Annotated in this window: 50 protein-coding genes and 2 pseudogenes (1 of these 52 only partly in view); 31 read left to right on the top strand and 21 right to left on the bottom strand. The window is 72.2% G+C overall.

Features of this window, described 5'->3' with window-relative positions:
- The 4 genes from ABT078_RS13375 to ABT078_RS13360 form a co-directional block, all read left to right on the top strand.
- Window positions 1-516, top strand: partial view of a 4-coumarate--CoA ligase family protein gene (locus tag ABT078_RS13375; protein ID WP_351227022.1) — the 3' portion only. The gene continues 1,101 nt to the left of window position 1, outside the view; the window shows 516 of its 1,617 coding nt (coding positions 1,102-1,617); its start codon lies off the left edge, out of view; its stop codon occupies window positions 514-516.
- Window positions 513-1,247, top strand: coding sequence for an enoyl-CoA hydratase family protein (locus ABT078_RS13370; RefSeq protein ID WP_351227020.1), 735 nt, complete (start codon window positions 513-515; stop codon window positions 1,245-1,247). Before ABT078_RS13375 ends, ABT078_RS13370 begins: the two co-directional genes overlap by 4 nt.
- Complete coding sequence (locus tag ABT078_RS13365) at window positions 1,235-1,813, top strand: TetR/AcrR family transcriptional regulator (RefSeq protein ID WP_351227018.1); 579 nt, start codon at window positions 1,235-1,237, stop codon at window positions 1,811-1,813. The genes ABT078_RS13370 and ABT078_RS13365 overlap by 13 nt, the downstream gene beginning before the upstream one ends.
- A 273-nt stretch (window positions 1,814-2,086) precedes the next feature.
- Window positions 2,087-3,130, top strand: coding sequence for an isopenicillin N synthase family dioxygenase (locus ABT078_RS13360; RefSeq protein ID WP_351227016.1), 1,044 nt, complete (start codon window positions 2,087-2,089; stop codon window positions 3,128-3,130).
- Window positions 3,131-3,176: 46 nt separating this feature from the next.
- On the opposite strand, the gene ABT078_RS13355 is transcribed toward ABT078_RS13360, so the two are convergent.
- A complete protein-coding gene (locus ABT078_RS13355; protein WP_351227014.1) occupies window positions 3,177-4,283 on the bottom strand; it encodes a citrate synthase 2 in 1,107 nt (368 codons plus the stop codon).
- Between the two features lie 443 nt (window positions 4,284-4,726).
- Here ABT078_RS13355 and ABT078_RS13350 point away from each other — a divergent pair, with 443 nt between their 5' ends.
- Together ABT078_RS13350 and ABT078_RS13345 are read left to right on the top strand one after the other, a co-directional pair.
- Window positions 4,727-5,482, top strand: coding sequence for an RRXRR domain-containing protein (locus ABT078_RS13350; RefSeq protein ID WP_351227012.1), 756 nt, complete (start codon window positions 4,727-4,729; stop codon window positions 5,480-5,482).
- Window positions 5,483-5,781: 299 nt separating this feature from the next.
- Entirely contained in the window at window positions 5,782-5,976 is a 195-nt protein-coding gene (locus tag ABT078_RS13345) for a hypothetical protein (protein WP_502981212.1), read from the top strand.
- A gap of 42 nt (window positions 5,977-6,018) precedes the next feature.
- Here ABT078_RS13345 and pdxH read toward each other — a convergent pair whose 3' ends face one another.
- Window positions 6,019-6,678, bottom strand: a complete 660-nt coding sequence (gene pdxH, locus ABT078_RS13340; protein WP_351227010.1) for a pyridoxamine 5'-phosphate oxidase — start codon at window positions 6,676-6,678, stop codon at window positions 6,019-6,021.
- A 219-nt stretch (window positions 6,679-6,897) separates the two neighbouring features.
- On the opposite strand from pdxH, the gene ABT078_RS13335 reads away from it, so the two are divergent.
- Window positions 6,898-8,310 carry a PAS domain-containing protein gene (locus tag ABT078_RS13335; RefSeq protein WP_351227008.1) on the top strand — a complete coding sequence of 471 codons (1,413 nt, stop codon included), beginning with the start codon at window positions 6,898-6,900 and terminating at the stop codon, window positions 8,308-8,310.
- A gap of 96 nt (window positions 8,311-8,406) precedes the next feature.
- Here ABT078_RS13335 and ABT078_RS13330 read toward each other — a convergent pair whose 3' ends face one another.
- Entirely contained in the window at window positions 8,407-9,195 is a 789-nt protein-coding gene (locus ABT078_RS13330; protein ID WP_351227006.1) for an SIS domain-containing protein, read from the bottom strand.
- A gap of 160 nt (window positions 9,196-9,355) precedes the next feature.
- Here ABT078_RS13330 and ABT078_RS13325 point away from each other — a divergent pair, with 160 nt between their 5' ends.
- Together ABT078_RS13325 and ABT078_RS13320 are read left to right on the top strand one after the other, a co-directional pair.
- Window positions 9,356-10,048: an iron-dependent transcriptional repressor DtxR gene (locus ABT078_RS13325; RefSeq protein ID WP_351227004.1), complete on the top strand. Its 693-nt coding sequence runs from the start codon at window positions 9,356-9,358 to the stop codon at window positions 10,046-10,048.
- Window positions 10,049-10,607: 559 nt separating this feature from the next.
- Complete coding sequence (locus tag ABT078_RS13320) at window positions 10,608-11,471, top strand: alpha/beta fold hydrolase (protein WP_351227002.1); 864 nt, start codon at window positions 10,608-10,610, stop codon at window positions 11,469-11,471.
- 157 nt (window positions 11,472-11,628) lie between these two features.
- Here the strand turns inward: ABT078_RS13320 and ABT078_RS13315 are convergent, their stop codons facing one another.
- From ABT078_RS13315 to ABT078_RS13300, 4 genes are all read right to left on the bottom strand, one after another.
- A complete protein-coding gene (locus tag ABT078_RS13315) occupies window positions 11,629-12,066 on the bottom strand; it encodes a subtilase-type protease inhibitor (RefSeq protein ID WP_351227000.1) in 438 nt (145 codons plus the stop codon).
- A 555-nt stretch (window positions 12,067-12,621) separates the two neighbouring features.
- Window positions 12,622-14,226: a transporter gene (locus tag ABT078_RS13310; RefSeq protein WP_351226998.1), complete on the bottom strand. Its 1,605-nt coding sequence runs from the start codon at window positions 14,224-14,226 to the stop codon at window positions 12,622-12,624.
- A gap of 47 nt (window positions 14,227-14,273) precedes the next feature.
- Complete coding sequence (locus tag ABT078_RS13305) at window positions 14,274-15,119, bottom strand: ABC transporter ATP-binding protein (protein ID WP_351226996.1); 846 nt, start codon at window positions 15,117-15,119, stop codon at window positions 14,274-14,276.
- Window positions 15,120-15,161: 42 nt separating this feature from the next.
- Window positions 15,162-15,845, bottom strand: a complete 684-nt coding sequence (locus ABT078_RS13300; RefSeq protein WP_351226994.1) for a bifunctional DNA primase/polymerase — start codon at window positions 15,843-15,845, stop codon at window positions 15,162-15,164.
- A 317-nt stretch (window positions 15,846-16,162) separates the two neighbouring features.
- On the opposite strand from ABT078_RS13300, the gene ABT078_RS13295 reads away from it, so the two are divergent.
- Window positions 16,163-17,545, top strand: a complete 1,383-nt coding sequence (locus ABT078_RS13295) for an NsdA family TPR-like regulatory protein (protein WP_351226992.1) — start codon at window positions 16,163-16,165, stop codon at window positions 17,543-17,545.
- A gap of 125 nt (window positions 17,546-17,670) precedes the next feature.
- Window positions 17,671-19,167, top strand: coding sequence for a hypothetical protein (locus ABT078_RS13290; protein ID WP_351226990.1), 1,497 nt, complete (start codon window positions 17,671-17,673; stop codon window positions 19,165-19,167).
- Between the two features lie 434 nt (window positions 19,168-19,601).
- Here ABT078_RS13290 and ABT078_RS13285 read toward each other — a convergent pair whose 3' ends face one another.
- Entirely contained in the window at window positions 19,602-20,885 is a 1,284-nt protein-coding gene (locus ABT078_RS13285; protein WP_351226988.1) for an ABC transporter substrate-binding protein, read from the bottom strand.
- A gap of 264 nt (window positions 20,886-21,149) precedes the next feature.
- On the opposite strand from ABT078_RS13285, the gene ABT078_RS13280 reads away from it, so the two are divergent.
- Together ABT078_RS13280 and purU are read left to right on the top strand one after the other, a co-directional pair.
- Window positions 21,150-21,596, top strand: a complete 447-nt coding sequence (locus ABT078_RS13280; RefSeq protein WP_351227129.1) for an SCO4402 family protein — start codon at window positions 21,150-21,152, stop codon at window positions 21,594-21,596.
- Between the two features lie 92 nt (window positions 21,597-21,688).
- Window positions 21,689-22,540: a formyltetrahydrofolate deformylase gene (purU, locus tag ABT078_RS13275; RefSeq protein ID WP_351226986.1), complete on the top strand. Its 852-nt coding sequence runs from the start codon at window positions 21,689-21,691 to the stop codon at window positions 22,538-22,540.
- An 86-nt stretch (window positions 22,541-22,626) separates the two neighbouring features.
- Here the strand turns inward: purU and ABT078_RS13270 are convergent.
- A pseudogene (locus tag ABT078_RS13270) lies at window positions 22,627-23,884 on the bottom strand (zf-HC2 domain-containing protein).
- A complete protein-coding gene (locus ABT078_RS13265) occupies window positions 23,881-24,465 on the bottom strand; it encodes a sigma-70 family RNA polymerase sigma factor (protein ID WP_351227127.1) in 585 nt (194 codons plus the stop codon). The pseudogene ABT078_RS13270 and the gene ABT078_RS13265 overlap by 4 nt, the downstream one beginning before the upstream one ends.
- Before the next feature lie 189 nt (window positions 24,466-24,654).
- Between ABT078_RS13265 and ABT078_RS13260 the strand changes: the two genes are divergently transcribed.
- Entirely contained in the window at window positions 24,655-25,029 is a 375-nt protein-coding gene (locus tag ABT078_RS13260) for an STAS domain-containing protein (RefSeq protein ID WP_351226984.1), read from the top strand.
- 39 nt (window positions 25,030-25,068) lie between these two features.
- Window positions 25,069-25,581, top strand: coding sequence for an EF-hand domain-containing protein (locus ABT078_RS13255; protein ID WP_351226982.1), 513 nt, complete (start codon window positions 25,069-25,071; stop codon window positions 25,579-25,581).
- Window positions 25,582-25,840: 259 nt separating this feature from the next.
- Here the strand turns inward: ABT078_RS13255 and ABT078_RS13250 are convergent, their stop codons facing one another.
- Complete coding sequence (locus ABT078_RS13250) at window positions 25,841-27,361, bottom strand: class I adenylate-forming enzyme family protein (protein WP_351227125.1); 1,521 nt, start codon at window positions 27,359-27,361, stop codon at window positions 25,841-25,843.
- Between the two features lie 153 nt (window positions 27,362-27,514).
- On the opposite strand from ABT078_RS13250, the gene ABT078_RS13245 reads away from it, so the two are divergent.
- The 4 genes from ABT078_RS13245 (at window position 27,515) to ABT078_RS13230 (ending at window position 31,610) form a co-directional block, all read left to right on the top strand.
- The gene (locus tag ABT078_RS13245; protein ID WP_351226980.1) at window positions 27,515-28,708 is read left to right on the top strand and encodes an amidohydrolase family protein; all 1,194 of its coding nucleotides are present in this window, start codon (window positions 27,515-27,517) and stop codon (window positions 28,706-28,708) included.
- Entirely contained in the window at window positions 28,708-29,841 is a 1,134-nt protein-coding gene (locus tag ABT078_RS13240) for an acyl-CoA dehydrogenase (RefSeq protein WP_351226978.1), read from the top strand. Before ABT078_RS13245 ends, ABT078_RS13240 begins: the two co-directional genes overlap by 1 nt.
- 6 nt (window positions 29,842-29,847) lie before the next feature.
- Entirely contained in the window at window positions 29,848-30,714 is an 867-nt protein-coding gene (locus tag ABT078_RS13235; protein ID WP_351226976.1) for an acyl-CoA dehydrogenase family protein, read from the top strand.
- Window positions 30,715-31,106: 392 nt separating this feature from the next.
- Window positions 31,107-31,610 (top strand): ATP-binding protein, encoded by a 504-nt coding sequence (locus tag ABT078_RS13230; RefSeq protein WP_351226974.1) that lies wholly within the window; start codon window positions 31,107-31,109, stop codon window positions 31,608-31,610.
- A 78-nt stretch (window positions 31,611-31,688) separates the two neighbouring features.
- Here the strand turns inward: ABT078_RS13230 and ABT078_RS13225 are convergent, their stop codons facing one another.
- Window positions 31,689-32,624: a cyclase family protein gene (locus ABT078_RS13225; protein WP_351226972.1), complete on the bottom strand. Its 936-nt coding sequence runs from the start codon at window positions 32,622-32,624 to the stop codon at window positions 31,689-31,691.
- 84 nt (window positions 32,625-32,708) lie between these two features.
- Here ABT078_RS13225 and ABT078_RS13220 point away from each other — a divergent pair, with 84 nt between their 5' ends.
- From ABT078_RS13220 to ABT078_RS13210, 3 genes are all read left to right on the top strand, one after another.
- Window positions 32,709-33,620, top strand: a complete 912-nt coding sequence (locus ABT078_RS13220; RefSeq protein WP_351226970.1) for an SDR family oxidoreductase — start codon at window positions 32,709-32,711, stop codon at window positions 33,618-33,620.
- A gap of 379 nt (window positions 33,621-33,999) precedes the next feature.
- Window positions 34,000-35,178, top strand: a complete 1,179-nt coding sequence (locus ABT078_RS13215) for an acyl-CoA dehydrogenase family protein (protein WP_351226968.1) — start codon at window positions 34,000-34,002, stop codon at window positions 35,176-35,178.
- On the top strand, window positions 35,175-36,224 hold the full coding sequence (locus tag ABT078_RS13210) for a Zn-dependent alcohol dehydrogenase (RefSeq protein ID WP_351226966.1): 1,050 nt from the start codon (window positions 35,175-35,177) through the stop codon (window positions 36,222-36,224). Before ABT078_RS13215 ends, ABT078_RS13210 begins: the two co-directional genes overlap by 4 nt.
- A 135-nt stretch (window positions 36,225-36,359) precedes the next feature.
- Here the strand turns inward: ABT078_RS13210 and ABT078_RS13205 are convergent, their stop codons facing one another.
- Window positions 36,360-37,349, bottom strand: coding sequence for a GlxA family transcriptional regulator (locus tag ABT078_RS13205; protein ID WP_351226964.1), 990 nt, complete (start codon window positions 37,347-37,349; stop codon window positions 36,360-36,362).
- Window positions 37,350-37,421: 72 nt separating this feature from the next.
- Here ABT078_RS13205 and ABT078_RS13200 point away from each other — a divergent pair, with 72 nt between their 5' ends.
- Window positions 37,422-38,762, top strand: a complete 1,341-nt coding sequence (locus ABT078_RS13200; RefSeq protein ID WP_351226962.1) for an MFS transporter — start codon at window positions 37,422-37,424, stop codon at window positions 38,760-38,762.
- Between the two features lie 351 nt (window positions 38,763-39,113).
- On the opposite strand, the gene ABT078_RS13195 is transcribed toward ABT078_RS13200, so the two are convergent.
- Complete coding sequence (locus ABT078_RS13195) at window positions 39,114-39,716, bottom strand: flavin reductase family protein (RefSeq protein ID WP_351227123.1); 603 nt, start codon at window positions 39,714-39,716, stop codon at window positions 39,114-39,116.
- Between the two features lie 402 nt (window positions 39,717-40,118).
- Here ABT078_RS13195 and trpF point away from each other — a divergent pair.
- A pseudogene (gene trpF / locus ABT078_RS13190) lies at window positions 40,119-40,343 on the top strand (phosphoribosylanthranilate isomerase); the annotation flags it as partial.
- Between the two features lie 45 nt (window positions 40,344-40,388).
- On the opposite strand, the gene ABT078_RS13185 reads toward trpF, so the two are convergent.
- The 3 genes from ABT078_RS13185 to ABT078_RS13175 form a co-directional block, all read right to left on the bottom strand.
- Complete coding sequence (locus ABT078_RS13185; RefSeq protein WP_351226960.1) at window positions 40,389-41,222, bottom strand: enoyl-CoA hydratase/isomerase family protein; 834 nt, start codon at window positions 41,220-41,222, stop codon at window positions 40,389-40,391.
- A 43-nt stretch (window positions 41,223-41,265) separates the two neighbouring features.
- Entirely contained in the window at window positions 41,266-43,488 is a 2,223-nt protein-coding gene (locus ABT078_RS13180) for an acetate--CoA ligase family protein (protein WP_351226958.1), read from the bottom strand.
- A gap of 289 nt (window positions 43,489-43,777) precedes the next feature.
- Window positions 43,778-44,926 (bottom strand): flavin-containing monooxygenase, encoded by a 1,149-nt coding sequence (locus ABT078_RS13175; protein WP_351226956.1) that lies wholly within the window; start codon window positions 44,924-44,926, stop codon window positions 43,778-43,780.
- A 137-nt stretch (window positions 44,927-45,063) separates the two neighbouring features.
- On the opposite strand from ABT078_RS13175, the gene ABT078_RS13170 reads away from it, so the two are divergent.
- Window positions 45,064-45,513: a DoxX family protein gene (locus ABT078_RS13170; protein WP_351226954.1), complete on the top strand. Its 450-nt coding sequence runs from the start codon at window positions 45,064-45,066 to the stop codon at window positions 45,511-45,513.
- Window positions 45,513-45,956, top strand: coding sequence for a Zn-ribbon domain-containing OB-fold protein (locus tag ABT078_RS13165; protein WP_351226953.1), 444 nt, complete (start codon window positions 45,513-45,515; stop codon window positions 45,954-45,956). The genes ABT078_RS13170 and ABT078_RS13165 overlap by 1 nt, the downstream gene beginning before the upstream one ends.
- Window positions 45,957-46,175: 219 nt before the next feature.
- Here ABT078_RS13165 and ABT078_RS13160 read toward each other — a convergent pair whose 3' ends face one another.
- The 3 genes from ABT078_RS13160 to ABT078_RS13150 form a co-directional block, all read right to left on the bottom strand.
- Window positions 46,176-46,904 carry a pyridoxine/pyridoxamine 5'-phosphate oxidase gene (locus ABT078_RS13160; RefSeq protein WP_351226951.1) on the bottom strand — a complete coding sequence of 243 codons (729 nt, stop codon included), beginning with the start codon at window positions 46,902-46,904 and terminating at the stop codon, window positions 46,176-46,178.
- Between the two features lie 10 nt (window positions 46,905-46,914).
- On the bottom strand, window positions 46,915-47,340 hold the full coding sequence (locus ABT078_RS13155) for a pyridoxamine 5'-phosphate oxidase family protein (protein ID WP_351226949.1): 426 nt from the start codon (window positions 47,338-47,340) through the stop codon (window positions 46,915-46,917).
- A 359-nt stretch (window positions 47,341-47,699) separates the two neighbouring features.
- Window positions 47,700-48,890: a thiolase C-terminal domain-containing protein gene (locus ABT078_RS13150; protein WP_351226947.1), complete on the bottom strand. Its 1,191-nt coding sequence runs from the start codon at window positions 48,888-48,890 to the stop codon at window positions 47,700-47,702.
- Window positions 48,891-49,317: 427 nt separating this feature from the next.
- On the opposite strand from ABT078_RS13150, the gene ABT078_RS13145 reads away from it, so the two are divergent.
- The 3 genes from ABT078_RS13145 (at window position 49,318) to ABT078_RS13135 (ending at window position 51,482) form a co-directional block, all read left to right on the top strand.
- Window positions 49,318-49,689, top strand: a complete 372-nt coding sequence (locus tag ABT078_RS13145; protein WP_351226945.1) for an iron chaperone — start codon at window positions 49,318-49,320, stop codon at window positions 49,687-49,689.
- Between the two features lie 81 nt (window positions 49,690-49,770).
- Window positions 49,771-51,006, top strand: coding sequence for an acyl-CoA dehydrogenase family protein (locus ABT078_RS13140; protein WP_351226943.1), 1,236 nt, complete (start codon window positions 49,771-49,773; stop codon window positions 51,004-51,006).
- A complete protein-coding gene (locus ABT078_RS13135; RefSeq protein WP_351226941.1) occupies window positions 51,006-51,482 on the top strand; it encodes a nitroreductase family deazaflavin-dependent oxidoreductase in 477 nt (158 codons plus the stop codon). The genes ABT078_RS13140 and ABT078_RS13135 overlap by 1 nt, the downstream gene beginning before the upstream one ends.
- Window positions 51,483-51,565: 83 nt before the next feature.
- Here the strand turns inward: ABT078_RS13135 and ABT078_RS13130 are convergent, their stop codons facing one another.
- Window positions 51,566-52,213 carry a TetR family transcriptional regulator gene (locus tag ABT078_RS13130; RefSeq protein ID WP_351226939.1) on the bottom strand — a complete coding sequence of 216 codons (648 nt, stop codon included), beginning with the start codon at window positions 52,211-52,213 and terminating at the stop codon, window positions 51,566-51,568.
- 273 nt (window positions 52,214-52,486) lie between these two features.
- Between ABT078_RS13130 and kbpA the strand changes: the two genes are divergently transcribed.
- Window positions 52,487-53,278: an AfsK-binding protein KbpA gene (kbpA, locus tag ABT078_RS13125; protein ID WP_351226937.1), complete on the top strand. Its 792-nt coding sequence runs from the start codon at window positions 52,487-52,489 to the stop codon at window positions 53,276-53,278.
- 110 nt (window positions 53,279-53,388) lie between these two features.
- Window positions 53,389-55,812, top strand: coding sequence for a protein serine/threonine kinase AfsK (gene afsK, locus ABT078_RS13120; protein ID WP_351226935.1), 2,424 nt, complete (start codon window positions 53,389-53,391; stop codon window positions 55,810-55,812).
- The last annotated feature ends 346 nt before the right edge of the window (window positions 55,813-56,158 follow it).

Genomic DNA, 56,158 nt, shown 5'->3' with positions numbered 1-56,158 from the left:
GGCGAGGAGGGCGAGATCGCGATCCGCGGCCCGCAGGTCATGAAGGGGTATCTCGGCCGCCCCGAAGCCACCGCCGACATGATCGACGCCGAGGGATGGGTGCACACCGGCGACATCGGGCGCGTCGACGAGGACGGCTGGCTGTTCGTCGTCGACCGGGTCAAGGAGCTCATCAAGTACAAGGGCTTCCAGGTCGCCCCGGCCGAGCTGGAAGCCCTGCTCCTCGCCCACGAGGGCATCGCCGACGCGGCGGTGATCGGTGTGTACGACGCCGACGGCAACGAGGTCCCGAAGGCGTACGTCGTGCGACAGACGGCCGCGACCGGCCTCTCGGCCGACGACGTCATGGCGTACGTCGCCGAACGCGTCGCCCCGTACAAGAAGGTCCGCCGCGTCGAGTTCATCGGCGGAGTGCCGCGGGCCGCGTCGGGGAAGATCCTCCGGCGCGAGCTGCGCGACCGCGAGACGGAACAGGCGCAGGGAACACCGGAGAAGTCGGAGATGGGGACCACGTGACACTGATCGGCACGGCGTGCGAGCGCGGCATCGCGACGCTGACCCTGGACTCGCCGGCGAACCGCAACGCGCTGTCCGCGCGGCTCGTCGGCGAGCTCGCCGACGCGCTGACGGCCTGCAGCAAGGACCCTTCCGTACGGGCGATCGTGCTCACCCACACCGGGAGCACCTTCAGCGCGGGCGCCGACCTCAAGGAGCCGCCCAACCCCTACACCTTCGTCGCGCTGCTCCGGCAGATCGTCGAGTCGGCCAAGCCGGTCGTGGCACGGGTGGCGGGGCACGTGCGGGCCGGGGGACTCGGCCTCGTCGGCGCCTGCGACGTCGCGGCCGCGACGGCGGGGTCGGACTTCGCGTTCACCGAGGTGCGGATCGGGGTCGCCCCCGCGGTGATCTCACTGCCGCTGCTGCCACGGCTGGAGCCCCGCGCGGCCGCCCGCTACTACCTCGGTGGTGAGCGTTTCGACGCCGCCGAGGCCGCCCGGATCGGACTCGTGACGGCGGTCGGCGAGGACGTGGACGCGGTTCTCGCGCCCCTGCTCGACGGCTTCCGCAAGGCCTCACCGGGTGCCCTGGACGCGACGAAACAGCTGCTCACGGCTAGGGTGCGGGAGACCTTCGACCGCGACGCGGAGGATCTCGTACAGCGCTCGGCGTCGCTCTTCGCCTCGGCGGAGGCGCGCGAGGGGATGACCGCCTTTCTCGAACGACGGGATCCCGCATGGGTGTTGTGACCACTCCGAAGCAGGACCGCAGCCGGGTGACCCGGCAGCGCCTGCTGGAGGCGGCCGTCGCCTGCCTGGCCGAACGCGGCTGGGCAGGCTCGACCGTCTCGGTGGTCGCCGAGCGCGCCGGGGTCTCCCGGGGCGCGGCACAGCACCACTTCCCGACCCGGGAGGACCTGTTCACGGCCGCCGTCGAGTACGTCGCGGAGGAGCGCTCCTCCGCGCTCCGGGCCCTTCCGGTGCAGAACCGGGCGGCCGTGGTCCAGGCCCTCGTCGACCTCTACACCGGCCCCCTGTTCCGCGCCGCCCTGCATCTGTGGGTCGCCGCCTCCAACGAGGAGCAATTGCGCGGCCGGGTCACCGAGCTGGAGGCGCGCGTCGGCCGCGAGACCCACCGGATCGCCGTCGAGCTGCTGGGCGCGGACGAGTCGGAGCCGGGGGTGCGGGAGACGGTCCAGGGCCTGCTGGACATGGCCCGGGGGCTGGGCCTGGCGAATCTGCTGACGGACGACGCGGCGCGGCGGGGGAGAGTGGTGGCCCAGTGGGGGCGGCTGCTGGAGCAGGCGCTGGGCTGACAGCCCGGATCCGCCCGGTGTGACCCGGGCCACCCGCACGTGCCGCGTTCGCGTCGTACCCTTTCCGCATGCTTCCGCTCGTACGCCGCCGCCACGTGGACTTCCTCCGCGTCACGAGCATGGGCTGTCGGACCTCTCTCTGACCTCCGACGCAAGCCCCCACCCCACCCCATCCGGCCCACCGGCCCCCGCTCCACCCGGGCGGACACCGGCGGTACGAGTTCCCGGTCATCGCCGGGACCGGCGACCGGACCAGACACAGCGGACGCATCCATGTCTCACCCGTCTCACCCACAGGACTACGCGCAGCTCCCGGTCGTCGACCTCTCCGCGGCCGACCGCGGCCCCGCCGCCCGCGCCGAGCTGCACGCCCGGCTCCACAGCGCCGCCCACGACGTCGGTTTCTTCCAGCTGACCGGGCACGGCGTGACCGACGCCGAGACCACCGCGCTCACGACCGCCATGCGGGACTTCTTCGCACTCCCCGAGGCCGACCGGCTCGCCATCGACAACGTCAACTCACCGCACTTCCGCGGGTACACGCGCATCGGTGACGAGCGCACCGGCGGCAGCCGTGACTGGCGCGACCAGCTCGACATCGGGGCGGAGCGGCCCGCACACACCCCCGGTCCCGGCGAGCCCGCGTACTGGTGGCTGGAGGGCCCCAACCAGTGGCCCGCCGCGCTGCCCGGGCTGCGTACCGCCGCGCTCGCCTGGATCGACCGGCTCAGCGGGGTCGCCGAGAAGCTCCTGCACGAGCTGCTCGCGGCGATCGGCGCGCCCCCGGACTTCTACGACGACATCTTCGGCGACCGCGCGCACCTGCACCTCAAGCTGGTGCGGTATCCGGGAAGCGCGCCCGGCAGCTCGGGGGACGGGGCGGGCCAGGGCGTCGGCGCGCACAAGGACTACGGCTTCCTCACCCTGCTCCACCAGGACCGGATCGGCGGGCTCCAGGTGCAGCGCGAGGACGGTGCCTTCCATGACGTACCGCCGCTGCCCGGCGCGTTCGTCGTCAACCTCGGCGAGCTTCTCGAAGTCGCCACCAACGGCTATCTGCTCGCCACCAACCACCGCGTGGTCAGCCCGCCCGGTGCCACCGAGCGGTACTCCGTGCCGTTCTTCTACAACCCGCGCCTGGACGCCCGGATCGCGCCGCTGCCGTTCCCGTACGCGGCGGACGCGCCCGGCGTCACCACGGACCCGGCCAACCCGCTGTTCGCCGAGTACGGCCGCAACGAGCTCAAGGGCAAGCTGCGGGCGCACCCGCTGGTGGCCGCCCGCCACCATGCGGCGCTGGTGGATCGGGCGGCGTAACCGGGCACCGGACGACCGGGCGCGGGGCGGAACCGGACGGCGCTTGCTAGGCCCTGTCCGCGATGTCGGCGTAGCCCTCGATCTCGCGCGGGTCGCGAGAGCCGGGGCCGATGTACCGGGCGGACGGGCGCACCAGGCGGCCCGTCCGCTTCTGCTCCAGGATGTGCGCCGACCAGCCGGCCGTACGGGCGCACGTGAACATCGACGTGAACATGTGCGCCGGGACCTCGGCGAAGTCCAGCATGATCGCCGCCCAGAACTCCACGTTCGTCGCCAGGACCCGGTCCGGGCGGCGGTTGTGCAGCTCCTCCAGCGCGGCCTTCTCCAGCGCCTCCGCGATCTCGTAACGCGGCGCACCCAGGTCCTTCGCCGTACGCCGCAGCACGCGGGCGCGCGGGTCCTCGGCCCGGTACACACGGTGACCGAAGCCCATCAGCCGCTCACCCTTGTCGAGGGCCTTCTTCACGTACGCCGTGGCGTCGCCGGTGCGCTCGATCTCCTCGATCATGCCGAGGACACGGGACGGCGCACCGCCGTGCAGCGGGCCGGACATGGCGCCGACCGCGCCGGACAGGGCTGCCGCCACATCGGCACCGGTCGAGGCGATGACGCGGGCGGTGAAGGTCGAGGCGTTCATGCCGTGCTCGGCGGCCGACGTCCAGTACGCGTCGACGGCCTTGACGTGCTTCGGGTCGGGCTCGCCGCGCCAGCGGATCATGAACCGCTCGACGACCGACTGCGCCTTGTCGATCTCGCGCTGCGGCACCATCGGAAGGCCCTGCCCGCGGGCACTCTGTGCCACGTACGACAGCGCCATCACGGCGGCCCGCGCGAGGTCGTCGCGCGCCTGAGCCTCGTCGATGTCGAGGAGCGGTTTCAGGCCCCACACGGGCGCGAGCATCGCGAGCGCGGACTGGACGTCGACGCGGATGTCACCGGAGTGGACCGGGATGGGAAACGGCTCTGCGGCCGGCAGACCGGGGTTGAAAGCGCCGTCGACCAGCAGGCCCCACACGTTCCCGAACGACACACGACCGACGAGATCCTCGATGTCGACGCCGCGGTACCGGAGCGCGCTGCCTTCCTTATCCGGTTCGGCGATCTCCGTCTCGAACGCGACGACTCCTTCGAGTCCGGGTACGAAGTCGGACATGAGGCGGCTCCTCGTGAGTTCGGTTCGGGTCGCACCGGTGGTCGAACCGGATCGGTCTCCCCGGTGATGCCCCGCGCGGGGGGTGGTCACCCCAACCGCGTCGTAGGAAGGCCACAGTGGCCCAGCGCATGATTTTGGCCGGTTCCGACGATGCGGGGAAGCGTGACATCCGGCACAGTCCGCCGATCCGGTCCCGGAGGATTAGCGGCACTCGGTGCCGGGCAAACTCCGCCTCCGCGGTACCACTGCCTGCGCTCGCGCGTTCGAGAGTTCCGCATGGATCACACATGCGTGCGCTAAATCCGTCCCTAGTCGCACGATCCGATAGGGAGATGACCAGCGTCGCAAAGCGTTACCGGACGAGCGAGGTCACTCGCTCCCAGCACTCTGAGTGACCAGCCCCAGTCATCACGATCGCGAGATCACGAGGAGGTGTTACTTCGATGACTACGTTTCCTGCGGGCGAGAAGACCCACCAGGCTGTGCTTCCTCAGCAGCCCGCTCTGGAATCCGTGGGAGCAGACACCCCTGGGAGCAGGGACGAAACGGCTCACGGACACCCCGCCACCGCGTGGGGCACCGGCAGGGAACATGGGCGAGGGGAGACCGACGGGAACAGCACCACGTCCCGTCGGCGTCACGCCGTACAGGCAGAGATCGGGGACGGTGACGTTCCCACGCAGGGCAACACATATGAAGGCGGCACAGGCACAAGCAGGGTCTTCGTGCTCGACAAGCACGGACACCCGCTCATGCCATGCCACCCCGCTCGTGCACGCGAACTCCTCACCAAAGGCCGCGCCGTCGTCGCGCGCCACACGCCGTTCACCATCCGCGTCAAGGACCGCACGCACGCCGCATCAGAAGTCGAAGGGGTCCAGTTACGGATCGACCCGGGCTCCAAGGGGGCGTGGTTCGTACGCTCGCACCACGCCCGACCGCTATGGGTTCCCCCGACTGCAGCGCCCGCGCCGCAAGCAGCACTATGGCTTCGCCACCGGCGACCTCGTCCGCGCCACCGTGCCCACTGGCCAGTGGACGGGCACCTGGTCCGGGCGCGTTGCCGTTCGTGCCACAGGACGCCACAGCGTCACCGCCCCGACTGGGCGCATCGACACTTCCTACAAGTATCTGTCGTTGCTCCAGCGGGCCGACGGTTATTCGCACGCCCATCGCAAAGAGGCACAAAAATGGGTTGAGGCGCTGTCCGGGGGTTCCTAGTGTGGGGTACACACTGAAAGGAGGTGATCCGGAAGTGATTTCTTTTCGGACTCGTGAGGTGACTGCGGGCTGACGGCCCGTCGTCGCACATCGTGCACCTCGGCAGGCGTCTGCCGAAATCCAAGCAGTCACCGACCCGCGGGCTCGCCGGTACGTCCGGCCGGCTTCCTCCTCGGAGGAGACCAGAGCCCGCGGGTTTCTGCGTTCCAGGACGCTTCCGGACGAGCAGCGGGCGTTCGCGGCGGCGGAGGACGTCCCCTTCCCGCTGCTGTCGGACATGGACACGCGGCTGGCCGCGGCGCTGCGGCTGCCGACGTTCCGGGCCGGGCAGTCGCTGCGGCTGAAGCGGGCGGTGCTGGTGGTGGACCGGGAGCGTACGGTCCGGCACGTGCAGTTCCCGGTCATGGACATTCCGGGGGCCGTGGAGACGGCGCTGGAGCGGGGGCGTGAGGTGGCTGCGGTCTCGGGGTGACGGGGTCACGGCCTACGCGTGACGGGTCGCGGGTGACGGCCGTCAGGGTGACAGGCGCTCCACCCGCCAGCCCGAGGGCTCCTCGGCCGTCCGTACGTACCGCAGCCGGTCGTGCAGCCGGTTCTCGTGCCCCTGCCAGAACTCGACCGTCTCCGGTGTGACCCGGTAGCCGCCCCACTCCGGTGGCACCGGGATCTGCTCGCCTGCCGGGTGGCGGGCCGCCAGCTCCTCGTAACGCTGGAGCAGCTCCGTCCGTGAGGCGATCACCGAGGACTGGGCGCTCGCCCAGGCGCCGAGCTGGGAGCCGTGCGGGCGGGTGCGGAAGTAGGCGGCGGTCTCGTCGCGTCCGACGCGGGTCACCGTGCCGTTGACGATGACCTGGCGGGCGAGCGGATGCCAGGGGAAGAGCAGCGAGACGTACGGATTGGCGTCGAGCTCGCGGCCCTTGCGGGAGGTGTAGTTGGTGTAGAAGACGAAGCCGCGGTCGTCGAAGTGCTTGAGCAGCACCGTGCGGGAGGAGGGCCGGCCTTCGGCGGTGGCCGTGGAGACGATCATGGCGTTCGGCTCGTGGAGGTGTCCGGCCGCGGCGTCCTTGAACCAGTGGACGAACTGTTCCATCGGCTCGGCGGGCAGATCCGCCTCGTGCAGCGGGGTCGAGCGGTACTGCTCGCGCATGGCGGCGGGGTCGAGAGCGTCGGTCACGTGGTCATCCTGCCCTAGGCGCGCGAGCCGTCCGGCGGATCCCTCCCGCTCCCCGGCGCCTCCCGCGGTGGCGATGGTTGGCTCCGCCATGGCGCCAGGCGCGGTGGGTTTTCCGAGGAGCAACGATTTCCAGGAAATTCGTGTGTCCTGCATCACGTTCCAGTTGAATGGCCGAGCGTGCGCCCGCACGTGAGTACACGTCCTGCAGGGGGTGCCGGGATGAGTGCGTCCAGGAGTGAGACCGCCCGTGCTCTGGGGCCTGACGAGCCGGAACGGGAGCCGGAGCGGGTCGGGCCCGGGTCGGATCTGCTTGCCGCGTTGCTCGACGGGATGGACGCGGCACTGTGCGCGTTCGACGCGGACGGCGTGATCACGCACTGGAACCGGGAGGCCGAGCGGATCCTCGGCTGGTCGCCGGAGGAGGCCGTGGGGCGGCGCGGGTTCGCGGGGTGGGCGGTGCGGTCCGCGGACGCGGACGAGGTGCAGGGGCGGCTGATGGGCGCGATGCAGGCGCCGGGGCGGCAGGTGCACGAGTTCGCGCTGCTGCGCAAGGACGGCGGGCGGGTGCTCGTACGGACGCAGTCGGCGGGCGTGCGCGGGGCTGACGGAAAGCCGGCGGGGGTGTACTGCGCGTTCAGCGAGGTGCATGCGCAGATCGACCTGGAGCGGTCGATCGCGCTGAGCGAGGCGCTGTTCGAGGACGCCTCGTGGGGCGTCGTCCTCGTGGACGTGGATCTGCGGCCGACCGTCGTCAACGGGCACGCGGCCCGGATGCTCGGCTCCGGCGTGCGGACGCCGCTGCTGGGGCGACCGCTCGGTGAGCTGATCGTGCAGGGCGTGGAGGAGCTGGAGGGCGCGCTGCACCATGTGCTCGCGGAGGGGGCGCCGGGGGCGCTCGCCGAGCTGTGGGTGACGGTGCGGACGGACGAGGGGGACAGCAGGCGGTGCTGGCGCAGCGGGTTCCTGCGGCTGGCGTCGCCGCTGGCGGAGGAGCCGGTGCCGCTGGGGGTCGGTTGGCTGTTCCAGGACGTGACGCAGGCGAAACTCGCGGAGCAGGACGCGGACCGGCTGCGGTTCCGGTTCAGCCAGCTGCACCGGGCGGCGCGGGCGGCCGCGGAGTGCGAGGACCCGATGGAGGCGGCGACGGCGCAGATGGACTTCGCGCTGGCCGGATTCGCGGATCACGCCCTGGTCGACGTGGTGGCGGCCGGGGACGCGCGCGAACGGCTCGTACGGGCCGCGGCGACGCCCTCGGGTGCGCCGGGGCCGGTCGCGCGCGTGGCCGGTGCCGGGATCCCGGTGCGCTATGCGCAGGGACATCCGGCCCTGCAGGCGATGGACCGCACCGGCTCGGTGCGGGCGAGCGCAGGAGGGGGCAAGGCAGGAGGGGGCAAGGGCGGACCGGAGGCGTGGGCGGCGGAGCGGCAGTGGCCCCGCGACGCGGTGCACGCCCTGTGCACGGTGCTGCGCAGCCGCGGGCGCACGCTGGGCGTGCTGACGTTCCTGCGGGCGGCGAACCGTCCGGCGTTCGAGCGCCCGGACGCCGTGTACGCGGAGAGCGTGGCGACGCGGGTGGCGGCGGCGCTGGACCTGTCGGGCGTGCGGGGATCCGGGGTGCAGGGGCAGCCGTGAGCCGTGATCTCACGTCGCTGTGGTCTCACGGCACCGTGATGTGACCGCGCTGCGGTCTCATGGCGCTGCCGGGCGTGAGACCCGGACGTGCGCGGCTCAGCGCCGGTAGAAGATCCGGTCCCCGTACGCGTCCATGACGCGCCCGTTCCACTCGTGGCCGCCGTCGACGTTCCCGGACCGCAGCAGCGGCGGCTCGATGCCGCGCGCGACGAGCTCGCCCGCCGCGGCCGCCATCGTCGCCTGCATCAGCGCGCTCGTGACGACGGTCGAGGCCGGGGCGAAGGGGGCCTCGATGCCCTCGGCGGTCAGTTCCGCGTCCCCGACCGCGATCTTCGAGTCGAGGACGATGTCGCAGTGGTCCTTGAGGTACGTACCGGAGACGTGCCGGGAGGGGGTGCCTCCCGTGCCCGAAGGACCATGGGGGAGGGTCTCCGTCGCGTACGCCACCGACGTCACACCGATCACCGTCAGGCCGAGGGCCCTCGCGTGCATGGCCATCTCGACCGGGAGGGCGTTGCGGCCGGACAGGGAGATGATGACCAGCAGGTCGCCGGAGCGGGCGGGGCTGGAGTCGAGGACCGCACCCGCGAGGCCGTCCACGCGCTCCAGCGCGGAGCCCAGTGTGGCGGGCATGACGTCGACACCGACGACGCCCGGCACGGTGAGCAGGTTCATGAGGGCGAGGCCGCCGGCGCGGTAGACCACGTCCTGGGCGGCGAGCGAGGAGTGGCCCGCGCCGAAAGCGAAGAGCCGACCGCCCGCGGCGACGGTGTCCGCGATGGCGGAGCCGGCGGCGGCGATGGTGTCCGCCTCCTCGTCGCGCACGCGCTCGAGGAGGCCGATCGCGGCGTCGAAGAACCGACCGGCCAGCTTGTTCTCGCTCATTGCGGTGGCCCCTTCTCGTCGTGTCGCGGATCACGTTGCGGTCCGGACCATGGCTCTGTCAATACGGGTTCTCACGGTGGGGCCCGGTTGTCAGTGCTATGCGTCAGAATTGAGGCAGGGCCAGCGCACGATTCTTTTGTCACAGCATCGAGGGGCACGTATGTCCGGACTGATCGACACAACGGAGATGTACCTCCGCACCATCCTCGAGCTCGAAGAGGAAGGCGTGGTCCCCATGCGCGCCCGGATCGCGGAGCGGCTCGACCAGAGCGGCCCCACGGTCAGCCAGACCGTGGCGCGGATGGAGCGCGACGGACTGGTCACGGTCGCGGGTGACCGGCACCTGGAGTTCACCGACGAGGGCCGGCGGCTGGCGACGCGCGTGATGCGCAAGCACCGGCTCGCCGAGTGCCTCCTGGTCGATGTGATCGGCCTGGAGTGGGAGCAGGTCCACGCCGAGGCGTGCCGCTGGGAGCATGTGATGAGCGAGGCGGTGGAGCGGCGCGTGCTGGAGCTGCTGCGCCACCCGACGGAGTCTCCGTACGGCAACCCGATCCCGGGTCTGGAGGAGCTCGGCGAGAAGGCGGAGGCCGACCCGTTCCTGGACGACTCCATGGTGAGCCTGGCCGAGCTGGACGCGGGCGCCGAGGGCAAGACGGTCGTGGTCCGGCGGATCGGCGAGCCGATCCAGACGGACGCCCAGCTGATGTACACGCTGCGGCGTGCGGGCGTGCAGCCCGGCTCCGTGGTGAGCGTGACGGAGTCCGCGGGCGGTGTGCTCGTGGGCAGCAGCGGCGAGGCGGCGGAGCTGGAGGCGGACGTGGCGTCGCACGTGTTCGTCGCGAAGCGCTGACGTCGCGGTTTCGCCTGAGCGGCCCGAGGCCTTCCCCCTGGCGTCCCGGCGCTCCTGGAGTTCTTGATGCGCCCGCACCGCGCATGCGGTGCGGGCGCGGTCATCCCTGCCCCCCGTGCGCGGTGCGGGCGCGACTGATGCGTTCGCACTCATGGACACACGTGAGAACGCGCTTTCCGGCCGGAATAGCAGCGCCCGGGCGATTCGCGTGCGACGCTGAGCTGAGGCATATGGCTGGGGGTGGCGCATGCCGTACCGACACAGGGAGGGCCCCGGCGCCCAAGGGCGCCGGGGCCTGTCCTCCCCTGTGCGACCCGGAGCCCCGAGCTCTCAGGGTCGCTCCCCTCGGACCGGTTTCCCCGAGCGGCCCGCCTCCCGCAGAAGATCTCCCCTCGGCGACGCGCGTCAATCCTTGAGCATGGTCACTCGAACGAGGGGTGTTCGTCGCGGGATCACGGTTTTCGAATGGAAGTTCGATAGTCTGGCGTGACTCGATCGCTTGTCGATCACTGCTTGTTCGCTTCGGAATCCGCGGGGGACAGAAGGGGGTGCCAGAACCATGGCGCGGCGCATCGACGTGACGGGAGCGGACGGCGTACGCCTCGCTGCCTGGGAGTTCGCCGATCCGCCCAAGGGGCGCGGTGAGACGGACCGCACCCAGGGCGTGTTATTGCTCCACGGGCTGATGGGCCGCGCCTCGCACTGGGCGTCCACGGCCCGCTGGCTCGCCGAGCGGCATCGCGCGGTGGCGCTCGACCAGCGGGGCCACGGGCGCAGCGAGAAGCCGGCGGACGGCTCGTTCACGCGCGGGGCGTACGTGTCGGACGCGGCGGCCGCGGTGGAGCACCTGGGCCTCGCCCCGGTCACGCTCATCGGTCACTCCATGGGCGCCCTCACCGCCTGGCAGCTGGCCGCCGAGCGGCCGGACCTCGTCCAGGCCCTGGTCATCTGCGACATGCGCGCCTCCGCACTGGGCGCGGCCTCCCAGCGGGAATGGGAGGACTGGTTCCGCAGCTGGCCCGTCCCCTTCGCGACCCTCGCGGACGTCCGCAAGTGGTTCGGCGAGGACGACCCCTGGGTCGAGCGCCCGAACCCCGCGCGCGGTGAGTTCTTCGCCGAGGTGATGGCCGAGGGCACGGACGGCTGGCGCCCGGTTTTCTCGCGCCGCCAGATGCTCACCTCCCGCGAGACCTGGGTCCACGACGCCCACTGGGACTCCCTCGCCCAGGTCCAGTGCCCCACGCTCGTCGTCCGCGGCCTCGACGGCGAACTGGGCCGCGCCGAGGCCCAGGAGATGGTCCGCGTCCTCCCCCGCGGCCGGTACGCCGAGGTCCCGGACGCCGGCCATCTCGTCCACTACGACCAGCCCGCCGCCTGGCGCGGCGCGATCGAGTCGTTCCTGGACGGCGTTCTGACGCCGTGACAGGAGCGTCCGTGACGGGAGCCGCCGCGCTGCTCGTCCCGCGCCGGCCGCGCCCTGCCTCGCTCTCGTGCACCGGTTGACGCCGGCCGGGAGCGCGGCGGACCGGGACCACCGTCATTGACCCGGTCCGCCGCGGCGGGGAGGTGGCTCGGATGGCTCAGAAGGCGAAGACCGCGGCCTCGGTGAGGCTCGAGCGCATCTCGCACGCGTTGCCGTACGTGGCCGACCAGCTGACGCGCTTGCCCTGCCAGACACCGTCCGCGGTGATGGTCACCGGGTCCCACTGACGGGTGCACGGGCCGCCGACCGCGCGGGACAGCTGACCGAACTCGCCGTCCACCGCGTTCAGCTCCTTGCACGCCGCCGTGGGCGAGGGGTGGGTGCCGCCCGGGGTCGGCGCACAGCTCAGCGTCACCGCGCGCTCGGCGGTGACCGTCGCGGCCTGGTCGCCCTTGCCGACCGTCAGCACCAGAGCCGACGGCGGGTAGAGCCCGGCCGGCTGGGCGGGCGGCGCCGCGTGTGCGGCCCCGCCCACGGCGAGGAGGAGGGCGGCCGCGGAGGCCGTCGCACCGAATGTGCTGACGATGTAACGCATAGGTGAATCCCTTTCGCTGGTGAGTGCGATTGCGCTCGGGAGTCTTGCTGATGCGTACAGTGATCGCACATCCAGCGCCTGTTTCCGGCCGCACACGTTCCGGTGGGGGGACCGAACGGTCGTTCGGGCAGTTCGGAGGGGGTGCGCGGGATGGACGCCCGAGTGTCCAACATATGGACAAGGTCTGGTGGTACAACCCGAAACGATCCGTTGACCTGCCTGTTTCGGGAATTGGTTCCATCTTGGAGCACTGCCCCACGCGTCCCTTCGACCGGAAAACATCGGGCGTCCGCCTCGGCCGATCGGGTGCTGATTTCTTCGCCGACCTCCGGTGTGTTCGCGCCCGCGGCCCCTGGGCCGATCGGGTTCCGGTGCGCAGTGCCGCATACAGGCGTCACGTCAGCCACGGCGGCGCCGGTGTTGTCGTCCGTCGATGCGCACATCGCATACGAACCCTTCACACCGACCGGCGCCTCTGTCCCGACGTACGCACCCAAGGCGCCCTGGCCCTGTCTGCTGCCGGGGCCCAGGGCGCCTGCGGGGGGCCGCGGCCCGTCAGCCCTTGCTGACCGCCGTCAGGATCTCCGGCAGCCGTTGCGCCGTCTGGGGTGCGGCGACCCGCAGTCCGCCCCATGCCGCGACCGCGCCGTACGCGAGCCCCAGTGGCAGCAGACTCCACAGCGCCGACTCCGCGTTCGCGGCATTCAGCCAGATCGTGAGCCCGATCACCGGGGCGCACAACAGAGCCGAGGCGATCATTCCGCCGAAGATGGAGATCCAGGCCAGCCCGCCCTGACCCGGCGCGACGTTCTTGTACGCGCTGTCCTGCGGGATGGAGTACGGGAAGCGGGCCGACGCCACCGCGCCCGTCGCCAGCATCGAGCCCAGCAGCGCGACCGCCAGTCCGAGCGCCTCCGGGAGTGCCTCCCAGTTGCCCAGGATCGCCGCTGTGACGACGGTGACCAGGACCGTGTACGGAAGCGTGATCAGCGCCAACGCCAGCGCGCGGGCGCGCAGTTCGACGTAGGCGTCGCGGGGTGTCGAGATCGTCTGGGCCACCATCCAGAACGCGGAGGTGTCCTGCCCGAACTGGTTGTACATCTGGATGCCGAGCATTCCCGACGCGAAGCACGCGAAGTAGATCGAGCCGGTGCCCTGAAGCGCGTTGAAGACCGGCACGATGGCACCGATGACCAGCGCCGTCATCCACGCCGTCTTCGTCTTCGGATCGCGCCAGACGTAGCGCAGGCTGCGCTGCATGGCCGTGCCTGTACGCCCGCCGGGCAGCAGCCGGTGCAGCCGGCCCTCGGACGCCTTGCGGCTCGGCTCCGACGCGGCCGCGAGGGTCGAGCCGTCAGGGCTGGTCATCAGCCGGGTGAGGCTGTGCTGCCACGCGTACAGCAGCACACCCAGCGCGGCCACGGACAGCGCCAGCTGCGCAAGCGCCGTACCGTACGAGCCCGAAGCCGCCGAGTCGATCGCGCCGATCGCCGAGGCCGGCGGGAGCCAGCGCGCGACGTCCGCCACCGGTTCCAGCGCCGCGAGGCCGCCCGCCGCGCCGATCCGCTGTGCGCCGAAGGTCGCGAACTGGATGCCCACGCCGATCACCAGACCGCTGAGCACCGCCAGGTCGCGGCCCTTGCGCGAGGTCAGCAGCCGGATGTTGGCCGCCGCGACCGCCCGCGCAAGCGCCACGCACACGAGCAGCGTCAGCGGTACGGCCACCACCGCGACCAGCACCGCTCCCGCGCCGTGCGCCAGCGCCAGCGCGCCGCCCACCGCCAGACAGAGCGTGAACAGCGGGCCGATGCCCACGAGCGACGCCACCAGCAGCGCGGAGACCAGCGGGCGCGGACGCAGCGGCAGCATCACCAGCCGGGTCGGGTCGAGCGTCTCGTCGCCGCTCGGGAAGAAGAGCGGCATGAACGTCCAGCCGAGCGCGAGCACGGCGACCAGCAGCACCACCACCGTGGCCGCGTTCGCCTCGCCGCGGAGCAGGATCAGCCCGATGAGCTGCGCGGCCGCGAAGAGCAGCGCCACGACGGCCGTGGCGACGAAGGCGGCCCGGCGGCCGGTGGACTGGCGCAGCCCGTTGGCGAGCAGCGACAGCTTGAGCCGTACGAACACGGCGGTGAGCGCGGCGGTGGCCGGAGTCGTCATCGGAGCCGCCGTCCGGGGAGTCGGAGTCGTCGCGTCCGTGGCAGTCGTCATCGCGAACCGCCGCCGCCCAGCCAGTCCAGCGAGTCCCCGGTGTCCCGGCCGCTCGCCCCGACCAGCTCCAGGAACGCGTCCTGCAGCGACGACGCCGAGCCCCGTACCTCCTCCAGCGTGCCCTGCGCCCGGATCCGGCCCGCCGCCATCACGGCGACCCAGTCGCAGAGCGACTCCACGAGTTCCATCACATGGCTGGAGAAGACGACGGTCGCCCCGGACGTGGTGTACCGCTCGAGCACTCCGCGGATCGTCTGCGCCGAGACCGGGTCGACGCCCTCGAACGGCTCGTCCAGGAACAGCACCTGCGGATTGTGCAGCAGGGCGGCGGCCAGGCCGATCTTCTTGCGCATACCGGTCGAGTAGTCGACGACCAGCTTGTGCTGTGCCCCCGCGAGATCCAGTACGTCGAGGAGCTGCGCCGCCCGCTTGTCCACCTCGTCACCGGGCAGCCCGCGCAACCGGCCCGTGTAGGCGAGCAGTTCGCGTCCGGACAGCCGCTCGAAGAGCCGCAGTCCCTCGGGCAGCACACCGATCCTGCCCTTGACCTCGACGGGGTCCTTCCACACGTCGTGGCCGGCGACCTCGACGCGGCCCTGATCGGGGCGGAGCAGCCCGGTCACCATCGACAGCGTCGTCGTCTTGCCGGCGCCGTTCGGCCCGACCAGGCCGATGAACTTGCCCGCGGGCAGGGTCAGATCGATGCCCGCGACGGCGATCTGCTCACCGAACCGCTTCCACAGTCCCTCCACGCGGACGGCGGGCGGTGCCGTTTCCGGCGTACCGCCCGCCGACTGGAGCTCTGTGCGGCCCGGTTCCTGGGTCGCATTCTGGTCCGGCATGGTGTGCCGCCCTCCGTTGTCCCCGTATGTACGGGAACAACACTACGATCGGCGTGCCCGCCCGGCGGCTGCCTCCCGTCCACACGCGTAGGCCAGCGGGCTGATGAGCTCCTCCGCGTCCGGCAGCCAGCGGTTGGCCTGCGTGGGGCGGCGGGCCCACTGCACCGCGCCCTGACCGCCGATGCGTGTCGGCGGCGCCGCCACGTAGTGGCCCTCGCCGCGTGCCACCAGGTCGATCGAGCTGGGTGCCCAGCCCAACTTCCGTACCAGATCGAGGGCCTTCGCCGCGCCGCCGGGAAGGACGAAGAACATCATCCGCCGGTCCGGGGTGCAGGTCACCGGGCCGAGCATCAGATCCATCCGCTCCATCCGGGCCAGCGCCAGGAAGCCGGCGGACTCCGGGACGTCCAGCGCGTCGAACGTACGTCCCGCGGGCAGCAGGATCGACGCCTTCGGCTGCTTCCCCCACAGCCGGCGCGCGACGACGGCGCTTCCGGTCGCCTGGCTCGCCCAGTCCGGGCGGGCGGCGTGCGCCCCCGGCGCCTCGCACGCGGGCGCGCCGCAGGAGCACCGCTCCGCGCCGTCGACGGCCTCGAGCCAGGTGCCGGGGAACACGTCCCAGTGGCGGTCCTCCGCATACCGCACGGCGCTGTCCAGCAGCTGTTCGCCCCGCTGCTTGGGGATCTGTGCGGCTTCCACGCCGATGGTCTCTTCCACGATGAACACAACTCCCCCCGTCAGCGCGGGTTACGGGCGCGCACGGGCGGGGGCACGGCGCATCGATCCTGCATTTGGGGCGCATGGGTGCATGGGCGGGGGCGCGCGTGCGGCCGGGGCCGGGCGGGAGGGTAGCCCCTTGCGGGTGAGCGTCATTCACCCGTAATCGTCCGAGCTCAGCGGCATTCTCCGGATAACGCCGGGAAGTTATCAATTGAAGATCATGAACTCGATCGAAGATCGTGATTGAAGATCGCGGGGCGAGCTCGCGGTGGAAGACCACGGTCGGAGATCACGAACCGGGCGGTCCGGTACAGGGGGTAGTCATGGCAGCGAGGCCACTCGTCGCCCGCCAGCCGAACGAACGGCTGCAGGCGCTCATCCAGGAAGCCGCGTGTTCCAACGCCGGGCTGGCCCGCCGGGTCAACCTGGTCGGCGCGGAGCGCGGACTCGATCTGCGGTACGACAAGACGTCCGTGGCGCGCTGGCTGCGCGGACAGCAGCCGCGCGGGCGGGCGCCGGGGATCATCGCGGAGGCCCTGGGCCGCAAGCTCGGGCGCACGGTCACGATCGACGAGATCGGCATGGCGAACGGGAAGAACCTGGCGTCGGGCGTCGGGCTGCAGTTCGCGCCGACCGTGCTCGGGGCGATCGAGCAGGTCTGCGAGCTGTGGCGCAGTGACGTGGGCCGCCGTGACTTCCTGTCCGGGGCGACGGTCGCGGCGTCGGCGCTGGTCGAGCCCAGCCGCGACTGGCTGATCACGGCCGCGGACGCGCAGGTGGCGCGCACGGCGGGGTCACGGGTGGGGGTGTCGGACGTCGAGGCGGTACGGGCGATGACGGAGGCGCTCAAGACGCTGGACCACCGCTTCGGGGCCGGGCATGTGCGACCGGTCGTCGTCCACTACCTCAACAGTGTGGTGTCGGGGCTGCTTTCGGGCTCGTACCGGGAGCCGGTGGGCCGGCAGCTCTTCGCGGCCGTCGCGCGGCTCACCGAACTCGCCGGGTACATGGCGGTGGACACCGGCCAGCCCGGGCTCGCGCAGCGCTACTACATCCAGGCGCTGCGGCTGGCGCAGGCGGCGGGCGACCGCGCGTACGGGGGGTACGTCCTGGCGGCGTCGATGAGCCACCTCGCGGCGCAGCTGGGGAACCCGCGGGAGATCGCTCAGCTCGCGCGAGCGGCACAGGAGGGTGCGCGGGGGCAGGTGACGCCGCGCGCGGAGGCGATGTTCTACGCGGCAGAGGCGCGGGGCCACGCGCTGCTGGGCGACGCCCGGGCCTGCCACCAGGTCGCCGGCAAGGCGCTGACGGCGCTGGAGCGGGCCGGCGCGGAGTCGGGGGACGACCCGGCCTGGATCGCCCACTTCGATCATGCGTATCTGGCCGACGAGCTGGCCCACTGCCACCGAGACCTGGGTGAGGCGGACGCGGCCGCCCGCCTCGCGGCCGACTCCCTGGAGGGCCACCCCGAGTCCCGCGCCCGCCGCCGCGCGATCGGGCTGGTGCTGCTCGCGTCGGCGCAGGTCCAGCAGCGCGAGGTGGAGGCGGCCTGCCGGACGGGCACGCAGGCGGTGGACCTGCTCGGGACACTGAGGTCCGGCCGGGGCGCGGAATACCTGGAGGACCTCCAGTACCGGCTGGAGCCGTACGGGAACGAGCCCGCGGTACGGGAGTTCGCGGCGAGGACGGAGCTGCGCGCGGCGTGAACGGGCGGCGTTGAACAGCGTCTTGCGACGCGATCTTGTTACGGCGGCCACACGTGTGTGCGGAGGGGTTGATGCACCCGGTAGCGTGAACCGACGATTCCGTAGGTTTACGTGTAGGAGTCCCGGTGACGCGAAGCGGACAGGGTGACGAGGCGCAGCTTCCGGCTGCGCAGCCCGCGCACGAAGGTGTCGTGCTGCCCGCGGACGGCAGCGAACCCTGGATACCAGGCGTCAGCGGGGAGCAGGTCGCTCCGGCGGGCGGGGCGCCCTGGGGTCAGCCGTGGGGTCCCGAGCAGGGGCAGCCGCAGCCGTATCAGCAGCCTCAGCCTCAGCAGATGCCGGGGCAGCCCGAGGCGTACGCGCAGCAGATGCCGGGGCAGCCCGAGGTGTACGCGCAGCAGATGCCGGGGCAGCCCGAGGTGTACGCGCAGCAGATGCCGGGGCAGCCCGAGGTGTACGCGCAACCGCTGCCGCCGCACCAGCAGCTCCCGCAGCCGCACCAGGCCGCCCAGCCGTTGCCGCCGTACGACGCCGGGGGCACGGCACAACTGCCGGGCCAGTACGCGCAGACGGGCGGGCAGCTCCCGGCTGCCGCGCCAGACGCGGACGCCACCCAGTACATCGCGCCCTTCCAGCCCGCCGCGGGGGCACCCCTCCCGTACGAGAAGCCCGCCGAGTCGACGCAGCTCCTCGGGATGCAGCCCGCTGCCGCGGGCGGTGACGCGGAGGCCACCCAGTATCTGCCGCCCGTACCGCAGGGCGCCCCGTACGGGGTCCGCCCCGGCGCGCCCGGCGACCGTCAGCCTCCCGCCGAGTTCGACAACCTCTTCCGCAGCGAGGACGCAGCGGCCGGCGGCGGGGCGGAGGCCACGCAGTACCTGCCACCCGTGCCGCCGCAGCCGCACCCTCAGCAGTCGTACGCGCAGCAGTCGTACGAGCCCACGCCGCAGTACCAGCCCCCCTACGAGCCCCCCTACGCGGACGAGCCGCAGCAGCGCAGCCGCTCGCGGGTACCGCTGATCGCCGCGGTCGTCGTCGGCTGCGCCGTGCTCGGCCTCGGCGCGAGCGCGCTGATGTTCGGCGGCGGCGACGACGACAAGGGCCAGAACGACGACAAGACCGTCGCCGCGGCCACCTCGCCCGGCTCGACGGCCGGCGCGGCCGACCCCGCGAAGGGCCAGGCCGAGGCCCTCGACAAGCTCCTCGCGGACAGCGGCGACAGCCGTGACGCGGTGATCGCCGCCGTCGACTCGATCAGGAGGTGCGACAACCTCGACCGGGCCGCCGAGGATCTGCGCGGCGCGGCCGAGCAGCGCCGCGGCCTCGTGACCCGCCTCGAGGGCCTGTCCGTGGACAAGCTCCCGGACAACGCGGCGCTCACCAAGGCCCTCACCGAGGCCTGGGAGGCCTCCGCGAAGGCGGACGACCACTACGCGGCGTGGGCGGGCCAGGTCGACGGCAAGAAGGGCTGCCGCGACGGCAAGGCGCGCCAGACGAGCCAGTCGGCGCAGGCGACGCGGGCCAGCGGCGACGCCACCAAGGCCAAGCAGGAGGCCTCCGGCCTCTGGAACTCCATCGCCACCACGTACGGCCTCACGAAGCGCGAACCCCGGCAGCTCTGACGCCCCCGGGCGCGTCCGTCGCCGAAGGGACTGAGAGTGCGCCCCGGGCCGTGGGGTTGGCCGGGGCGTCCGCCCTCGAGCGCCACCGAGGTGCGCCGGACCGGCGGGTGAGCCGGGGTGTCCCTCCTCGAGCGACGGACGGGCTGGGAAGAGTCCGTATTGCCGAGTGAGCAGGCGTGTCTCCGTCCTGGAGCGCCGGAACGGGCTTCGTGTGTGCCGGTGTCGCCAGGTCGGCCGGGGTGTCCGTCTCGGGACATCGATCGGGCTGGGGATGAGCCCCGTATCGCCCGGGTGCCCGTCCGCGAGCGACGGACGGGCCGGGAATCGGACCGTGCAGCCCGGTGAGCCGGAGTGTCCGCACTCGAACGCCGGGCCCACCCGCCGGTACCGGCGGGTGGGCCCGCGGCGGAGCCGCAAGGCCCCCCGCCCTGCGGCTACGCCGTCGGCGAGTCCCGCATCGTCGTGCTGACGTCGACGAAGCCCTGCTTCTGGGCCACCAGCCGGCCGTCGCGCACCACCTGGAAGGTCACGCTTCGGTTCACCACTCGGGGAAATCCGGGCGTCCCCAGCATGTCCTCGTAGCGCCAGCGCAGCGGCGGGGTGATGCCGCCCGTGTCGACGCGGACGCCGCCGTCGAGGGCGTGGGCGAGCGCGCCGGGGGTGATCTCGGAGCGGTCGAGGGACTCGATGACCTTATTCAGGACCGTGTACGCGATCCACGTGGTCTGCACACCCGCGTCCGCCGCGTCGATCCGGTTGTCGCCGAACGCGTGCTCGCGGATCACTTCGCGCATCGTTCCCCACCGGGTGTCACTCGCGTCCGGGTACCACCCGGTCATGAACGCGCCCTCGAAGGGCCCGCTCGCGCCGCCCATACGGTCGATCAGCGGCTGGTCCACCGAGCTGAGGACCGAGGAGATCCGGACGCCTTCCTTTTCCTCGCTCTCGCGCAGCCGTCGGAAGGAGTCGAAGAACGTCTCCGTACGCTCGCCGAGCACGGCGGTGACGCAGCCGTCGTCGTCGCCCGCCTCGTCGAGCGCCTCCTCGGCCTTCTCCGTGTACTCGGTGGAGTCCTCCGCCGCCTTGACGTCGATGGACGGCTTCCCGTCGCCCCGGGCCAGGCCGGCGTTCAGCAGGACGGGCAGATCGTCGCCCGTGACGCTGTCGGGCCGGACCAGGGAGACCTTCTCGCAGCCGGTGGCGAGCTGCTGCCCGTTGCCGGCGAGCAGCGCGGCCTGGCCGCCGTTGACCGGATAGGAGAGGTAGCTGGTGAACTCCTCCTCGGAGACCCCGTAGCCACCGATGTAGGGAATGCCCGCCGCCTCCAGCGGCGCCATGAACGCGCGGCCGTGCTGGCTGTAGGAGCCGACGACGGCGACCGCCCCCTCCTTCGCCGCGCGCCGGGCGCAGGCGGCGGCGCCGGTCGGCGTGTTGTGTTCGTTGCAGGTGAGGACGCGCAGCTCGTGGCCGTCGATGCCGCCGCGCGAGTTGACGTACCGGGCGTAGGCCTCCGCCATGGCGGGCATCCCGGGCATGTTGGTCGCCTTGGTCTCGTCCGGGGCGAAGGTCATGACGGTGACGGGCTCCCTGGAGTCCCCCGTGGCACCAGGGAGCACACCGCATCCCGACAGCGAGGTTCCGACCGCCGCCATGCACGCGGCGACGAGCGTCGCGGTCCTGTAGGGGCGGGGGGAGGAGGAAAGTCGCCATCCGGTCATGGGCATGCACATTTCCGCCTCGTGGGTAACGCTGGAGTGAGGACACTTCAACGAAAAGTGACCAGAAGGTGAATTGCAGGGGCTGGAGATCACCGAGTTGTGGGGAACGTACGATCGATGCGTGCAAGCTTCGATGCAGTGCCCTCAGTGCCCTCGGTGGGACGGTCTCACGTGCACGAATCCCTCATGGCGGAGCTCGCAAGGACCGAGCTCACGAGGTGAACGTCAATGAACTCTTCCCGTCGCGGCCGTCGCTCCTCCACCATGGGCGACATGCCGCTCAATGACATGCCCTGGTGGCGCTGGCGCAGCAATGTGCGCTCGGCGCTGCACATGCTTTCCGACCCCGCCTTCCACCAGGAGACCTGGCTGGCGGGCCGCGAGGGGTACGGCGACGTCACCGACGCCGTGTACCGGCTGGTCGAGGACACCTGGCTGGACAGCTGGTCCGCCGAAAAGTACGTCGGGACGATCTTCCGGGACTCGGGAGAGGCGGCCCTGGTGGACGTGGCCGTGCTGCGGGTGCTGAGGATCATGCACCAGGTGGGTCCGGACGCGCCGGTGTCGGCGTACATGGAGCACCACGGCTGGCCGGAGGCCGTACGGGCCGCGCGCGAGGCGCACGTACGGCTGGCGACGAACGACGGGGAGGACCCGGACGCGCCGCCGCGGACGCTGGAAGTGCTGCGGATCATGACCCGCTCGGCGTGAGCCGGAGCGTACGTTCCGCCCGGCCGTCCGCCCGGTGTTCCGCCTGACGGACGGGGCCGCCGGTGCCCGAGGGGGTGTGGCACCCTACGAAGATGACCGACCAGTACGTCCTCACGCTTTCCTGCCCGGACAAACAGGGCATCGTGCACGCCGTCTCCAGCTATCTCTTCATCACCGGCTGCAACATCGAGGACAGCCGGCAGTTCGGAGACCGGGACACGGGTCTCTTCTTCATGCGGGTGCACTTCTCGGCCGAGGCGCCGGTGACGGTGGACAAGCTGCGGGCAAGCTTCGCCGCCGTCGGGGACTCGTTCCAGATGGACTGGCAGATCCACCGCGCCGAGGAGCGCATGCGGATCGTGCTGATGGTCAGCAAATTCGGCCACTGCCTGAACGATCTGCTCTTCCGGTCCCGGATCGGCGCGCTGCCGGTGGACATCGCGGCGGTCGTCTCCAACCACACCGACTTCGCCGAGCTCGTCGCGTCGTACGACATCCCCTTCCGCCACATCCCGGTCACCAAGGACACGAAGGCGGACGCCGAGGCGCAGCTGCTGGAGCTGGTGCGGGCGGAGAACGTGGAGCTGGTGGTGCTGGCCCGCTACATGCAGGTGCTGTCCGACGACCTCTGCAAGCAGCTGAGCGGCCGGATCATCAACATCCACCACTCCTTCCTCCCCAGCTTCAAGGGCGCGAAGCCCTACCACCAGGCGCACGCGCGCGGCGTCAAGCTGATCGGCGCGACCGCCCACTATGTGACGGCCGACCTCGACGAGGGCCCGATCATCGAGCAGGAAGTCGAGCGCGTCGGACACGAGGTGACGCCGGATCAGCTGGTGGCGATCGGCCGCGACGTGGAGTGCCAGGCGCTGGCCCGCGCGGTGAAGTGGCATGCGGAGCACAGGATCCTGCTCAACGGCCACCGCACGGTGGTCTTCGCCTAGGCGTACGAGGCGGGGCACGCAGAGGGACAAGTTCCGCCCGTTTGGGCCCGCCCGCCCGCTCGGTCGGTGGTCGCCCGGTCGGACGGTCAGAGCCGAGACAGGGAAGCCGCCGCGAAGAGGACGTCGCGGATCGCCTCGCGGTCGCCGTCCTGGCCGGCCGCGGCCTCGGCGGGCGAGACATGCCCGGCGACGAGCTGGCAGAACTCGACGGCGTCGAGCGCGACTTGGGCCACCGCGTGGCCGGGGTCGCCGAGTGCGGCGGGGGAGTCCAGGGCGATGTACCAGTGGCCGCCGCCCGCGCCCTCGACCTCCAGGTGCAGCGAGCGACCGGGTGAGCCCGCCGTGACCAGGTGGACGGGCGGGGCTCGCGAGGCCGGCGCGGCGGCGGGCGGCCAGGGCCGCGGGGAGCAGCCGGGCCGCCAGGTCGATCATGTGGTGGAGATGCGCGGCGCTCGGCGGATCGTACGGATAGTCCACCGCGTTCGCGATGTCGTCCGCGTGCACCCAGCACTCGAAGGCGCGGTCGAGCAGCGAGTCCCGCAGCGGCAGCGCGAAGTCGCCGTACGACACGGACAGCTCGGCGACCCCGCGGCCCGCGAACGAGACCGTCCGCACCAGCGTGTGGCTCTGCTCGCGCCACGGCATCCGGATCCTCCGCGTCGGCGGGAAGTGCGCGGAGCGCCAGTACCGCTCGGTGCGGTCGGACGGCGAGCGCGGCGCGGCCTCGCCCGCCGGGTCCTCCAGGCCGAGCGCGGACGCGACCAGCCCGTCCACGGACATCAGGTGGCCGATGACACCCGCGACCGTCGTCTTGCGGCTGACCGCCTCCGTGCCGTCGAACCACTTCAGGCGCAGCGGCGTGTGCCACTCCGAGTCGCCGATGTCCCGCAGCAGCGCGTCGAGCCGCGCCGTCTCCGCGTCGTACGGGGTCGCCCACGCGGGCACCGGGATACGGGCGGGCCGGCGGCCCAGGCAGTTCTCCAGCACCCGGGACCGCAGCAGCGGGTCCAGGTCCAGGTCGCGGTCCGTGTGCAGCAGCCCGACCGCGTCGCGCAGCCGCAGCGCCTCGTCCGCGCACGGGGCGCACTCGGTGAGGTGCTCCTCCACGGCCGTGGTCTCCTCGGCGGAGCACGCGGACAGGGCCCACGCGCCCAGCAGGGACTTCAGCACGCCGTGGGGCAGCCGGTCCGTGGCCGCGGGTTCCTCCGGCGGCACCGGCTCGGGCAGGACCGGCGGCGGCGTCAGGTCGTCACCCGCCGCCCGCGGCCCCGGTATGCGCGGCGCGGCACCGGGCCCGTCCTCGGGCTCGTCTGCGTCGCGGCCGTCGTCGAGTGGGCCGGTCACAGCGAGCGTCCGTATCCGGGCGGTGAGGAGCCTTCGACGAGCGGGCGGGTGTTCGCCGTGGACAGCAGCTGAAGGCCGAGCCGGAGCCGCCGCCGTGCCTCGTCCTCCGTCACCCCGAGGTCGGCAGCCGTCTGCCGGTAGTCCCTGCGCTGGACGTAGGCCAGCTCCAGTGCGGCCCGCAGCGGCGCGGGCATCGACGTCACGATGTAGTCGGCGCGGGCGGCGACCGACGCGCGTCGGATCTTCTGCTCCAGATCCTCCGTGGTGCTGCCGCCGCTCTCCGCCTGTACCGCCGCCTCCTGCTCGCGCAGGCGGTGCACGGCCTGGCGGTGGGTGAGCCGGGCCACCCAGGACCGCATGTTGCCCTGTTTGGGGTCGTACGCGTCGGGGTTCTCCCACACATAGCCGAAGACCTCACGGGTCACCTGGTCCGCCGCCGCGTCGTCGTCCAGCACCCGGTGGGCCAGGCTGTGCACGAGCGAGGCGAACCGGTCGTACAGCTCGCCGAGCGCGGCGGCCTCGCCCCGCGCCAGTCGCTGCTGCATCCTGCGGTCCCAGCGGGGTGGTGTGTCCTTGACCATCCGGCGCCCCCAAACCCTCCGCATGTTCGCACCTGCTGCTGCCGTCGTCCTCTCGAATGTAGTGGGCCGCGCCTCCGGCGCACCCGTCTTTGCGGCAAGTACGCCTCCCTGGGTTTGATCTCGGGACTGTTGGGAAGCGGCGCCTGGAAGGCAGGCTTCCGTATCTCGACGACGAGGAGGGCCGGACGCGTGATGCTCAAGGTGGACCGGGCGGAGCAGGGTTCGTGGACCGTGCTGCACATACGGGGCGAGCTCGATCTGGTCAGCTCGCCCGTGGTCCGCCGCCGCGTCCACGACGCTGTGGCACTGGGCCGCCGCGATCTGGTCCTCGACCTGTCCGGGGTGCAGTTCTGCGATTCCAGCGGCGTCGGCGTGCTCATAGCCTCCCGCCGCCTGATGCGGTCCTGCCAGGGCAGGCTGCGGCTGATCCTCCCGGCGCGGGGCGCCGTCGACCACTCGCATGTGAACCGGGTGCTGGCAGCGTTGGGCGTCCGCCGGCTCTTCGACGTGTACGAGGACGTGGCCGCGGCCGTCGACGAGGAGGCCGAGCCCCTCTCCGCGTAACGGGAGCGGGACCCGGTCATGTCGACGTACCCTCCCCGCATGGACAGCGCAGAGTACGAGCGGAAGATCGCCCACCGGTTCGCGGAGTTCGATCAGGACGGCAGCGGCTACATCGACCGTGAGGACTTCAACAGGGCGGCGGCCTCGTTGCTCGCCGAGTTCGGCACGACGGCACGCTCCGACAAGGGGCAGGCCCTCTATTCGGGCGCCGAGGCGTTCTGGCAGGGCATGGCGGGGATCGCCGACGTGGACGGCGACCAGCGGGTCACGCGCCAGGAGTTCGTGACGGGCGCGGTGAAGAGACTGCGGGACAACCCCCACCGTTTCGCCGAGATCGCCCGCCCCTTCCTCCACGCCGTGATCGCCATCGCGGACGTGGACGGCGACGGGGTCACTCCGCCGAACGCGGCGCGGGTGCTGCGGGTGCTGGGGGTCGAACCGGATCGGTGCGAGGCGGTGGCGCGGGCGCTGGACGCGGACGGCGACGGCCGTATCAGCGAGGACCAGATCCTGGCGGCGTTCGCGGCGTACTACGTCACGCCGGAGCCGTAGGACCTGCGGCGGGCCCACGCGGCGGAGCCGGCCTGTCGGCACAGCCCCTGCCCGCCCCACAGCCCCTCCCCACCCCTTTCCGTACCCGGGTGCCGCCACGGACCCCGTTTGCGGGCGGGGCTCGATCCCGAGGGCGGGCACCCCGGCCGCGGCTCGGTGCCGGAGACGCCCCCCGGGCTGAGGGCTGCGGGCCGGGGGCTTGTCCCCGTGCGGGAAGGGGCGGGCAGGGGAGAGAAAAGGCGCCGCCACGGCCCGCGGCTCACCCTCCGTCGGCCCCGGCACCCGCCCCGAATCGCTCGCGCAGCTTGTACTTCAGGACCTTCCGCAGCGTCTCGTTGCGCGGCAGGGCCTCCACCCTCTCCAACTGCTCCGGCAGCTTGTGGGTGGCGAGACCCGTGCCCCGCAGGTACGCCGTGACCGCGGCCAGCGTCAGCGGTGGCGCGGCCGGGGGCTGTTCGATCACCGCGCAGACGCGCTCGCCGCGGTCGGCGTCCGGGAGGCCGATGACGGCCACGTCCCCCACGCCCGGATGCTCGTGCAGCAGGTCCTCGATCTCCTTGGCCGAGATGTTCTCGCCCTTGCGGATGATGACGTCCTTGAGGCGGCCGGTGAGGACGAGGTGCCCCGACGGCGTGAGGTGCCCGAGGTCCCCGGTGATCAGGAAGCCGTCCGTGTCGAAGACGGCCGCGGTCTGATCCGGGTCCAGGTATCCCTGGCAGACCGCCTCCCCGCGCAGTCGCACCTCGCCGTCGACGATGCGTATCTCCATGCCCTCGGGGGGCCTGCCCTCCGTAGTGGCGAGGTTCTCCGCGGTGTCGTCCGGTGAACCCATGGTGATCATCGGCACCTCGGTCATGCCGTAGCCGTGCGTGAGCTGGACGCCCATCTCCCGGACGACCGCGTGGTACAGCTCGGGCGGCTTCGCCGCGCCCCCGCCGGCCAGCAGCCGCAGGGTGGGGACGACCGGCTCCCCGGGTCGCCTGCGCTGCTCGGCCAGGAACATGGAGTAGAAGGCCGTGGAGCCGCCGGCCGTCGTGACGCCGTGCTTGCGGTACGTCTCCAGGGCGTCCGGCAGCGCGAACTTCTCGAAGAGCACCGCGGGGAAGCCGTACAGCAGCAGCATCACGAGATAGTCCGCCCCGCCGATGTGCGCGAACGGGAAAGCGATCGACCCGACGTCCTCGGGTGTGAGCCGCAGCGCGTGCGCCAGGCAGGAGCCGCCCGCGATCAGCGAACGGTCGGTGTGCAGCACCCCCTTGGGGTCGGAGGTGGTGCCGGAGGTCCAGTAGATCCAGCGCACGGACGTGCCCTCGGCCGGCGGCGGGGGCAGCACGGACGGGTCGTCGGCGGGCAGGGTGTCGTACGCCTCGAAGACGCCGCGCGCACCGAGCCGTCCCGCCATCGCCGTGTGGTCGAAGCCGCGCCACTCGCCCGGAACAGCGAGGAACTCCGCCTTCGACTCGCGTACCGCGAAGCCCACCTCCCGGTCCCGGTAGAAGGGGATGACGGGTGACTGGACGGCGCCGATCCTGGCCAGCGCACCGGTCAGCAGGACCGTCTCGATGCGGGTGGGCAGTTGCCAGGCGACGACGGTGCCGGGCCGCACGCCCATGCCGTACAGGCCGGCCGCCACCCGTTCGCAGCCGTCCCGCAGCTCGCCGAAGGTCAGCCGGCGGTCGTCCTGGATCAGCACGGGCCGGTCCGGGGTGAGCGTGGCGCGGCGGTCGATCAGCTCCCAGAGGGTGCGGGAGGCGCCAAGGGCGTGTGCGGTGTCGGTCACGGCGGTCATGTCCCCCTCCGATGGAGCTGACGGTTGGTCAGATCGTGCGGAGAGCGTAGGGCCGGTCGCCTTGTCGGTCCAGGGGTGCGGGGCTAGCCTGCTATCTGACGACCCGTCAGAACGCGTCAGGACCGCCAGAGCGGAGGGGACCCGATGGAACGGGAACTGCCTCGGATCATCAGCGTCGACGACCATGTGATCGAGCCCGCACATCTCTTCGAGACATGGCTGCCGGCGAAGTACCGGGACCGCGGGCCCCAGCCGCTCACCGCCGGCATCGGCGAGCTCGCGTACGTCGGCGGCAAGTACCAGATCACGATGGACCCGGACGGCCCGCCGACCGACTGGTGGATCTACGAGGACCTCAAGTTCCCGTACAAGCGCAACATCGCCGCCGTCGGCTTCGACCGCGACGACATGACGCTGGAGGGCATCACCCGGGCCGAGATGCGGCGCGGCTGCTGGGACCCCAAGGCGAGGCTGGAGGACATGGACCTCAACCATGTCGAGGCCTCCCTCTGCTTCCCCACCTTTCCCCGCTTCTGCGGGCAGACCTTCGCCGAGGCCAAGGACAAGGAGGTCGCGCTCGCGTGCGTGCGCGCGTACAACGACTGGATGGTCGAGGAGTGGTGCGGTGACAGCGGGGGCCGGCTGATCCCGCTCTGCATCATCCCGCTCTGGGACATCGACCTGGCGGTCGCGGAGATCCGGCGGAACGCGGCGCGCGGCGTGCGGGCCGTGACCTTCTCCGAGATCCCGACGTATCTGGGGCTGCCGTCGATCCACTCGGGGTACTGGGACCCGTTCTTCGCGGTGTGCCAGGAGACCGGGACGGTCGTCAACATGCACATCGGGTCGTCCTCGCAGATGCCCGCCGCCTCGCCGGACGCTCCGCCCGCCGTCCAGGCGTCGCTGTCCTTCAACAACGCGATGGCGTCGATGATGGACTTCCTCTTCAGCGGGGTGCTGGTGAAGTTCCCGACGCTCAAGCTCGCCTACAGCGAAGGCCAGATGGGCTGGATCCCGTACGCCCTGGAGCGGGCGGACGACGTGTGGGAGGAGCACCGGGCCTGGGGCGGGGTGCGGGACCTGATCCCGGAGCCGCCGTCCACCTACTACTACCGTCAGATGTTCTGCTGCTTCTTCCGCGACAAGCACGGCGTCGCGTCGCTGGACGTCGTGGGGCGGGACAACGCGACCTTCGAGACCGACTATCCGCACGTCGACTCGACCTTCCCGCACACGAAGGAGGTCGCGCTCGACCATGTGAAGGATCTCGACGACGAGACGATCCACAAGCTGATGCGCGGCAACGCGATCCGGATGCTGGGCCTGGACCTCGACTGATGGACCTCGCGTACACGGAGGAGGAAGAGGCCTTCCGGGCCGGGCTGCGCGAGTGGCTGGCGGTGGCACTGCCGAAGCTGCCGCCGAGGCCCTCGCCCGACGACTGGCCGGGCCGGCGGGCGTGCGACGCGGGCTGGCAGCGGGCGCTGTACGACGCCGGGTACGCGGATCTCCACTGGGACGCCTCCCCGACCCAGCGGCTGATCTTCCTGGAGGAGACGGAGAAGGCCGGAGCGCCGTACGTGGGGGCGAACTTCGTCGGCCTGCTGCACGCGGGGCCGACGATCGCCGCCGAGGGGAGCGAGGAGCAGCGCGAGCGCTGGCTGCCGCCGATCCTGCGCGGCGACGAGATCTGGTGCCAGGGCTTCAGCGAGCCGGACGCCGGATCGGACCTGGCGTCGCTGCGGACCCGGGCGGTGCGGGACGGCGACGCGTACGTGGTGACCGGCTCGAAGATCTGGACCTCGCACGCGGAGGTCGCCGACTGGTGCGAGCTGCTGGTCCGCACCGACCCGGACGCCCCTAAGCACCGCGGGATCACCTGGCTGGCGATGCCGATGGACGCGCCCGGCATCACCGTACGGCCGCTTCGGACGCTCGCCGGATCGACCGAGTTCGCCGAGGTGTTCCTGGACGAGGTGCGGGTGCCGGCCGCGAACCGGGTCGGGGCGGAGAACGACGGCTGGCGCGTCACGATGGTCACCCTCTCCTTCGAACGCGGCACGGCCTTCGTCGGCGAGGTCGTCGCCTGTCGCCGCACGCTCGGCGAACTCGCCCGCGCCGCCCGCGAGAACGGCCGCTGGGACGACATCGCGCTGCGCCGCCGACTGGGGCGCCTGAACGCGGAGTTCGGCGCGCTGTGGCGGCTCACGCAGTGGAACGTCAGCGAGTCGACCCGCACGGGCGGGGTGCCCGGCACCGGCGGCTCGGTCTTCAAGCTCCGCTACTCCCACGCGCGCCAGGAGCTGTACGACACGGCGGCCGACGTCCTGGGCCCCGACGCCCTGGACCTGGCCCGCGACTGGAACCTGGACCGCCTCTCCTCGCTGTCGTACACGATCGCGGCCGGCACCTCCCAGATCCAGCGGAACATCGTCGCCGAGCGGATACTCGGCCTGCCGAAGGAGCGGTGACCGGGCGTGCACTTCCAACTGACCGAGGACCAGAGCGCCTTGCGGGCGGGCGTGCGGCAGCTGCTGGAGGCCCGCTTCGACCGGGACGCGCTGCGTGCCGCCGTGGACGATCCGGCGCTGGACCGGGCGTTGTGGCGGGAGCTCGGCGATGCCGGGTTCTTCGCGCTGCGGCTGCCCGAGGCGGAGGGCGGGGTCGGTCTCGGCCTGCCCGAGGCGGTACTCGCGTTCGAGGAGGCCGGGCGGGTGCTGCTGCCCGGGCCGCTGGTGGCCACGCACCTGGCGGCCGGGGCCGTGCCCGGGGCCGCGACCGGCGAGGCCGTGGTGACGAGGGCGGACAGCGGCCTCGTCACCTGGCTGGAGGAGGCCGACGAGGTGCTCGGGGACGTGGCGGGGGCCGTGGCCGTACGGTCGGTCGATCCGCTCACGCCGCTGCACCGCCTCCGCGGGGGTGGCGGGCCGGGCCCCGGCCCCGAGGCCGTTCTTCTCACCGCCGCCGAGCAGGTCGGGTCCGCCGCCCGCACCACCGAGCTGGCCGTGCGACACGCGAAGGAACGGAAGCAGTTCGGGCGGCCCATCGGCGGCTTCCAGGCGGTCAAACACCTCTGCGCCCGGATGCTCGTACGCACCGAACTGGCCCGCACCGCCGTCTACGCGGCCTCCGTCACCGCCGACCCCGTCGAGATCGCGGGAGCAAAGCTGCTCGCCGACGAGGCGGCCGTACGGGGTGCCCGTGACTGCCTCCAGGTGCACGGCGGAATGGGCTTCACCTGGGAAGCCGATGTGCATCTGCATCTCAAGCGGGCCTGGGTGCGCGCCGAGCTGTGGCAGACGGCCGCCGAGTCCGAGGAACTGCTCGCCGCCGCACTCCGGTGAGTCACCGTGCGTCGATATCGGGTTGTGTCCTTCGGCGGAGTCGTCACGGCCCGGAGTCGGGTTCCCCCTCCGGTACGCTCCGTGGGGTGCGAGATGCGTGCTGCCGCGGAGGCCGTGACATGACCGGCTCCGCCGCGTGGGCCCCGAGCCTCCGGCCGGTCACCGACGTGGCCGCCGGAGGGAAATGCGCCGCTCGCACAGGGTGTTCGACTGTCCGCAGCGTGCGTCGCACAGTATGCACCACGCATACTCCTTCGCGCTGGAATATGCCCGAAGCGCTTGTTGCGGTGACTGTACGTCAACCATGCTGTCTGACAAGGAAATCACGTTCCGTGATGACGATGGCTATGAGGCGCGAGGCGATGTGTCCGCCGGTTCGGATGGTGTGAACGGTGCAGGTGCTTCAGGTTCAGTTGGAGGTCGGTCCGGATCCCGCGGAGGTGGGACGGGCCAGGAGATGGGCCCGTTCGCGGCTCGCAGGGTCCGGGATAGGGGACGACGAGCCGCTGGCTGAGACGCTGGTGCTGCTCATCTCCGAGCTGGTCACCAACGCGGTGGTGCACACGGGCTGTCCGGCCGTGCTGCGCATGCTCTTCGGCGCGGGTGCGACGGACGCGGGGACGGTGCGGGTGGAGGTCGCCGACACGAGCGCCTGCCCGCCGCAGCCGCGGCACGCGGAGGGGGACGACACCAACGGGCGCGGCCTGGAGCTGGTCGACGGGCTCGCCGACCGCTGGGGTTGGCAGCCCGAAGGGGCCGGCAAGCGCATCTGGTGCGAGGTCGACCGGAGCGCGGCGCCGCAGCCGAAGTCACAGCCGCAGCAAAGGCTGTCGGCGCCGCACGTGGTGGCACCGGCCGTTCCGGTGGGCCTGATGCCCGGCACGTACACCGCCTGACGCGGGGCGCACAGGCGCTCCGGGCACGCGGACCCCGAGCGCCCGGGCCCCACGGGTACCCGGGCGGGACCGCCGAGGCTAGAGCACGGCCACCGGCGCGACCGGCGTTCCGGTGCCGCCCACGAACGGCTCGGGCGTCGCCGACAGGAGGAAGGCGTACCGCCCCTCATCGGCGCAGGCCGCCGACAGTTCCTCCAGATTCCAGTTCTGACCCTGCAGCATGCCCATCTCCACCAGATCCAGCGCATGCACCGGCAGCCACAGGTCCTCGATCTCCGGTGGGAAGATCTCGAAGGTGAGCGTGTCGTTCGCGACCGCCGCCACGTCGCGGCCGTGGAACCACTCGGGCGTACGGACCGAGAGTCCCGGCGACGGAAAGGCGTACCCGTGCTTGTCGCCGCCCAGGTACGCCTGGATCTGCCCGGTCCGCACGAGCACGACGTCCCCGGCGCGCACGCTCACTCCGCCGAACTCCTGCGCCTCCGCCAGGTCTTCGGGCGTCACGGCGTGGTCGCCCGGCAGCCGGTCGACGCCCTTCGCGCGCGCCACGTCGAGCAGCACCCCGCGCGAGACGAGCGTGCGGACCGTGTCGATGCCGCTGAAGCCGGCGCCGCCGTGGGCGGTGATCGTGTCCGCGGGGCGGCCGTTGTAGATCTTCCCCGAGTGGGAGACATGGGTGAGCGCGTCCCAGTGGGTCGCCGCCTGCAGCCCCATCGTCACGGCGTCGTCGCTGGTCGCGACCGTACCGGGCCCGAACAGCTCCTGGTTGATCTGGACCATGGTGTGCAGCGGGTTCACGCGCCCGGGGATCATCCCGGTCTGGACGCCGTCCTGCTGGAGAGGCAGGGCGAGCGGCACACGGCGGCCGGTACGGATCTCCGCGGCGCCGCCCCGCACCACCTCGTCCGTGATCAGGTTCAGCGTCCCGATCTCGTCGTCGGCGCCCCAACGCCCCCAGTTGTTGACGCGTTTGGCGATGTCGTGGAACTCCGGCGGCAGCGTGGGCTCGGACATCGGTCCTCCTGGGGGCTTGTGCTGAGGTGTCTGACGGCCCATAAAATCTAACGGGCCGTCAGAAACCGCGGGAAGGGGCCGGACGTGGGGAACTTCTTGGCAGGCAAGGCCGTCGCCGTGACGGGTGCCGGGCGCGGCATCGGGCGCGCCGTGGCTCTCGCGTGCGCCGCCGAGGGAGCGAAGGTCGTCGTCAACGACTACGGCGTCTCGATCGAGGGCGGCGAGCCCACCTCCGAGGTCGCCGAGGCCGTCGTCAAGGAGATCGAGGCGGCAGGCGGGCAGGCCGTGGCCGTCGCGGACGACATCTCGACGATGGCGGGCGGACAGCGGATCGTCGACACGGCGCTCGCGCAGTACGGGCGCATCGACGGAGTCGTCTGCGTCGCCGGCATCCTGCGCGAACGCATGCTCTTCAACATGACCGAGGAGGAGTGGGACCCGGTCGTCGCCACCCATCTGAAGGGCACCTTCACCGTCTTCCGGGCGGCGTCGGCGGTGATGCGCAAGCAGGGCGGCGGCACGCTCATCGGCTTCACCAGCGGCAACCACCAGGGGTCGGTCGCACAGGCCAACTACTCCGCCGCGAAAGGCGGCATCATCTCGCTGGTGCGCAGCGCGGCGCTCGGGCTGCACAAGTACGGGGTGACGGCCAACGCGGTCGCGCCCGTCGCCCGTACCCGCATGTCCGCGAACGTGCCGATGGAGCTGAGGGAGATCGGCGAGCCGGAGGACGTCGCCGCGCTCGTCGTCTATCTGCTCTCCGAGCGGGCGCGCGCGGAGGGCATCACCGGGCAGGTCTACACGGTCGCAGGCCCCAAGATCGCGGTCTGGGCGCAGCCCCGGGAGCTGCGGGCGGGGTACGTGGAGGGGGCGTGGACGCCGGAGAGGATCGCGGACTTTCTGCCGGGGACGGTGGGGACGGACCCGATGCCGATGCTGGCGCAGCTGGAGGCGATGGCCAGGGCGGCGGCATCGGGTGACCGCCCGAACACGTAGCCGAGGGTGCTGCCCCGCCCGGCGTCCCGGGACGGGCCCGCGGGCGGACGCCGCCGGGTCGGAATCCGGGCACCGCTGGGGGCCTCGGCAGGCCCTCAGCGGTCCGGTGTCCGGCATCGGGGTGGGCCCCGCGCCGAGCGCCCAACGGATCGGCGCCCGGCACCGGGGGGCTGTGCCCACCCCCCACATCCCTTCGGGCGTGGGCGTACCCCCGTTCGCTTCGCTCGCCCTGCGGAACGACTGCCCACAACAGGGGGAACGACGGTCCGCGGGGGCCGGGGCGGCAGTCCCGGACAATCTCGACCCCACCCGGCCCCGGCGGGGTTTCGGGAAGGGGCGCGGTCGGGGAATTCCCCGCCCGCCACGACAGGAGGCGTAGATGGACTTCGAGTTCGGGCCGGAGGACCAGGCCTTCCGGCGGGAAGCGCGCGCGTGGCTGGAGGACCATCTCACCGGCGGGTTCGCCGCCGCCGCCGGCCGCGGCGGGCCCGGCAGCGAGCACGAGCGCGCCGGCACCCGCCTCGCCTGGGAGCGGGAGCTCGGCCGCGACGGCTGGATCGGCCTCGGCTGGGACGCCGACCACGGCAACCGCCGCGCCACCCTCATCCAGCAGGTCGTCTGGGCCGAGGAGTACGCCCGCGCCCGGGCACCCGGCCGGGTCGGCCACATCGGCGAGAACCTGCTCGCGCCCACCCTCGTCGCGTACGGCAGCAAGGAGCAACAGACCCGCCATCTCCCGGCCATCGCCCGCGGCGAGGAGCTGTGGTGCCAGGGCTACAGCGAGCCCGGCGCCGGCTCGGACCTCGCCTCGGTCCGTACCACCGCGGTGAAGGACGGCGCCGGCTACCGGGTGACCGGCCAGAAGATCTGGACCTCGCTCGCCCGCGAGGCCAACTGGTGCTTCGTCCTGGCCCGCACCGAGCCCGGCTCGCGCCGTCACCACGGGCTGTCGTTCCTGCTCGTGCCGATGGACCAGCCGGGCCGCGTCGACGTGCGGCCGATCCGGCAGATGTCCGGCACCAGCGAGTTCAACGAGGTCTTCTTCGACGGCGCGGAGGCCGTCGGGAGCGTCGGCGGCGAGGGCGGCGGCTGGCACGTGGCGATGGGCCTGCTCGCCCTGGAGCGCGGCGTGTCGACCCTCGTCCAGCAGATCGGTTTCGAGGAGGAGCTGCGCCGGGTCGTGCGGACCGCGGTCGACAGCGGCGCCGTCGACGACGATCCGGTGCTGCGGGACCGTCTCGTGCGCCAGTGGGCCGAGCTGCGCACCATGCGGTGGAACGCCCTGCGAACCCTGGGCGGTTCGGACGACCCGGGCGCGCCGAGCGTCGCGAAGCTGCTGTGGGGCGGCTGGCACCAGCGCCTCGGCGAGCTGGCGATTCAGGTGCGGGGCGCGGCGGCCGCGTCCGGTCCCGGCGCGTGGTCGCCGTCGTACGAGCTCGACGAACAGCAGCGGCTGTTCCTCTTCACCCGCGCCGACACGATCTACGGCGGCTCGGACGAGATCCAGCGCAACATCATCGCCGAGCGCGTGCTCGGCCTACCCAAGGAGCTGCGGTGAGAGGTGTCGTCTTCGACGGTGAGCGGGTCGAGGTGGCCGACGACCTGGAGATACGGGACCCGGGGCCCGGCGAGGTCCTGGTCGCCGTCGCCGCCGCCGGGCTGTGCCACAGCGATCTGTCGGTGATCGACGGCACGATCCCGTTCCCCGCGCCCGTCGTCCTCGGGCACGAGGGCGCGGGCATGGTGGAGGCGGTCGGCGCGGGAGTGACCCATGTGGCGGTCGGTGACCATGTGTCGCTGTCCACGCTGGCCAACTGCGGGGCGTGCGCTGCCTGCGACCAGGGGCGGCCGACGATGTGCCGCAAGGCGATCGGGATGCCGGGGCAGCCGTTCTCGCGGGCCGGGCGGCCGCTGTACCAGTTCGCATCCAACTCGGCCTTCGCGGAACGCACCCTCGTCAAGGCCGTCCAGGCCGTACGGATCCCGGACGACATCCCGCTCACCTCCGCCGCGCTGATCGGCTGCGGCGTCCTCACCGGTGTCGGGGCCGTGCTCAACCGGGCGAAGGTCGGGCTCGGCGACACGGTCGTCGTCATCGGCACCGGCGGCATCGGCCTCAACGTCCTGCAGGGCGCCCGGCTCGCGGGCGCGCTCACGATCGTCGCGGTCGACACGAACCCGGCGAAGGAGGAGGCGGCGCGACTCTTCGGCGCCACGCACTTCCTCACCTCCGTGGCCGGGGTGCGGGAGATCCTCCCGGACGGCGCCCGGCACGTCTTCGAGTGCGTGGGGCACACGGGCCTCGTCCGGCAGGCCATCGACCTCCTCGACCGGCACGGCCAGGCGGTGCTGCTCGGCATGCCGGCCCCGACGGCCGAGGCGACGTTCCTGCCCGCGTCGATGTTCCTGGACAAGTCCATCCTGGGCTGCCGCTACGGTTCGTCCCGCCCGCAGCACGACATCGCGCTGTACGCCCGGCTGTACCAGGAAGGGCGGCTGCTGCTCGACGAGCTGGTGACGGAGACGTACCCCGTGGAGGACTTCGCGAAGGCGGCGGACGACGCGGAGCACGGGCGGGTGGCGCGGGGGGTGCTGACGTTCTGATCACCGAGGACGTCGATCGAGGGGCGAGGAGAGCAGCCCAACCGCCACCGCCACCGCCACCGTCGCGCCCGTCCGGCGATTGAGGAAGGGCACCGAGGGCGTACCCGGCGGGTCCGGGGCGGACCCTCGACGCCTTCAGGGCGCAGGCGTCGTCGCCCGGAACGTACGCCGGTAGACCGTCGGCGGGACCCCCAGCGCGCTCTGCAGGTGCTGCCGCATCGACTGCGCCGTGCCGAAGCCCGCGTCCCGTGCCACCTGGTCCACCGACAGATCCGTCGTCTCGAGCAGCTGCCGCGCCCGCTGCACCCGCTGCTGCGTGAGCCACTGACCCGGGCTCACCCCGACCTGCTCGCGGAAGCGGCGGGTGAAGGTCCGTACGGACATGGACTCCTGCTCGGCCAGATCGCGCAGCTGGATCGGCCGGTGGAGATGCGCCAGCGCCCAGGCGCGCGCCTCCGACGTCGTCGCGACCTGCGGCTCGGGGACGGGGCGCTGGATGTACTGCGCCTGGCCGCCGTCGCGGTGCGGCGGCACGACGGTGCGGCGCGCGATGTCGTTGGCCACCGCCGTGCCGTGGTCGCGGCGCACGATGTGCAGGCACAGGTCGATGCCCGCGGCCACGCCGGCGGACGTGAGGACGTCGCCGTCGTCGATGAAGAGGACGTCGGCGTCCACCCTGACCTTCGGGAACAGCCGTTGGAAGTGCTCGGCGGAGGACCAGTGCGTGGTCGCGGGACGCCCGTCCAGCAATCCGGCCGCGGCCAGGACGTACCCGCCCGTGCAGATCGACACCATGCGGGTGCCGGGCCGCAGCCGGGCGAGGGCGGCGGCCAGCTCCGGGGTGAGCCGGCCCTCGTCGTGGACGGGACCGAGTTCGTAGGAGGTGGGCACGATCACCGTGTCGGCCGTCGCCAGTGCCTCCGGACCGTTCTCGACGAGCACGGCGAAGTCGGCGTCCGTCTGCACGGGGCCCGGCTGCCGCACCGAGCAGGTCACCACCTCGTACAGCCTCCGGCCCGAGGCGTCGGCCGCGCGGCCGAAGATGCGCTGCGGAATGCCCAGTTCGAAGGGGAGGCAGCCGTCGAGGGCGAGGACGACGACTCGGTGCCGCTGTGCGGGGGCCATGGCCCGATCATATCGAATGCTGTCCTTCAGGCCACTCGTCCCGCGGTGATCGCCCATCGGATGCTGGGTGACGTGACCAAGACAAGCGATCTCGCCGACGTCCCCGCCCAGCAAGGCGTGCGCCGTCCGCCCCGCCCGTGGCGGAGCCGCATCGTGCCACCGCACAGGGCGTGGTTCGTCGTCGCCGTCACGTTCGTGACGATCATCGGCGCGGCCGCGTTCCGTTCCCTGCCGGGGCTGCTGATCGACCCGCTGCACCAGGAGTTCGGCTGGTCGCGGGGCACGATCGGGCTGGCGGTCTCCATCAACCTCGCGCTGTACGGGATCACCGCGCCGTTCGCGGCGGCGCTGATGGACCGGTACGGCATCCGGAAGGTCGTCGCAGTCGCGCTCACGATCATCGCGGTCGGGTCCGGCCTGACCGTGTGGATGACGGCCGCGTGGCAGCTGCTGCTGTGCTGGGGCATGCTCGTCGGGCTCGGCACGGGCTCGATGGCGCTGGCCTTCGCGGCGACGGTGACGAACCGCTGGTTCACCGAGCGGCGCGGTCTGGTCACCGGCATCCTGACGGCGGCCGCGGCGTCCGGGCAGCTGATCTTCCTCCCCGTGCTGTCCTGGATCGTCCAGGAGCACCACTGGCGCCCGGCCGCCGTCACGGTCGCCCTCGCCGCGCTCGCGGTCGTCCCCTTCGTCTGGCTGCTGCTGCGCGACCACCCGGCAGACGTGGGGCTCGCCCCGTACGGCGCCGAGAAGTTCGTCCCGAAGCCCGCCCCGGTCCCGGGCGCCGCCCGCCGCACCGTCGACGTGCTGCTCTCGGCAGCCCGCACCGGCCCCTTCTGGCTGCTGGCCGGCACGTTCGCGATCTGCGGCGCCTCGACGAACGGCCTCGTCCAGACCCACTTCGTTCCCGCCGCCCACGACCACGGCATGCCCATCACGGCGGCCGCCTCGCTCCTCGCAGTGATCGGCGTCTTCGACGTCGTCGGCACGATCGCGTCCGGCTGGTTCACCGACCGCTTCGACGCCCGCCGTCTGCTCGCCGTCTACTACGCGCTGCGCGGCATCTCGCTGCTCTTCCTGCCGATGCTGCTGGCCCCGTCCGTGCACCCGCCGATGATCTTCTTCATCGTCTTCTACGGCCTCGACTGGGTGGCCACCGTGCCGCCGACGATCGCCCTGTGCCGCGACCACTACGGGGACGACTCGGCCATCGTCTTCGGCTGGGTCCTCGCCTCCCACCAGGTCGGCGCGGCGGTCGTCGCCTTCGCGGGCGGCATGGCGCGGGACGTCTTCGGCTCGTACGACGTCGTCTGGTACGCCTCGGGGGCGCTGTGCGCGGTGGCGGCGCTGATGGCGCTGGTTATCAGGCGGCGGGGCGGTGGCCGGGAAGTGCCTGCACCTGCTGCCGGGTGAGGCGGGCCGGTTGCGTCAGCTCGCGCGGTCGAGCAGCTCGAACCCGACACTGAGCCGCATCCCGAGCGCGGAGGCCAACCGTTCGAGCAGGGGCAGCGTCGGCATGCGCTCCCACCCGCCTCGAAGCGAGCCACGGCGGGCTGCTGCAGCCCGGCTGCCCGGGCCGGCTGGGCCTGGGTCATCCCCAGGGCCTCTCTGCGCGCCCGCACGGCGTGGCCGAGCTCGAAGCGCATACGGGTCGCCTCGTACGCTTCCCTGGCCTCGACGTCCCATGTCATCACAGGGACGATCGAGGAGCCGACGAACGCATCGGCGAAGAGCGGAGCGGGGCGCCGGCACCGGAGTCACGGCTTATGCGCTGAACCGCCCGAACCGCCCCCGGTGGAACAGCAGCGGGTCCGCGCCCGCGTCCTGGTCCGCGCCCAGGGCCTCCACCTTTCCGACCACGATGAGGTGGTCGCCGCCCGTGTGCACGGCCTGGATCGTGCAGTCGATCCACGCCGGTACGGAATCCAGTCGCGGCGACCCCGTCACGGGGGCGGGCGCATGGCCGACCCCCGCGAACTTGTCCGCCCCGCTCACCGCGAACGCCCGGCACAGCTCGCCCTGGTCCGCGCCCAGGACATTGACGCAGAAAGCTCCCGCGCGGGCGATACGTGGCCAGGTCGTCGAGGTACGGGCGACCATGAAGGCGACCAGCGGCGGGTCGAGCGAGAGGGACGCGAAGGACTGGCAGGCGAATCCGGCGGGACCGTCGCCCTCGTGGTCCGGGGCAGTGATGACGGTGACCCCGCTCGCGAAGTGACCGAGCACGCGACGGAATTCGCCGGGATCGACCGGCAGGCGCTCGTCGTCGCCGACGGCGCGCAGATCGGGGCGGGGGAGTGCCTCGAACGGCTCCGCGGACGTGGCGGCGCCGACCGACCTGAGGTAACGGACGGCGGTGGCCGCCATCCCTGCGTGTCCCATCACGCCTCCATTGAAGCTGACGGGTCGTCAGATAGGAAGGGGTGGGGGCGCGGGGCCGCCGAATGCGGCGCGCGTGTACGTCCGCGGTAGAATCGAACGCGTTCAAAAGATGGGGGTGGCCAAGATGGTCGACGTCGACCGGAGCGGTGCGTCCGCCGAGTCGCGCATACCCGCCCGGGACGAGTGGTCCCGGGCCACCGCCACGTCGGGCGCCGCGGGACAGGTGCTCGTGCTCGCATGCGTCGCCCCGTGTTCCTTGTCGGCCCGCCCGAGTACGGCGTGTTCCCCTGGGCCCGCAGGCTGCTTTTCGTGCTGCTCGGCCGGGTCGTGGTGTGATTCGCCTGCGGCGTCGCCCTCTGCGTTCGGCAGGTCCTCTTCGAACGGCGCGTGCCGGACGGCATCCTGCTGCTCGACGCGCCGGTGCCGGGCGCGGGTGGGACGTGGCACCGGGCGGGCAAGCGGCTTCCCGCCGCCGGGCAGAAGTGGCTCCTCGCCGGGGGACTCGCCCCGGACGACGTCGCGGAGGCGGTGCGCTCGGCCCGCCCGTGGGGCGTGGACGTCTCCAGTGGGATCGAGATCAGCCGGGGCGTGAAGAGCCCCGAGCGGCTCACCGCGTTCATCGAGGCCGCGCGTGGAGCCCGGTTGGGGGAGGATCCCCTACAGCCCCCGGTACGTCGGGGTCCGGCGTTCCACGAAGCTCGCCACACCCTCGTTCGCGTCCCGCGTCGTCATATTGATCTCCTGCGCCGCCGCCTCGGCCGCGAACGCCGTGCCGCGGTCGGTGTCGAGGGAGGCGTTGACCAGCTGCTTGGTCAGGGCGATGGCCCGCGTCGGGCCCAGGGCGAGGCGCTCGGCCCACTCACGGGCCGTCTTCTCCAGCTCCTCCGCCGGGACGACCCGGTTGACCAGCCCCATCCGCTCGGCGTCCGCGGCCGACAGCGCGTCCCCGAAGAACATCAGCTCCTTCGCGCGCTGCGGCCCGATCAGGCGTGGCAGCAGATACGCGCCGCCCCCGTCGGGGACGAGCCCGCGGCGCACGAACACCTCGATGAAGCGGGCGGATTCGGCGGCCAGGACCAGATCGCAGGCGAGGGCGAGATGCGCGCCGATGCCGGCCGCGGTGCCGTTCACCGCCGCGATCACCGGCTTCTCGCAGTCGAGTACGGCCGCGACGAGGCGCTGCGCGCCGCGTCGGATCGTGCGGGCGACGTCGCCCGCGACGCGCTCCCCGCCGTCCGACGGGGCTCCGCGCAGGTCGGCGCCCGCGCAGAAGCCCTTGCCGGTCGCGGTGATCACGACGGCGCGTACCGCCGCGTCGGCGGACGCGTCGGCGAGCAGCGCGATGATGCGCTCGCGCTGGTCCCAGGTGACGGCGTTCATGGCTTCGGGCCGGTTGAGGGTGATCCACGAGACGCCGTTGCCAGTGGTGTGCCTGACCGATGACTCAGGGGAATCAGCGCGCTCGGCGGATTCTTCGGGGGAGGAAGTCATGGGAGTACGGCTCCGATTCGTGGTCGGGCTGACGGTCGCCGTGTCAGCGGCATACGGCGAGCGCGTCCAGTGCCACCGCGCCCTGGCCGCGTGGCAGCACCATCAGCGGGTTGATGTCGAGCTCGGAGAGGTCGCCGCCGAGCTCGAGCGCCATCCGCTGCACCCGCAGGACGACCTCGACGAGCGCGTCCACGTCCACCGGAGGCCCGCCCCTGACCCCGTCCAGCAGGGCCCGCCCGCGCAGTTCGGCGAGCATCGAGCGGGCCTGGTCCTCACCGAAGGGCGGCACGCGGACCGCCGCGTCCTGGAGCACCTCCACCAGCACGCCGCCCAGGCCCACGGTCACGGTCGGGCCGAAGAGCGCGTCCTGGGTGACGCCGACGACCATCTCGACGCCGCGCTCGACCATCTGGCAGACGAGGATGCCGTCGAGGTCGATGCTCTCGTAGCGGGCGATGTCGGTCAGTTCGCGATAGGCGTCGCGGACCTGGCTGGCCGAGGTCAGCCCGATCTTCACCAGGCCCAGCTCGGTCTTGTGCGCGAGCTGCGGCGCGGACGCCTTCATCACCACCGGGTAGCCGACCAGGCCCGCCGCCCGCACCGAGGCCGCCGCACTGGTCACCAGCTGCTCGCGTGGCACGCGGATGCCGTACGCCCGCAGGAGCTGCTTCGCCGCGTGCTCGCTGAGCCGGTGGCCGGGACGGAGCAGGGCCTGCGCCTTGCGGAAGGACGGGGATAGGGTGCGGGGAGCCTCGTCGAGGGGCGAGCGGTAGCCGGTCGTGAAGCGGTGGTGGTCGAGATACGCCCTGACCGCGGTGATGCAGTTGCCGAACGTGCGGAAGGTGGCGACCCGCGACGACCCGAGCAGGGTCGTGCGGTAGGCCTCCTCCGTGCCGACGGGCGAGCCCCACACCACGCACACCAACTTGTCCGTCGTCTCGGCCGCGTCCACGAGGTCCTGGGCGAGCTTGTCGCTCATGGGCGGGAAGGGGCCGGTGATCGGGCAGATCAGCACGCCGACCTGAGGGTCGGCGAGGAGCGCGTCGATGATCTTGCGGCCCCGCCAGTCGCCCACGGGGTGCCCGCCGTTGTCGACGGGGTTGGCGACGTTCAGATACTCCGGGATCCATTGATGCAGTTCGGCCTGCTTGGCTCCGGACAGCGCCGGCAGCCGCAGTCCGGCCGCGGTCGCCAGGTCCGAGAAGTGCGCGCCCGTGCCGCCCGAGATCGAATAGACGACGACGCCGTCGGTCTGCGGCTTCCGTGCCCGCGCCAGCAGCGCCGCCGTGTCCTGGAGTTCGTCGAGCCCGTCCACGCGGATCACGCCGTACTGCCGCATCGCCGCGTCCACCACCTGGTCGGCGCCGGTCAGTTTGCCGGTGTGCGAGGCCGCCGTCCGCGCGCCCGTCTCGGTCCTGCCCACCTTGACCGCCACGACCGGTACGCCGCTGCGCGCGGCCCGGTCGGCGGCGAGCAGAAAGGAGCGTCCGTCCTTGAGCCCTTCCATGTAACAGGCGATGGCCCCGATTTCGGGCCGCCCGGCGAAGTACGAGATGAAGTCGGCGGTCTCCAGGTCGGCCTCGTTGCCGGTGGGTGCCCAGTGGGAGAGCCGAACGCCCAGTTCCTGCATCGTGAAGACGGGCCGGCCCTGGTGGCCGGACTGGGTGATGAGCGCGATGGCCGGGCCCTGGAGATCGTCGCGGAACCTCTCGAAGGCGTTGAGGTTGGTGTTCGGCCCGAGCAGCCGCAGTCCCGACCGCTCCACGGCCGCGGCCAGCCGTTGCTGGGCGGCCGCGCCCTCCTCGCCGGTCTCCGCGAACCCGGAGGCGAAGGCCACGGCGAACTTCACCTTGGCCCGGGCGAGTTCCTCGACGACCGCAAGCGGGTCGCCGACGAGCAGCACGGCCAGGTCGACCTGCTCCGGCAGGTCCGCGACGGAGGGGACACAGGGCAGCCCGAAGACGGCGCTGCGGCTCGGATGCACCGGATGCAAGCGTGCCCCGACCCGCTCGGCCCAGGCGATCAGCTGCCGCGTGATGCCGGTGTTGGGACGGCCGTCGGTATCCGATGCGCCGACGACGGCGACCGACTCGGGCCGGAAGAACCGGTCCAGATCGGGGACGGGCGTATACAACGGCCGGCCGCTCACATCCAGATCGCCCTCGCTCGCGGCGAGTCCGTGGACAGCGGGCCCGGTCTGCTCTCCGCAGGCCACGACTCGGGCGCGGAGGTCGGTGGTGAGGGTGCCGTGGGTCGATCCAAGCATCGCTTCGCCCGCTCCTTGCTCGTCGGCCAAGTCAACTGACGCATAGTCAGATTAGCGAACTGACGACCAGTCAGGAACTGTCGTGCAGGGGGCGCGCGGGTCCGCCTCGGTGCCGCGCACCTTCGGCCCCCTCGTGAGTCTTCCCGGCGCACCGCCGTTCCTCCCCGGGGAGCAGGGGGGCGGCCGCTGCCGTTCGACCCGAACGTCGGGAACGGCAAGGCGAAGCCCGACCCTCGACCCGGTCGTCCGACGGCCGCGGCCCGGATCTCCGGCGCGCCCGGCCTGTGCCTCAGCTCGCCAGAGCCCTGGCGATCTTCCGGGCGTCCAGGGCCATTTCGCGGAACATCCCGCTGATCGGGTTGGTGAAGCCGGTGAAGTACAGGCCGGGCGTCTCGCGCGCGCTCCGGCCCCCGTGCACCACCGGGCGGCCGCGCTCGTCCAGGACGCCGAGGTGGCCGACCAGGGGCTCCAGGGCGCGGCAGTAGCCGGTGGCCGCGATGACCGTGTCGGGGGAGAGGCGGGAGCCGTCGGCCAGGACGACCTTGTCGCCGTCGAAGGACTCGACCGCGGCGACCGGTTCGACGCGGCCCGCGCGGATCGCGTCGATCAGACCGACGTCCTGGACCGGGATGGCGCCCTGTCCGACGCGCGAGTACAGGCCCGTGTCCGGGCGGGGAAGCCCGTGGGCCGAGAGGTCGGGTACGGCCACGCGGGCCAGCAGGCCGCCGGCCTTGTCCACCATCCGGACCGGGAGGCGCCGGACCAGGATGCCGGTGCGCTGGGCGGGCCAGCCCGCCGTCGAGCGGCGCACGATGTGGGGCACGGTGCGTATCGCCAGGCGCACCCGGGAGGCGCCGCCCTCGACCAGGTCGACGGCGATCTCGGCGCCCGTGTTGCCGACACCGACGACCAGGACGTCCTTGCCGGCGTACGGGGCGGGGTCGCGGTAGGCGGAGGCGTGCAGCAGTTCGCCCGGGTACGCGTCGCGGCCCGGCCAGTCCGGCAGGCGCGGGGTGTGGTTGTAGCCGGTGGCCACGACGACCGCCCGGCCGGAGAGGCGGCGGCCCCCGGACGCGTGCAGGACCCAGTCGGATCCGGCGCGCTCGATCCGCGAGACCTCGACGCCCGTCACCAGCTCCAGCTCGTGGAACTCCGCGTACTTCTCCAGGTAGCGGATCACGTTGTCGCGCGAGACCCACCGCCCGAACTTCCGCGGCATGGCCAGGCCCGGGAGCCCGGACAGGCGACGCGTCGTGTGCAGGTGCAGCCGGTCGTAGTGGCCGCGCCAGGAGGCGCCGACGGACTCCGACTTCTCCAGGACGACGGCCCGTACGCCCCGCTCCCGCAGCGCGGCCGCTGCGGCGAGGCCGCCGGGACCCGCTCCGATGACGTAGACGGGGCGGTCGTTCGTGAGATCCATGGCTCTGTGATCGGGCATGGGCGCCCAGCGTAACGGTGCCCCGTTGCGAATCGGTCACGAGGGGACGACCTCTTGCGCTTCGTGTGCCCCGTCCGGTGAACTGACGTATCGTCAGATAGTCCGGATCCCGGAGATCTCAGGAAGGGGAGCCCGTCATGCAGACCGTCTGGCTCACCGGCGCCGAATGGCTCGCCGTGCTCCGCATCGGCCTCGGCCTGTGGTGGCTGGAGAGCTGGCGGCACAAGGACAGGAAGGGCTGGTTCGAACGCGGCACCGGCATCGCCTGGGCTGCCGACGTCGCGGCGAAGCACCGGTGGGAGCCGGTGCGATCCGGCTTCGACACGGTCGTCGCACCCCGGCCCAAGGTCGTGGCGTACGTCGTCGTCTACGCCGAGCTCGCCCTCGGCCTGGGCCTGATCACCGGCTTCCTCACGCCGATCGCCCTGGTCGGCGGGCTGCTCCTCAACCTCCTCTATCTCGTCCTGATGATCCACGACTGGGCCGAGCAGGGGCAGAACGCGATGATGGCGCTGATATCGCTCGTCGCCCTCTTCGCGATGTCCTGGCAGACCTGGTCACTCGACAGTGCGATCGGACTCTTCTGATGACCGGTGCCGCGACCCCCGACATCGACGACTTCACCCGGCCCTACTGGGACGCGGCGGCCGAGGGTCGACTGCTCGTCCGCCGCTGCGGCGCGTGCGGGCGGGCCCACCACTATCCGCGCGAGTTCTGCCCGCACTGCTGGAGTGGGGACGTCACCTGGGAGCGGGCGAGCGGGCGCGCGACCCTCTACACCTGGTCCGTCGTCCACCGCAACGACCTGTTGCCCTTCGCCGGCCGTACGCCCTACACGGCGGCCGTCGTCGACCTCGCCGAGGGCCCGCGCATGATGACCGGGATCGTGGACTGCGCGGAGGCGGACCTGCGGATCGGGATGGAGCTGGAGGTGACCTTCCACGTAGAGGAAGGGAACGGGGCGGATGGGAACGGTGCGGAGGGTAGCGGGACGACGGTGCCGGTGTTCCGGCCGTCCGCGAGAAGCTGACGGGTGCAGGCCTCGGGGAATCCGGGGCCGGCGTCCGCCCTACGGCCGAACCGGCCGGTCGGCGCTCGTGGTCGGGTGAGCCGCAGACCGGGGTCGAGGCCCGGGTCGGGCGATGCCCCTGACCTCGGGCGAGCAGTCGGGCGTGTTCGAGCCCTTGACCGCGCAGACGGCCATCAGGACCGTCTGTCCCTCGACGAGGCCGGGGCCCCGGTGTGTGGGCTACGGCCAGAGCAACTCCCGCACCCAGCCGGCCCCTTCGCGCCGGTAGCGCAGCCGTACGTGCCTGCGGCGCGCGTCGCCCTGGAAGAACTCCACCTCCGCCGGCTCGAGCACGTAGACCGTCCAGGTGCCGGACGCGGCGTCCGGCTCGCACGCCGCGCGCTCCCAGGCCGCCTCGCTCGCCCGGATCAGGTCGCCGTAGTCGGCGAGCACGTCGGACTGCCGGCCCACCAGTGCCGCGGCCAGCGCCCCCGTCGAGCGGGCGTGGAGATCGTCGTACGCCTCCTGCGGCGTACCCGGCACGACCCGGCCCCGTACCCGGATCTGGCGGCCCTGCGTGGGCCAGTAGAAGCCGAGCGCGGCCTGTGGGCGGGCGGCGAGCTGGCGGCCCTTCGTGCTGGTGGCGTGGGAGGCGAAGTGCCAGCCGCGCTCGTCCGCGTCGTGCAGCATCAGGATGCGGACGTCAGGGCGGCCGTCCTCGTCGACGGTGGCGAGGCTCATGGTGTGCGGCTCGGGCTGGCCGGCGGCCGCCGCCTCGGCGAACCACCGCCGGAAGAGCGGCAGTGGTTCGCCGGGTACCCGCTCGGGGTCGAAAGCGGGCAGTTCGGTGTCCCAGACCGGCAGGGACCTCAGCAGCTCGTGGAATGCGTCCGCTGTGTCGGTTGTGTCCGGCGTGACCGTGGTGTTCGTTGCGTCGGCGTCCGTGCCCGCGTTGCGCTCATGCGTCATGCCTGGATCATCACAGCTTCCCGAGGTCGGCCGACAGCCAGTGCTCCGGGCGCATCCGGATCACCACCTGCTCGCCGTGGTTCTTCTCGGAGAAATCGATGTACGCGTCGAGCTTCTCCGCCGGGACGTAGCGGGCCGAGAGCTCCCGGAGCACCTCGCGGGTCCCCGGGGCCGTCCCCGTCACGGGCCCCTCGACCGAGACGTACCGGATGGTGGGCTCGAGGCGGTCGGCCATGAGCGAGAAGTGTCCCGCCGTGGCGATCAGTTCGTGCTTGCGGGAGCCACGGCCGGTCAGGATCCAGAGCTCGCCGCCCGGCTCGTACTGGTACCAGATCGGCACCGTGAGCGGTCCACGACCCTCTTCGCCGGCCACCGACAGGGCCGCGACATGGGGCTCGGCCAGGAACTGTTCGCGCTCTTCCCGGGACAGGGGCACCGTTGTCTCCTTCGCTCGGTTGTGGGTCGTGACGGGCTGGGCGATCCACGGTCCACTGTGTCGCACGCGCCGCTCTTCGTACCGGCGGACGCGCGGATGTGGACGCCCGGAGCACGGGGCCGTGTCCCGGTCCAGTTGGGCTGGGCGGCCGCCGGGCCCGCAGCCGCGACCATCGCCGCGGCAGCGGCGACTGCGATTCCCCCGACCCGGCCGAACTGACGCAACGTCATAGTTCTTCCCGTGCAGGCCCGATGATGTTCCGGAAGCTTGCGCGCTCCACCGAACCACATCGCTGCCCCTCACCACCATTCGGATGAGTGATCTTCCCTCACGGAAGGCATGGCGCGGGGGCGGGTGGATCAGTGGTCCCGTCCCAGCACCACCGTCCCGGCAGAGCAGAACCAGCCGCCCGTCCCCGAGGCCACCGCCAGCTCCGGAAGGCTTCCGTCAGTGCGGCGTACCTGATGGCCGCCGGCCTCCCCGCGCAGTTGGCGCACCGCCTCGACGAGCAGGAACAGCCCGCGCATTCCCGGATGGCAGGCGGACAGACCGCCGCCGTCGGTGTTCACCGGCAGCTCGCCGTCCAGTCGTAGCCGCCCCTTCTCGACGAATGCCCCGCCCTCGCCCTTCGCGCAGAAGCCGAGGTCCTCCAGCGTCACCAGCGTCATATAGGTGAACGCGTCGTAGATCTCGGCGATGTCGATGTCCTGCGGGCGCACCCCGGCCCGCTCGAAGGCCAGCCGCCCGCTCACCGCCGCCGGTGAGACGGTGAAGTCCGCCCACTCAGACATCGTGGTGTGCGAGACGTGCTCGCCCGTGCCGAGGATCCACACCGGGGGCCTCGCCGTGTCCGGCACGTACTCCTCGGCCGCCAGAAGTACCGCGCAGCCGCCGTCGCTGCGGATGCAGCAGTGCAGTTTGGTGAACGGATCGGCGATCATCGGGCCGCCCAGGACGTCGTCCACGGTGATCGGCTCGCGGAACATCGCATCGGGGTTGTGCGACGCGTTCGCCCGCGCCTGCACGGCGACCTCGGCGAGCTGCTCCAGGGTGGTGCCGTACTCGTGCATGTGGCGGCGGGCGGCCATCGCGTACTTGGCGATCAGCGTGTGCCCGTACGGCACCTCGAACTGCAGCGGCCCCCGCCCGCCGAAGGACAGGTTCGACGTGCGGCGTCCGGCTCGGATGTCGGCGCGCGCGGTGGAGCCGTAGACGAGCAGCACGGCGTTGGCATGACCCGCGGCGATGGCGTCGGCGGCGTGCGCCGCCATGACCTCCCAGGTGGCGCCGCCGACGGCGGTGGAGTCCACCCAGCGGGGCCGCAGCCCTAGGTACTCGGCCACCTCGACCGGAGCGAGCGTGCCGAGGCCGGCCGACGCGAGGCCGTCGATGACGCTCCGTTCGAGCCCGGAGTCGGCGAGCGCGCGGCGCGCGGCCTGGGCGTGCAGGGCGTAGGGGGTGGGGCCGTCGACGCGGCCGCAGTCCGAGAGGGATATGCCGACGACGGCGACCTTGCGGGGGAAGCGAGGGGTGCGCGGGGTGGAAGGCATGAATCTGACGGTACATCAGATATGGAGGGTCGGGGACGTCAGCAGCGGCGGGGCTTCGCGGCCCGGCCAGTGCCCAGGCCTCGCGGCCGGGTTCCGCGGCCGGGTTCCGCGGCCGGGTTCCGCGTCCGGGTCCTGCGTCCGGATCCTGTGTCCGGGTTCCGCGTCCGGGTCCTGCGTCCGGGTTCCGCGTCCGGACACGACGGCCGGACGCGACGGCCGGGTCCTGCGACTGGGTCCGGTGGTCGGGACCGTGCGGCCGGCCATGCGGTGGTCCTGCGGCTGCACCTGGTGGCCGCGTCAAGCGTTCGGGCCTGTCGGACCGACGAGGCGGCGCCGGTCCTGCGGCTCGGACCGGGCGCCCGGACCGGCCCACCGGCCCGGCCGCGGAGTCCGTGAGGCGCCGTCGCCCCGGCGGTAGGCTCGCGGTATGCCCCGATCCACAGCGGAAGACGTCGACGGCTACCTCACGGAGGTGGCGGAGCCCGACCGGCTGACGGTCCTCATCCGGATCCGCGAGCTCTGCCGCACCGAGCTCGACGGCTACGAGGAGGTCATGGCGTACGGCATGCCCGCCTACCGCCGTCCGGGCGGTGAGCCCGAGATCGCCTTCGCCAACCAGAAGCAGTACGTCTCCTTCTATCTGATGCGCCCGGACGTGCGGGAAGGCTTCGAGGAGCGGCTCGCCGACCAGGACATGGGCAAGGGCTGCCTGCGCTTCCGGCGCACGGAGCGGGTCGACTTCGGCCTCGTACGGGATCTGCTGAAGACGACCGCGGCCGGGCCCGGCGAAGTCTGCTGATCCGGTTCTGTGGTCCGGGGCTCTGTGTTTCTGGGGCGCCCGCCCCTAACATGACGCCCCGTCAGTCACGGAGGGGAGCCCATGGACGCCGCCTTCAGCCCGGAACAGTCCGCAATCCGCCGCACCCTGCGCACGGCGCTGTCGCGGGGGGCGCCTCCGGGACCCGCCGCCGGCGGCTCCGGGCCCGGGTACGACCCCGCGCTGTGGGCGCGGCTCGCCGATGAGCTCGGGCTGCCCGGGCTTGCGCTGCCCGAGGCGTACGGGGGCGTCGGCGGCGGCACCGTGGAGCTTGCGCTCGCCTTCGAGGAGGCGGGGCGGGCGCTCGTGCCGTTGCCGCTGTTCGCCACCGCCGGACTGGCCGCGCCGCTGATCACCGCACTCGGCAGCGAGCAGCAGCGCGCCGCGCTGCTGCCGGCCATCGCCGACGGGTCGCTCACCGCCGCCCTCGCGGTCCCCGGCGGACACCTCGCCACCGCGCTCGGGCTCACCGGGGACAACGCCGCCGGGACGTGGGCGGGCGGCGGCCGGGCCGGCGGCATACAGGCGAGGCCCTCACCGCAGGGCGGCGGCTGGCTGCTGTACGGAGAGGCCGAGCAGGTCCTGGACGGCCACAGCGCAGGGCTGCTCATCGTCGCCGCACACACCGGCGGCTTCGCGCGCGGACGCACCCTGCTCTTCCTCGTGCGCACAGCCGGGACGGAAGGCCTGGCCCGCAGCCGCTGGACCGCCCTCGACGAGACCAGGCCCCAGGCTCGCATCGAACTCCGCGACACACACGCCGAGTTGCTCGGCGAAGCCGGCGGCGACGGCGACGACGGAACGGGCGGCGCGAACGCCGGCGTACCGGCCGCACTCTCCGCCGCAGGCCGCACCGCCGCCGCGCTCCTCGCCGCCGAAGCCGTCGGCTCTGCCGCGTCCGCCCTCGACCGCACCGTCGAGCACGTGAAGGGACGCGAGCAGTTCGGCCGCCCCATCGGCTCGTTCCAGGCCGTCAAGCACCGCCTCGCCGATCTTTACGTACGGGTCCAGGCGGCGCGCTCGGCCGCCTACTACGCGGCATGGGACCCGGATGCCGGCCCTCTCGCGCTCGCCCAGTGCCTGGAAGCGCTCCGCGTCGTCACCGGCGAGGCCATCCAGCTGCACGGCGGCATCGGCTTCACGTGGGAGCACGAGGCGCACCTGTACTTCAAGCGGGCGGCGTCCGACGAGCTGCTGTTCGGTCCGGTCCACCGGCTGCGCGCCCGCGCGGCGGAGTCGGCGGGCCTGTTCGCGGGCCCCGCCGGGGACCCGCTCGCCCGAGAGGAAGTGACCGTCTGATGGCCCCCGGAGCCCGCCTGGTGCAGAAGGTGTCCTCGACCCGGACCTTCGCGAAGATCGCCCCGCACTTCATCCCGGCCATGGACCGGGCCTTCCACCGCCTCACCCGAGGAAAGGTCCTGCTCAGCGCCCAGATGCTGCCCGGAGTGGTCCTCACCGCGCAAGGGGCGCGATCGGGCCTGCCGCGCCGTACCCCGCTCGCCTGCATGCCGGAGGAGGCGGCCGGCACCTGGATACTGATCGGCTCCAACTTCGGGCGCGAGGGTCACCCGGCCTGGACGGGAAACCTGCTCAAGCACCCCGACGCCGAGATCAGCTGGAAGGGGGAGGACATCCCCGTGCGTGCGGAGCTCCTCACCGGCGAGGAGCGGGAGGAGGCATGGCGGGCGGTACTCGCCTTCTGGCCGCCGTACGCGAAGTACCAGGCGAGGGTGGAGCGCGAGATCAGACTGTTCCGGCTGACGCGGCGCGGGTGAGCGTACCCAGGACGGTGTGATGTGTGCGGGCGCGCCCGTGTGACAGGACAGGCGTGGGCGCGCCCGTGATCGCGACCCGGTCGCTACTTCGTGGGCTTCTTGCCCGTGATGCCCAGGTGCACCAACAGTGCGAGATTCGGCTTCAGTTCGGCCTGCTTCACGCCCCAGGTCTGGAAGCCCTTCTGGTGGGAGGCCACCGCCGCGAGCATCGCGACCAGTGAGCCGGCCATCGCCGCCGGGCTCACGTCCTTGTCGACCTTGCCCTTGGACTGGAGCTCCTTCACCGACTCCGTAAGGGAGTTGGTGACCGAGTTGAGGATCTTCATGCGGATCTTGTAGAACCGTTTGTCCCCCTCGGCGGCACCGAGGTCCACGACGCGCAGGATCGCGTCGTGCTTGCGCCAGAAGTCGAGGAAGCCCTCGACGAGCTCCTCGGCGGTCTGCCAGCCGGCCTTGCCGACCCAGGAGCGGCCGGACACGAGCGCCGTCAACCCGGCGCCCTCGTTGGCCATTTCCTCGGCGATCTCGAGGACCGCGCCCTCGACGTCCGGGAAGTACTGGTAGAAGGTCGCGGGTGACGTACCCGCCTTGCGGGCCACGTCGATGACCTTGACGTCCCGGTACGGCGAGGAGCTGAGCATCTCGCTGAGGCAGTCGAGCAGCTTCTGCCGCGTCGCCTGGCCGCGTCGACCGGCCACGCGGCCGTCGACAGTGCGTACTTGTCCTGTCATGCCGTCAGCTTACCGAGGGGTGATCGGCGCGCGATTCGGCCGACTGCAAATGGGGTGCGTCCCTCGTCTGGGTCAATAGTGTTATCAACAGCCTGTGGATAACTTCGGTGGACAACTCAACTACCGGCCCCTCGTGCCGGCGGCGTGCTTCTGTGCGCTCCCTGCGTGCGCCGGGCCGCGCTCTCCGCTTGACTGTGACTGGCGTCACATGCCTTGTGTACGGGAAGTACAAGACGGGCAGGAAGTGGCAGAAGCGCAGGAAGGGGTCAGGTCATGGCCGTATTCACGGAGGGCATGCCCTGCTGGGTGGACGCCCAGCTGCCCGATCTCGAAGGGGGCAAGCGCTTCTACGGCGACCTGTTCGGCTGGACGTACGGATCGTACGAAAAGGACGAGGCCGAGCGGTACGGCCACTACACCGAGGCCTTCCTCGACGGAGAGCTCGTCGCCGGCCTCGTGCCCAAACGGGACGGCCGCATGCCCACGACCTGGGGCGTCTACTTCGCCACCGACGACGCCACCAGGACCGCCCGCAGGATCGGGGAGGCCGGCGGCCAGGTGATCACGGCCCCGGTGCCGGTCGGCCGCCACGGCACGACGGCGCTGGCGGCGGACCCCGGTGGCGCCGTGTTCGGGCTCTGGCAGAAGGGCGAACACGCGGGCTTCGAGGTCCAGGGCAAGCCCGGCTCGTTCTGCTGGACCGAGGTCTACACAAGGGAGAAGGAAGCCGTCGACCGCTTCTACGCCGACGTCTTCGGGATCCAGGGCACTCAGCTGCCCGACGACGACGTCGACTATCTGATGTGGTCGCCCGCCGGCACCGAACCCGGCGAGGACACCGCGATCGGCGGCCGCAGCGTGATCACCGACGCCTTCCCGGCCGAGCTGCCGTCCCACTTCCTCGTCTACTTCTCCGTGGCGGACTGCGACGGGACGGTGGAAACGGTGACCGCCCTCGGCGGCCGCGTCACGGCACCACCCTTCGACATCCCGTACGGACGGATGGCGGTCCTGACGGACAACCAGGGCGCCGCCTTCGCCGTCCTCGCCGAGCCGTCAAAATAACCCGAGACACCCCGGAACGCCCCCGGGTTCGCAACCGTGCCCTCCGGCAGGAACAATCAGGGGCGACGGGGCCGTACCTACATGGCCCGTACGGGGAGGTGGCAGGCGAAGTGGAGCAGCTGACGCAGCACGACCCGAGGCGGATCGGCCCCTTCGAGGTGCTCGGACGGCTCGGAGCCGGCGGCATGGGGCTGGTCTATCTCGCACGGTCGGCGTCCGGCCGGCGCGTGGCGATCAAGACGGTGCGCACGGAGCTCGCCGAGGACCAGCTGTTCCGCGTCCGCTTCACGCGCGAGGTCGAGGCCGCACGAGCGGTCTCCGGCTTCTACACCGCGGCCGTGGTCGACGCCGACCCGCGCGCCGCCGTGCCGTGGCTCGCCACCGCGTACGTGCCCGCGCCCTCGCTCGAAGAAATAGTGAACGAGTCCGGGCCGCTCCCGGCCCAGGCCGTGCGCTGGCTCGCGGCCGGGATCGCCGAGGCCCTGCAGTCCATCCACGGCGCCGGGCTCGTCCACCGCGACATGAAGCCCTCGAACGTCCTCGTCGTCGAGGACGGGCCCCGCGTGATCGACTTCGGTATCGCGTCCGGGGTGTCCAACACCCGGCTGACCATGACGAACGTCGCGGTCGGCACGCCCGCCTACATGTCGCCCGAGCAGGCCCGCGACTCCCGCAGCGTGACGGGCGCGAGCGATGTCTTCTCGCTCGGGTCGACCCTGGTGTTCGCCGCGACCGGTCACGCACCCTTCCACGGCGCGAACCCCGTCGAGACCGTGTTCATGCTGCTGCGCGAAGGGCCCGACCTGGCAGGGCTCCCTGACGAGCTGCGCCCGCTCATCGAGTCCTGCATGCAGATGGAGGCCGGGCGGCGCCCCAGCCCCGAGGACCTGCAGGCGCAGCTCGCGCCGCACCTCTTCTCGTCCGGCAGTGACGACAGCGGCACGGCGACGGCGTGGCTGCCCGGCGGGGCCGTGTCGATGATCGAGCAGCGAGCCGGGCGGATGTCGAACGCGAACGCCGGTGCCGGCGGGCGCCGGCCCGACACACCCCCCGCACCGCCGAGACCCGAACGCGCCCCCGACCCCGCGCCCGACTGGGACGGCGCGTGGCGCGGCGGCAACGACCCCCGCACCGGGCACGCACCACCTCACGGGCCGATCGCCCCCCAGCCCGCGGCCGACGGGCCCGTACGCCTCGCGGGCGCCCAGATCCCGATCGGCCCGGGCCCGCGGGTCGCCGACGCCCGCGGGACCGCCGTCGCCGACGCGGGTCCCGCCACCGGCTGGGTCCGCGCGCCGGGCGGCAACGAGGCCGCCACCAGCGCCATGCCCGCTCCCACCGCCGCCACCGCCCACGGCGCACCGCCCGTCCCGTCGGCCGACGGCAGCCCGGCGCGCTGGCGGCCCTGGCGGTTCCGGATGTCGAACGACGTCTGGGGCACCCCGGTCGTCGACGGCGATCTGCTCTACGTCACCTCCTTCGAGGTGCACGCCCTGGACGTGGCCAGCGGCCGCCGCCAGTTCAAGACCCGCGACGTGGCCTGGGCGATGGCCGTGACCGGCGGGCGTATCCACGCGTCCGACGGCCCCACGCTGTACGCCCTCGACGCCGAGGACGGCAGCGAGTGCTGGCGGCTCGCTACCGACGCCTGGGTCTACTCGCTCAGGGCAGCCCGGGGCACCGTCGTCACCGGCACCCGCGGCGGCGGCGCACAGGGCTGGGAGGCCTCCACCGGTGAGAGGCTCTGGGAGATCACCGGCGCCCAGACCGACTTCGAGACCCCCGAGGCCGGGCCCGCCCTGTTCGACGACACCGTCTACGTGTGGCGCAACGCCCGCCTCCAGGCCCTCGACGCCCGTACCGGCTCGGAACGCTGGTCCTACCCGGTCGGCGACGCCGCCTCCTGCGGTGGCGTACCGGTCCGCGTCAACCAGGCGCCGGACGGGTGCACGTACATCTCGGCCGGCACCCGGGTGCTGTGCGTCGACACCGTGAGCGGCCATGTGCGCTGGCACTTCGAGGCACCGGCCGTCTTCCTCTGCCCGCCCGCGTTCGTTCCGGGCCCGGCGGTGACCGGCGGCGGTGTGTACCTCGCCGACTATCTCGGCACGGTGTACGCACTCGACGCCACGACCGGCAAGGACCGTTGGCGTATCGCCACCGAGTCCCGCAAGTCGGTCGAGCCCGTCCTCGTCGCCGGTGGCAGCATCCACGTCGGCAGCGGCAGTGCCCTGTACACGCTGGACGCGGTCACCGGCACGCCCAAGTGGCGGTTCGCGGCCGGGGGAGAAGTCATCGGCACCCCCGTCGTCGCGGACGGCCGCGTGCACTTCGGCTCCGCCGACCATGTGCTGTACACGCTGGACGCGGGCGGGGGCCAGCTGCGCTGGAAGCTCGCGACCGGTGGCGAGATCACCGGCTCCCCGGTGGCGCGCAACGGGGTCGTGTACGCCTGCTCGAAGGACCGCTGCGTCTACGCCCTGGACGCGGTCAAGGGCACGGCAACGGGCCGCGGCGGTTCGACGACGCGCTGACGGCGTCCGCGGCCGCCTCCGGGGGTCCGTTTGTGTGTGCCCGGTACCACCGGTCGGTCCTGGGCGTCTGTCCTCGAGCGCCGGACGGGCTTGGCGTGGGCCGGTGCCTCGTCGGTGGCCTGGGTGTCCGTACTCAATGGCCGGACGGGTTTGGGTGTCCCGGTAGCGGACCGGCGGCCGGGGCGTCTGTCCTCGAGCGCCGGACGGGCTTGGCGTGGGCCGGTGCCTCGTCGGTGGCCTGGGTGTCCGTGCTCAATGGCCGGACGGGTTTGGGTGTCCCGGTAGCGGACCGGCGGCCGGGGCGTCTGTCCTCGAGCGCCGGACGGGCTTGGCGTGGGCCGGTGCC

Source organism: Streptomyces sp. NPDC002133 (assembly GCF_040296405.1).
In the GTDB taxonomy this organism is placed as follows: Bacteria; Actinomycetota; Actinomycetes; order Streptomycetales; family Streptomycetaceae; genus Streptomyces.
The sequence above is the reverse complement of the archived record's forward strand: the minus strand, read 5'-3'. Positions and strand labels throughout refer to the sequence as shown.

Bases quoted from the DNA above. Each gene is read 5' to 3' on its own strand.
- ABT078_RS13175 (WP_351226956.1), bottom strand. From the start codon at position 44,926: ATGCCCGATCACAGAGCCATGGATCTCACGAACGACCGCCCCGTCTAC.
- ABT078_RS13255 (WP_351226982.1), top strand. From the start codon at position 25,069: ATGGACAGCGCAGAGTACGAGCGGAAGATCGCCCACCGGTTCGCGGAG.
- ABT078_RS13165 (WP_351226953.1), top strand. From the start codon at position 45,513: ATGACCGGTGCCGCGACCCCCGACATCGACGACTTCACCCGGCCCTAC.
- ABT078_RS13345 (WP_502981212.1), top strand. From the start codon at position 5,782: ATGGACACGCGGCTGGCCGCGGCGCTGCGGCTGCCGACGTTCCGGGCC.
- ABT078_RS13240 (WP_351226978.1), top strand. From the start codon at position 28,708: ATGGACCTCGCGTACACGGAGGAGGAAGAGGCCTTCCGGGCCGGGCTG.
- ABT078_RS13130 (WP_351226939.1), bottom strand. From the start codon at position 52,213: ATGACAGGACAAGTACGCACTGTCGACGGCCGCGTGGCCGGTCGACGC.
- ABT078_RS13335 (WP_351227008.1), top strand. From the start codon at position 6,898: ATGAGTGCGTCCAGGAGTGAGACCGCCCGTGCTCTGGGGCCTGACGAG.
- ABT078_RS13150 (WP_351226947.1), bottom strand. From the start codon at position 48,890: ATGCCTTCCACCCCGCGCACCCCTCGCTTCCCCCGCAAGGTCGCCGTC.
- ABT078_RS13265 (WP_351227127.1), bottom strand. From the start codon at position 24,465: ATGGTCAAGGACACACCACCCCGCTGGGACCGCAGGATGCAGCAGCGA.
- ABT078_RS13225 (WP_351226972.1), bottom strand. From the start codon at position 32,624: ATGTCCGAGCCCACGCTGCCGCCGGAGTTCCACGACATCGCCAAACGC.
- ABT078_RS13320 (WP_351227002.1), top strand. From the start codon at position 10,608: ATGGCGCGGCGCATCGACGTGACGGGAGCGGACGGCGTACGCCTCGCT.
- ABT078_RS13160 (WP_351226951.1), bottom strand. From the start codon at position 46,904: ATGACGCATGAGCGCAACGCGGGCACGGACGCCGACGCAACGAACACC.
- ABT078_RS13285 (WP_351226988.1), bottom strand. From the start codon at position 20,885: ATGACCGGATGGCGACTTTCCTCCTCCCCCCGCCCCTACAGGACCGCG.
- ABT078_RS13315 (WP_351227000.1), bottom strand. From the start codon at position 12,066: ATGCGTTACATCGTCAGCACATTCGGTGCGACGGCCTCCGCGGCCGCC.
- purU (WP_351226986.1), top strand. From the start codon at position 21,689: ATGACCGACCAGTACGTCCTCACGCTTTCCTGCCCGGACAAACAGGGC.
- ABT078_RS13295 (WP_351226992.1), top strand. From the start codon at position 16,163: ATGGCAGCGAGGCCACTCGTCGCCCGCCAGCCGAACGAACGGCTGCAG.
- ABT078_RS13310 (WP_351226998.1), bottom strand. From the start codon at position 14,226: ATGACGACTCCGGCCACCGCCGCGCTCACCGCCGTGTTCGTACGGCTC.
- ABT078_RS13305 (WP_351226996.1), bottom strand. From the start codon at position 15,119: ATGCCGGACCAGAATGCGACCCAGGAACCGGGCCGCACAGAGCTCCAG.
- ABT078_RS13215 (WP_351226968.1), top strand. From the start codon at position 34,000: ATGGACTTCGAGTTCGGGCCGGAGGACCAGGCCTTCCGGCGGGAAGCG.
- ABT078_RS13350 (WP_351227012.1), top strand. From the start codon at position 4,727: ATGACTACGTTTCCTGCGGGCGAGAAGACCCACCAGGCTGTGCTTCCT.
- ABT078_RS13145 (WP_351226945.1), top strand. From the start codon at position 49,318: ATGCCCCGATCCACAGCGGAAGACGTCGACGGCTACCTCACGGAGGTG.
- ABT078_RS13205 (WP_351226964.1), bottom strand. From the start codon at position 37,349: ATGGCCCCCGCACAGCGGCACCGAGTCGTCGTCCTCGCCCTCGACGGC.
- ABT078_RS13365 (WP_351227018.1), top strand. From the start codon at position 1,235: ATGGGTGTTGTGACCACTCCGAAGCAGGACCGCAGCCGGGTGACCCGG.
- ABT078_RS13170 (WP_351226954.1), top strand. From the start codon at position 45,064: ATGCAGACCGTCTGGCTCACCGGCGCCGAATGGCTCGCCGTGCTCCGC.
- ABT078_RS13140 (WP_351226943.1), top strand. From the start codon at position 49,771: ATGGACGCCGCCTTCAGCCCGGAACAGTCCGCAATCCGCCGCACCCTG.
- ABT078_RS13185 (WP_351226960.1), bottom strand. From the start codon at position 41,222: ATGACTTCCTCCCCCGAAGAATCCGCCGAGCGCGCTGATTCCCCTGAG.
- ABT078_RS13330 (WP_351227006.1), bottom strand. From the start codon at position 9,195: ATGAGCGAGAACAAGCTGGCCGGTCGGTTCTTCGACGCCGCGATCGGC.
- ABT078_RS13280 (WP_351227129.1), top strand. From the start codon at position 21,150: ATGGGCGACATGCCGCTCAATGACATGCCCTGGTGGCGCTGGCGCAGC.
- ABT078_RS13325 (WP_351227004.1), top strand. From the start codon at position 9,356: ATGTCCGGACTGATCGACACAACGGAGATGTACCTCCGCACCATCCTC.
- ABT078_RS13360 (WP_351227016.1), top strand. From the start codon at position 2,087: ATGTCTCACCCGTCTCACCCACAGGACTACGCGCAGCTCCCGGTCGTC.
- kbpA (WP_351226937.1), top strand. From the start codon at position 52,487: ATGGCCGTATTCACGGAGGGCATGCCCTGCTGGGTGGACGCCCAGCTG.
- ABT078_RS13245 (WP_351226980.1), top strand. From the start codon at position 27,515: ATGGAACGGGAACTGCCTCGGATCATCAGCGTCGACGACCATGTGATC.
- ABT078_RS13180 (WP_351226958.1), bottom strand. From the start codon at position 43,488: ATGCTTGGATCGACCCACGGCACCCTCACCACCGACCTCCGCGCCCGA.
- ABT078_RS13135 (WP_351226941.1), top strand. From the start codon at position 51,006: ATGGCCCCCGGAGCCCGCCTGGTGCAGAAGGTGTCCTCGACCCGGACC.
- ABT078_RS13195 (WP_351227123.1), bottom strand. From the start codon at position 39,716: ATGGCGGCCACCGCCGTCCGTTACCTCAGGTCGGTCGGCGCCGCCACG.
- ABT078_RS13355 (WP_351227014.1), bottom strand. From the start codon at position 4,283: ATGTCCGACTTCGTACCCGGACTCGAAGGAGTCGTCGCGTTCGAGACG.